Here is a 56,563-nt window from a genome sequence, read left to right on the forward strand (position 1 = left end):
AACGGTCTGCGAGTTCTTGTACTCGAGAAGCCCGGAACCGGTGAGGTAGCCGCGGGCGATGGCCTCCACCGGGTACATCTCCAGCTTCCTGCAGATCATGGCGCGCCCGGCGACTTCGGCCGGAACACCTTCGTCCGCGGAAATCACGTGGTTGGGAATGCTCTTCAGCTGGTCGAACCACCATAGGCTGAGCTGGGTCAGGATCCGGCCCTTGTCCGGGATGGTGCTGGAAAGCACGTGGTCGTAGGCGCTGATCCGGTCGCTGGCGACCACCAGCACCCGGTCATCCGGAGCGTCCGTGCCGGCCGGAACGTACAGGTCGCGGACCTTCCCGGAGTAGATGTGCTGCCAGCCCTGCAGCTGCGGTGCCTCGCTCATGAAAGTTCCTTCTCGTTGTCGACGCCCGCGCTGCCGGCCGGCACCACGATTTCGCCGCGGGAGGCCTTGAGCGCAATGTCGGTCCGGTGCTGCGAGCCCTCCAGGCCGATCTCGGCGACGCCGGCATACGCGAGGTCCCGTGCCTGCACCAGGTCCTGGCCCAGGGCCACGACGGCGAGCACCCGGCCTCCGGCGCTGACGATCTCCGCGTCATCGATCCGGGTTCCGGCGTGCAGCACGTGCACACCCTCGATCGCTTCCGCTTCCACCAGACCCAGGATCGGGTCTCCGGTGCGCGGTGTGTCGGGGTAGTTTTCAGATGCGACGACGACGGCGACGGCGGTGCGCGCGTCCCACTTCAGCTGCTCCATGGCATCCAGCTCGCCCTTGGCGGCAGCCAGCAGCAGCCCGCCGAGCGGAGTCTTCAGCCGGGCCAGAACGGCCTGGGTTTCCGGATCGCCGAAGCGCGCGTTGAATTCGATGACGCGCATCCCGCGGGAGGTGAGCGCCAGCCCGCAGTACAGCACACCGACAAACGGTGTGCCGCGGGCAGCCATTTCATCCACGGTTGGCTGGGCGACGCGGGCAATAACGTCGTCGACCAGGTTTGCCGGCGCCCACTCGAGCGGCGAGTAGGCACCCATGCCGCCGGTATTGGGGCCTTCATCGTTGTCGAAGATGCGCTTGAAGTCCTGTGCGGGGGCGAGCGGCACCACATGCCGCCCGTCGGAGAGGACAAAGAGGGAGACTTCGGGGCCGTCGAGGTATTCCTCGATCACCACGGTGCCGCCGGCGTCGAAGCAGGCTTCGGCGTGGGCCAGGGCTTCATCCCGGTCGGACGTAACGACGACGCCCTTCCCAGCCGCAAGCCCGTCGTCCTTGACCACGTACGGCGCACCGAAGGTGTCCAGCGCGTCCGCGGCTTCCTCAGCCGTGGCGGCCACCCGGGCCATCGCGGTGGGGACATTGGCAGCGGCCATGATCTGCTTGGCGAACGCTTTCGATGCTTCGAGCTGAGCCGCCTCGCGGGACGGGCCGAAGACCGGGATACCGGCTTCGGCCAGCCCGTCGGATACGCCGGCGGCGAGCGGAGCCTCAGGCCCGACAATCACGAGGTCTGAACCGAGGCTGCGGGCCAGTTCGGTCACGGCCGCGGGATCGCTGGCGTTGACGGGATGGACTGGCACAATCTGGGCGATTCCGGCGTTTCCGGGAGCCGCATGGACTTCCGAAACGTAGGGGTCGGCCAGCAATGCCCGGACAATGGCGTGTTCGCGGCCACCGGGGCCAACAACGAGAACCTTCACAATCATTCAGGGTACTGGCAGGGACGCGCGGCCTGAAAGCCAGGGCATCAGCATGACGGCGGCCGCCGGTACCGGTTTCACCCGGAGGCGTTGCCCGTGCCGTGGGCGGAGCGGATAGTAAAGAGCGGCGGGCTCTTTGGGTCCGCCGGTGCGGGCAATGCGGCAGGCGGGCTCGATGGCTGTGCCGGGGCGGTCATCGCGCCCCTGCCTCGCCGCGTACCGGCTCACATTTTTCCGGACTCTGCGTCGGCCCGCTCCCCCCACACCGGCAACAACCTTCCGCGGATACCCGCGCGCGTCCCGGGCTGCGCGCCGGTCTTTCGTAGACTGGCAGTATGCCTGCCACTTTTACTGCCGCTGATGCCGTCGAACTCGCCGTTGTGGAACGCAACGGTTTCATCGAGTCACGGCATGTGGGGTCCGCCGTCGTCCTCTCGGCTGACGGGTCGGTGGTCACCTCCCTCGGCGACATCACAACGCCGGTCTTCCCCCGTTCCTCCCTCAAGCCCTTCCAGGCGGTCGCCGCGATGCAGGCCGGCGTTCCCCTGCGCGGACCGCAGGTGGCTCTCGCCGCGGCCAGCCATACGGGCGCGAAGGAACATACCGACGTCGTCCGCGGCATGCTGGAGGCCGCAGGCCTGACCGAAGAGCACCTGCAGTGCCCGGCGGACTGGCCGCAGAACGAGGAAGCGCGGACAGCGCTGATCCGCTCCGGCGCCGGGAAACAGAAAATTGCGTTCAACTGTTCCGGCAAGCATGCAGCCTTCCTCTGGGCCTGCACCGAAAACGGCTGGGACACCGCAACCTACCTGGATCCGCAGCACCCGATGCAGCAGGGTGTCGCCCGCGTTGTCGAAGAATACTGCGGGGAAATGCCTGCCCACTGGGCCGTGGATGGCTGCGGAGCTCCGCTGGCAGCGGTTTCCCTGACCGGTCTGGCCCGGGGCATCGGCCGGCTGGCCCAGGCCCCGTCCGGCAAACACGGTGACGCGCGGGCCGCCACCGTGGCCACCGCCATGCTCGACTACCCCTGGGCCGTGCACGGTGCCGGCAAGGAAAACACCATTGTGATGGAGGACCTCGGTGTCATCGCCAAGAGCGGTGCCGAGGGCGTCCTGGTCCTGGGTACCAGCACCGGTGTTGCCGTTGCCCTGAAGATGCTCGACGGCAACGGACGGGCCGCAACCCTGGTGGGACTGACCCTGCTTGCGGCCAGCGGAGCGATCGACCCGGAAGCCGTTTTCAAGGTCCTCGCCAAGGTTGTCCCGCCGGTCCTCGGCGGCGGCAACCCGGTCGGGAGTCTCCGGCTGGCCGCCCCCGTCACCGCACTGCTGGACTGAGGCATGGCACGGCGCAGGATTTCCGCCGCCGACGGCCGGGCAGCACTTTCCGCTGCGGCTGCGGCTGCAAGTGGAACAGACCGGACGACGACGGCGACAGCCGTGCGCTTTGCGCTCGAGGAGCTGGCGGAGCGGGTACCGGGCAACAGCGTGGAAGTGCGGGTGCCGCCGTTCGGCGTTACCCAATGCATCCCGGGGCCGCGGCATACACGCGGTACACCGCCCAATGTGGTGGAGACAGACGCGGCCACCTGGCTTGCCCTGGTGACCGGTTCGCTGTCCTGGACCGGCGCCGTCGCCGCCGGGAAAGTCTCTGCCTCGGGGCTTCGCGCAGACCTGTCCGAGTGCCTTCCGCTGTTCCCGGAGCTTGGGACCGGCGTCGGACAGTAGCCTCTACTGCCGGTAGAATTCCCGTATGACTTCCGAGCAGCACAGCCCTGAGCGGCGCGAGATCACCATTCGCCGCGCTCCCCGCTTCGTTCCCTTTATGGTGCTGGGCGCGGTTGCCGCCTTTGTTGTGGCCGTGGTGATGGCCTACACCGGGCCGGAGAACCCGCAGTACACCCGTGAGTCAGTTCTGGGCTTCTTTTTCGTGATCCTCGCGCTTCCCGGCGTGGGACTGGGCTCGATCGCTGCGCTCGTCCTGGACCGGATCAGTGTCCGCCGTGCCAAGCACGCCATCGTCGAAGCAGCTGATGACGAGCCCGGTAACACCGGCGGATCCCCCGCCGCGTAACGCTCTGCCCCAGAACCGGCTGCACGCGGCGGTCATGAGAGAATAATTCCTATGGCACGCGGTGACGGAAAGCTTTCCCACGATCTCATGCCCGGCGAGAAAGGACCGCAGGATGCCTGCGGCGTTTTCGGTGTCTGGGCCCCCGGCGAAGAGGTAGCGAAGCTTACCTACTACGGTTTGTATGCGCTGCAGCACCGCGGACAGGAGTCCGCGGGAATCGCAACCAGCGACGGCAAACGAATCAGCGTTTACAAGGACATGGGCCTGGTCTCCCAGGTTTTCGACGAGACCACCCTCAACACCCTGCTGGGGCACATCGCCATCGGCCACTGCCGCTACTCCACAACCGGCGGTTCCCACTGGGCCAATGCGCAGCCGACCCTCGGTGCGACAGCCTCCGGCACAGTAGCACTGGCCCACAACGGCAATCTCACCAACTCCGCAGAACTCTATGAACTGATCCTGGAACGCCAGGGCCGCCCCCGCGCGGGCGAAATCGCGCAGGGCAACACCTCTGACACGGCTCTGGTCACCGCGCTGCTCAACGGCACGGACGGCCGCACCCTGGAAGCAACAGCGCTCGAGCTGCTGCCCAAACTGCGCGGCGCGTTCTCCTTCGTCTTTATGGACGAAGGCACCCTGTACGCCGCGCGTGACACCTACGGCGTCCGCCCTCTGGTCCTTGGGCGGCTGAACCGCGGCTGGGTTGTCGCTTCCGAAGGATCTGCCCTGGCCACTGTCGGTGCTACCTTCATCCGCGAAATCAAGCCCGGCGAGTTCATCGCGATCGATGAAAACGGAGTCCGTTCGCAGATGTTCGGAGAACCGACCCCTGCCGGCTGCGTATTCGAATACGTTTACCTGGCCCGCCCGGATGCAACCATCAACGGGCGCTCGGTCTACGAATCCCGCGTGGAAATGGGCCGCCAGCTGGCCCGCGAAAACTCCGTGGACGCCGACATCGTGATTCCGGTTCCGGAATCGGGCACACCGGCCGCCGTGGGCTACGCCGAGCAGTCCGGTATTCCCTTCGCGCACGGTTTCGTCAAGAACTCCTACGTGGGCCGCACCTTCATCCAGCCCAGCCAGACCCTGCGTCAGCTGGGCATCAAGCTGAAGCTCAACGCCCTGGAATCCGTGATCCGCGGCAAGCGCGTAGTGGTGGTGGATGACTCGATCGTCCGCGGCAACACGCAGCGCGCCATTGTGCGGATGCTGCGCGAGGTCGGCGCGAAGGAAGTCCACGTCAAGATCTCCTCACCGCCCGTTCAGTGGCCCTGCTTCTATGGCATCGACTTCGCCTCCCGCGCCGAGCTGATCGCCAACGGCGCCGAGGTCGAAGAAATCTGCACCTCCATCGGGGCGGACACCCTGGCCTATATCTCTGACGACGGCATGATCGGGGCAACCCAGCAGCCGCGGGAGAAACTCTGCACCGCCTGCTTCACCGGCGAGTACCCCATCGAACTTCCCTCCGCTGACCGCCTGGGCAAGAACCTGCTGGAGAACTCCGCGGACGCGGACGGCTCCAATGGCTGCGATCCCGGCCCGGACAGCGAATTCGAGAACCTCCTGACACCGACAGACAAGAAAGAACCAGTATGAGCGCGAGCGAAAACGCCATCACCTACGCCTCCGCAGGTGTGGACGTCGAAGCCGGCGACAAAGCCGTTGAACTGATGAAGGCGGCCGTCAAGGCCACCCACAATGACAGCGTCATCGGCGGGGTCGGCGGATTCGCCGGACTCTACGACGTCTCCCGGCTCCTGACCTACAGGAAGCCGCTGCTGGCAACCTCCACAGACGGCGTCGGCACCAAGGTGGCCATCGCCCAGGCCCTCGATATCCACCACACCATCGGTTTCGACCTGGTTGGCATGGTTGTGGATGACATCGTGGTGGTTGGAGCCGAACCGCTGTTTATGACCGACTACATTGCGTGCGGCAAGGTGGTCCCGGAACGCATCGCGGACATCGTCCGCGGCATCGCCGCAGCCTGCGAAGTTGCCGGGACTGCCCTGGTGGGCGGAGAGACCGCCGAGCATCCCGGCCTGCTGGGCATTGACGAGTACGACGTCGCCGGTGCCGCCACCGGCGTTGTGGAAGCTGCGGACCTGCTCGGCCCGGAGCGGGTGCGCAACGGTGACGTGGTTATTGGCATGGCGTCCTCCGGTATCCATTCCAACGGTTACTCCCTGGTCCGCCGCGTGATCAACCACGCCGGCTGGCAGCTCGAACGCCAGATCCCGGAACTGGGACGCACCCTCGGCGAAGAACTGCTCGAGCCCACCCGTGTCTATGCCGCGGATTGCTTGGACCTGGCACGCTTCGCTCCGGCAGGTGTCCACGGCTTCAGCCACGTCACCGGCGGCGGGCTGGCCGCGAACCTGGCCCGGGTGCTGCCCAAGGGCATGGAAGCCACCATTGACCGCTCCACCTGGGAGCTTCCCCCGGTCTTCAAGCTCATTGGCGAACTCGGCAACGTTCCGCTTCCGGATCTGGAGCGGACACTGAACCTGGGCGTTGGCATGGTCGCGATTGTCGACGCCGCCGGAGCCGACGCTGCCTTGGCCCGCCTGGCCGAGCGCGGTGTTCCGGCCTGGACCATGGGAACTGTGGGAACAGCAGGGGAACCCGACACCGCTAACCCGGACTACGTCCAGGGCGCCAAGGGTGTCGACGGCGGCGCCGTCCGCCTGGTTGGCAGCTACGCCTAAGCGGTCACCAGCCTTCAACGCAAAAGAGGGTGGACACTCCATGAGTGTCCACCCTCTTTTTTGCCGATGATCTTGTTGCTGGGGATCTTGTTGCTGGTGATCTTTTTGATCGATTGCCGGCGTGACCTTGTGGGTGTCCAGCTCCGTGGTGCGCTGCTAAAACCCGCTTAAACGCCCTTCAGCGGATCCACCGACCGGTGATCCGCTGAAGGAGGGCAATTGGCTTGCCGGAAAACGAGGGATGTGCTGCATCTAGCCGATGCGGCGGGAACCCTCGTCCTCGTCGTCTTCATCGCCAAATTGATCTGCGTACTTATCCTCGTACGCCGAGTAGTCCGGCTCGGCCGGTTCCTCGGGATATCGACTCGATGGACGGCTCGTTGGACCAGACAGCTCTCGCTGCAGGGCCGAGTAGTCCGTGGCAGGAGTGAAGTACTTCATCTCGCGTGCCTGCTTGGTTGCTTTTGCCTTTTGACGGCCGCGCCCCATGGCGTGACCCCCTTTTTGCGTCGATCCGGAGGTGGTCGCTCGGGCAGGAGAGCGAGGCCCCGGAATTTGGTCAATTTGTCGTATCTACAGGTTACATGTTTTCCCGCGTCGTTGTGCCCCTGCATGACCTCACGCGCACTCAACTTCCAAGTTTACTCCTGGTCCGTGACCGGTGCGTACTGCGCTGTCACCTGCAAATTCGCTAAAGTCAGGGAGGAACAGACGTTGCGGGACATCAGCGTGGCCACGAACAGGGAGGACAGACGTTCACCATGAGCGATCAGAAGCGGACGCCACGGGCAGGTTCATCCCTGCCCGGGAAGTCCCTGCGGCCTTCCCCGCCTGCGAAGGGCAGCGCCGTCCCCAAAGGTTCCGGGGCAACTCCTCCCGCTGCGAAGGCAGCACCGCCTCTCCGGAACAACCCTGCCACAAGGAGCATTCCCGTTATCAAGCCGCAGCAGTCAGCAACCAGTGGGCGCCCCGGACCGGGTGCTTCCCCCGAAGACAAGGCCGAGCAGCCCGGCACACCCGGGAAAGCAGGTAAACCGGGGAAAACAGGCAGGCGCACCCCTGGTGCCAAGCGGCCGGCCTCTGCGAAGAAAGGCACCGTTGCCAAGGGACTGCTCGGCTCCAAGGGCGGGACCAAACGGCCACCGCTGCGCAGCGGTCCCGGCGCTAAGGACGCCTCCGGGCCAGCAGACGAACCCACGACACCCAAATCAACAGGCCCGGAGCCAGCGGCCCCCGAGCCCACAGATTCCGAGCCAACAGGTTCTGAGCCAGCGGACCACGAACCACAGCCGGAAACCGCAGACCTGGAATCCGGGCCCGCCGGGGAACCGGCGGCACCCCCCGCCTCGGAGCCAGACGCCGTCCTGACCGACTTGGTCTCCCACACCGAAGCACCGGCCTGGCTTTCCGGCGGCGGGACCCGTGACGCCGAGGCATGGGCCGAAGTGTTTGAGTCCGAGGTCCAGCAGGCTGCTCCGCTGGAACCCGTTGTCATTCCCGTCGAAGACGTGCATCTCGCAGAACCGTCACTGGATACCCCTTCCATCAGCGCTGAGGCAGCCGAGGCCGCTTCGCTTCCTGAGGCCGCAGCCGAGGTGCGGGCGGTTTCGGAAGAGGCAGCTGAAGCCGGCAAGCAGGCCGGCATTACCGAGCCCGCCCCCGAAGGCACCGAAATCGCCGTTGACGCCGGGGAGGGCCTCACTGAGCTGGAACCCGCTGCCGGAGAGGCAGGGGCTCCCCCTGAGGCTGACGGCAGCGAAGACGGGAAGGAAGCCGCTGAGGCTGCCCCCGATGCCGCCGAGCCGGCTGACCAGGCTGACCAGGGTGCCGCCCCCGCCCCGCCGGAGGACCCGGCTGCCCATCCCGCTGAGGACGACTCTGATTCCGGCTCCGGTTTAGGCACAGCCGAACCTGCAAAGGCTGAAGGGGCGGCTGGGGCTGCAAAGGCTGCGGGATCGGGAGAATCGGCGGAGACTTCGGATTCAGCCAAGGACAGGGATTCTGCGCAGGATACGGATTCCGGGGATAAGCCGGACTCGATCGGGGAAAGTCCTGCCGGCACGGCGGACGAAGATCCGGCGGACACCGGTGAAGGCACCGAGGACACTTCGCCTTCTCGGGACATCACTACCAACGCGGACGATGCTGATGCTTCGGACGACGCTGCCGCAGCGGACGCCGGGGCCACCAAGGACACCGCTCTCCCCCAGCATGCCGGGGAGGAGGAAGATACGGCGCAGACTGCCAGCACCGCCGGCACAACCGGCCGCACCGGTGCGCAGCCCGTTATCGCCACAGCCGTGGTCAGCGGCGACAGCACCGATGTTGCCGCGCCCGTTACCGATTCCTTTGCATCCCTCTCGCTGACCAAAAATGTCCCGGCCGAGGATTCAGCAGACACCGGAGTCACCCACGTAGTTCATCCTTCCGGTTCCTCAGCCGTACCTGCCGATTCGCGGCGGGCGCGGCGCACCAGGGAAGCCGAAGAAGCCGCCGCCAAGACCGGCGGCAGCAGCAGGACCACCCGCATGCTGGTCCTCATCGGATCGATCCTGATCATTGTCCTGCTCGGCATCTGGCTGGCCACGGTCGTGGCTGACAGCAACCGGGAGGAGGGCGTCCTGGAGGATTCGGTCGCTCCCATCGATCTGGAGGCAGGCGCCTGCATCCAGGATTTCCAGAGCGTTAACGCAGAGGTCACGGTAGTCACCTGCGAGACCCCGCACAATGCCCAGCTGGTCGCCAGCGAGTCCTACCTCAACTCGGATTCCTTCCCTGGCACGGATGCGCTGACTGCCAAGGCCGAGCAGGTCTGTTCTTCCGCGATGTACACGGATTCCGCCTCCCAGTACTCAGACCTGGAATTGAACCGGGCCATCCCCACCCAGAGTTCCTGGGACGCAGGCGACCGCCGGGTGGACTGCTTTGTGGTTGCTCCGGGCGAAGATCTGACAGAATCCCTCATCGTCCAGCCCTAGGACCATCGTCCAGGCCCCGAACGAGGCCAGACGAATATCAAGGCGAGACAAACAAAACCGGAAGGCCGCAGCTGGCGGCCTTCCGGTTTTCGTCTGCGCAGGAGCTACCCGACGGGCGCCACTGCTTCCACGCTGAGGCCCTGTGCCCCGAGTTCATCTCCGATGCCTTCGGGACGATCCACCAGGACGGTGTCGCCGTCGGAAATCCGGCCCGCCAGGATGCCCTTGGCGAGTTTGTCGCCGATTTCGCGCTGCACCAGCCGGCGCAGTGGCCGGGCGCCGTAGGCCGGATCGTATCCGGTCAGCGCCAGCCACTCGCGTGCTGCGTCGGTGACCTTCAGGGTCAGGCGGCGGTCCTTCAGCCGGGCGGCGAGCCCGCGGACCTGGATGTCCACGATCTGGGACAGCTCTTCCAGGCTCAGCGGGTCGAAGAGGATGATGTCATCCAGCCGGTTCAGGAACTCCGGCTTGAAGTTGGCGTTGACCATGGACATCACTGATTCACGTTTCTGGTCCTCGTTCAGCCCCGGGTCCACCAGGAACTGGGACCCGAGGTTGGAGGTCAGGATCAGGATCACGTTGCGGAAGTCCACGGTACGGCCCTGCCCGTCCGTCAGCCGGCCGTCGTCGAGAACCTGCAGCAGGATGTCGAAGACGTCAGGGTGGGCCTTCTCCACCTCGTCCAGCAGGATGACGGAGTAGGGGCGTCGGCGGACTGCCTCGGTGAGCTGCCCGCCTTCCTCATATCCGACGTATCCGGGAGGAGCCCCAACCAGGCGGGACACGGTGTGCTTTTCGGCATACTCGCTCATGTCCATACGGACTATGGCGCGTTCGTCGTCGAAAATGAACTCCGCAAGGGCCTTGGCCAGTTCGGTCTTGCCGACGCCGGTGGGGCCCAGGAACAGGAAGGAACCGGTAGGCCGGTCCGGATCGCTGACCCCGGCGCGGGAACGACGGACGGCGTCCGCCACGGCGGAGACGGCGGTGCTCTGGCCGATCAGCCGGGACCCGATGACTGATTCCATCTCCAGCAGCTTCTGGGACTCGCCCTGGAGCATGCGGCCGGCAGGGATCCCGGTCCAGGCGGAGACCACTTCGGCGATGTCGTCGGCAGTGACTTCCTCGGAGACCATCAGTTCCCTGGCCTCCTCACCGAACTGGTCCTGCTCGGCTTCCTGCGCCGCGTCGAGTTCCTTCTGCATGGCCGGGATCTCACCGTACAGGATCCTGGATGCCTCGGCCAGATCGCCGTCGCGCTGGGCTTTTTCAGCCAGCGAACGCAGTTCGTCGATGCGGGCCTTGATGTCGCCAACGCGGTTGAGGCCGGCCTTCTCCGCCTCCCAGCGGGCATTGAGGGCGGCGAGCTGTTCCTTCTTGTTCGCCAAGTCCGCACGGAGCACTTCGAGGCGTTCCAGCGAGGCCTCATCCGTTTCCCCGGAGATAGCCAGTTCCTCCATGGTGAGCCGGTCCACGGCGCGGCGCAGCTCATCGATTTCCTCCGGAGCAGAGTCGATCTCCATCCGCAGCCGCGACGCGGCCTCATCGACGAGGTCAATGGCCTTGTCCGGAAGCTGGCGGCCGGTGATGTACCGGTTGGAGAGGTTAGCCGCCGCAACCAGCGCCGAGTCTGCGATCGCTACCTTGTGGTGCGCTTCGTAGCGTTCCTTCAGGCCGCGGAGGATGCCGATGGTGTCCGCAACGCTGGGCTCCCCCACGAAGACCTGCTGGAAACGGCGCTCCAGCGCAGCGTCCTTCTCCACATTTTCACGGTATTCGTTCAGCGTAGTGGCGCCGATCAGGCGCAGTTCGCCGCGGGCCAGCATCGGCTTGAGCATGTTGCCGGCGTCCATGGATCCTTCAGCCGCCCCTGCGCCCACAACGGTGTGCATCTCATCGATGAAGGTGACGATCTGCCCTTCGGCGCTGGCGATCTCCTCCAGCACGGCCTTGAACCGTTCTTCGAATTCGCCGCGGTACTTAGCACCCGCCACCATGGATCCGAGGTCCAGCGAGAGCAGTGTCTTGCCGCTGAGACTCTCCGGCACATCCCCCGCCACGATCCGCTGCGCCAGGCCTTCGACGACGGCGGTCTTACCGACCCCGGGTTCACCGATCAGCACCGGGTTATTCTTCGTTCGGCGGCTCAGCACCTGGATGACCCGGCGGATTTCAGCATCGCGGCCGATGACGGGGTCCAGTTTTCCTGACCTCGCCAGTTCAGTGAGGTCGGTGCTGTACTTTTCCAGTGCCTGGAAGGTGTTCTCCGGATCGGCATTCGTCACTTTTCGATCTCCTCGGACGGTGGGAAGGGCAGCGGCCAGCACATCGTGGCCGGCGTTGTTGTCACGCAGCGCTTTGCCTGCAGGCCCGCTGTCGACTGACAGCGCCAGAAGCAGATGCTCGGTGGAAACGTAGGCATCACCGAGTTGGGCAGCCTCCTGCTGCGCTGCGTTGATGACCTGCAGAAGGGGGCGCGAGAACTGGGGTTGCTGGACGGATGAGCCGGAACTGGAGGGCAGGTCATGGATCGCGTTGCTCGCCGCGACGCTGACAGCGTCTGGATTGGCACCCGCAGCCTTAAGCAGCGCCACGGCCACCCCCTGGCGCTGGTCCATCAGCGCCTTCAGCAAATGGGCAGGCTCAATCTGGGGATTGCCGGCAGTAGTCGCATTCATGGCGGCGGACTGAAGCGCCTCTTGGCTCTTATTCGTGAACTTCGTATCCACAGCGGGCTCCTTCTCAGGCTCGGAGAACAACCAAACAAGCTCTCGGTGGACTGCCCAATTGGAGAACCCTGACGGTCCTGCCATCTGGCTTCATCCGACCATGCTCAACAAGATTGAGTGTAGTCCACTCAAGGTTGGACGTAAAGTTATCCACAGGCAGTTTCGTGCGCCTGGACCAGGTTTACTCGGGTCCGGGCAACGGACTGTGATCCCGCTCGAATTCCTCCCTCACCCGCACCCATTCGTCGTTCCGGGCGTGATAGAGCTCTTTGTCTGCGCCCTCCATGGTTCGCCAGTCCCGGTCTATCGGACGCACGTCCCGGTTATCAAGGTGTGCAGTGAGGTTATCGAGGAAGAACTCCCAGCCCGGTCCTGCCGCCCACTCATTGACGTCCGGGGTCATAACGGCAAATCTCTTGCGCACGGAAGCGTAGAGCAGTTCCACCCGCGTGGCCCCGTCCTCGTCGGCCAGATGGATTTCCAGTTCACCGTCGTTCCCATGCGGCGGGATCCAGGAAAGCGTCAGCAGCCGCGGTGGATCACACCGCAGGATGGTCCCCTGGGAGAAGCCAGGCACCTCGTAGTCGCCCCCACGTCGAAAGTCGCCCTGCGGCTCCACGAAGTAGGTTCCAATACTGGAGGGGTCGGTCAGTGCATTCCACACCGCTCCGATGGGCTGTGGAAGAACCCGTCCGATCACCAGCATGCGGGCGTGACCCGCCTGTATCTGGCGGAGCCCGAAGGACCGCTCTGTTTCGGAAAGATCTACATCCAGTTCGGACATTCACCCGCTCCTTCAGTTTGCCGGCGTTGCGGTCCTGAGGAGTCGTACCGGATCAATGCGGTCCGGCCGGGCACCCCGGAACCGGTTTGTGATACGGGACACAGCCCGCCTTCTTGGAGGTTAGCAAAGAAAGCCGCCCCGGGACAGGGCTTGAAGCCTGGCCAGAGCTCCGCCCACGCAGGCCCCGCCGCCCCCGCAAACTGTGACCCAGCTCTCAGGAATCCGCTCCCCCAAAGCCGCTTTGATAGCCTGACCGCTCCGAGACTAAGGAACCTTACTTTTTTCTGCCCACCGTGAAAAGGACCCGATGACTAGCCCGGATACGGAAACGCCACCCGAGACAGCCGCGAAAACCCGCGTCAACAAGACGGTATTTATTGGCTCCGCCATTGGCATCATCGCCATCGCATTGTGGGCCATGATCTCCACCGAATCAGCGGAGGCTGTGATCGGGACGATGGTGGGCTGGGTGTCCACGAACATGGGCTGGTACTACTTCCTGGTGGTGACCATGGTTGTCATCTTCGTCCTGGTTATCGCCCTGTCCGGGGTCGGCAGGACAAAACTCGGCCCTGACCACTCGAAGCCTCAGTTCGGACTGTTCACTTGGGCCGCAATGCTCTTCGCAGCCGGGATTGGCATCGACCTGATGTTCTTCTCGGTCTCCGAACCCGTCACGCAGTTCCTCGCTCCGCCCCAGGGCGACGGTTCCACTGCCGAGGCAGCCCGGCAGGCTCTCGTGTGGACTCTCTTCCACTACGGCATCACGGGCTGGGCGCTTTACGCCCTCATGGGACTGGCACTGGGTTACTTCGCCTACCGGCACAACCTGCCACTGAGCATCCGCTCCGCGCTGTATCCGATCTTTGGCAAGAAAATCGATGGCCCGCTGGGGCACGGTGTGGACATTGCAGCCCTGCTTGGCACCATCTTCGGCATCGCCACTTCCCTGGGCATCGGCGTCGTGCAGCTGAACTACGGGCTGAACTTCATGTTCGACGTCCCGGAAAACGTCAGCGTGCAGATCGCACTGATCGCCCTGTCAGTGGCAATGGCCACCGTCTCGGTGGTCTCCGGGGTGGAGAAGGGGATCCGCCGCCTCTCCGAACTCAACGTGATCCTGGCCGTCGGCCTGATGCTGTTCGTCCTCATCGCCGGCAAAACCAGCTTCCTGTTCGACGGAATCGTGCAGAACACCGGCGACGTCCTCAGCCGCTTCCCCGGCATGACACTGGACACCATGGCTTACGACCGGCCGGACGGGTGGCTGTCCAGCTGGACCCTGTTCTTCTGGGCATGGTGGATCGCCTGGGCACCGTTCGTCGGACTGTTCCTCGCCCGCATTTCACGCGGACGGACCATCCGCCAGTTTGTCCTGGGCACCATGGTTGTTCCCTTCGCCTTTATCCTGCTTTGGATCTCCATCTTCGGAAACAGTGCCCTGGACCTGGTTATGGGTGGAAACGCAGCGTTTGGCGAGGTGGCGATGAACCAGCCGGAACGTGCGTTCTATGGCTTGCTGGAGCAATACCCGTGGGCCCCGGCCACTGCAGCCATCGCCACCTTCACCGGGCTGCTGTTCTACGTCACCTCGGCTGATTCCGGAGCTCTGGTGATGGCGAACTTCACCTCCCACCTCAAGGACGCCGATTCCGACGCCCCGAAGTGGATGCGCGTTTTCTGGGCCGTTGTCACCGGGCTGCTCACTCTGGCGATGCTGATGGTGGGCGGTGTTTCCACACTGCAGAATGCCACGATCATCATGGGCCTGCCGCTGTCCATCCTGCTGCTGTTCATCATGCTCGGCGTCTACAAAGCGCTGCGGGTGGAGAACTCGCTGGCCGCCAGCTTCCGGGCTTCACTGCCCGGGATGATCGCCGGCCGCGGCGGGGACAGCAGGGGTGGGCGTTCCTGGCGCCAGCGGCTGACCCGGGCCATGACCTACCCCGGGCCCAAGCAGGCAGCGCGTTTCGTGGAAAGCGTCGCGTACCCCGCGCTGCAGGAGGTCCACGACGAACTCGAGTCCAAGGGTGCGGAAGTTTCCCTGTCCCTTGCCGACTGCGGTTCGAACGACATCCGTTCGGCTGACCTCGCCGTCGGACTGGGCGATGAGCGCCCCTTCAAATACCAGGTCTACCCCGTCCAGTACGAGACGCCGTCCTACGCACTGCGCAGCGCGTCCACGGACACCAAATACTTCCGCATGGAGGTCTTCTCCCTGGAAGGCAGCCACGGCTACGACGTCATGGGCTACACGAAGGAGCAGCTGATCACCGACGTCCTGGACCATTACGAACGGCACCTTGAATTCCTGCACCTCAACCGCGAGGTGCCCGGCAATACCGCAATCACCGAAGACCCGGTCGTCAAAGACAACTGGGATGCCGACTTTGTCGGCGAGGAGGAAAAAGTATGAGCACCGCCACTGCAACCCTTTTCATCGATGGCGAGTGGGTCCCCGCATCCGACGGAGGCACCCGTGACATCCACAACCCCGCCGACGGCGAACACGTAGCCACGGTTTCCGAGGCCACCCGCGCTGACACCGAGAAAGCGATCGCCGCCGCCCGCGCTGCCTTTGACCGCGGCGATTGGGCTGCCGTCCCCGCCCCGGAACGAGGCGACTTCCTGCTCCGTGTGGCGGCCGAACTGCGCGCCCGGAAGGATGAGTTCGCCCGGGCGGAGACCCTCGACACGGGCAAGCGGCTGGTCGAGAGCCAACTCGACATGGACGATATCGCTGCCTGCTTCACCTACTTTGGAAAGACCGCCGGCCAAAACGCCGGCCGGATCGTCGATGCAGGGGACCCCAGTGTGGTGTCCCGGATCGAGTACGAACCCGTGGGCGTGTGCGGGATGATCGCCCCGTGGAACTACCCCCTGCTGCAGTCCGCTTGGAAGATCGCGCCGGCCCTGGCCGCCGGCTGCACGTTCATCCTGAAACCCTCCGAACTCACCCCGTCCACGTCCATCCTCATGATGCAGGTCCTGGAAGACCTTGGCCTGCCCCGCGGAACGGCGAACCTGGTGCTTGGAGCCGGGGCCGTGGCCGGAGCTCCGCTGGCGGAATCCCCCGAGGTCGACCTTGTGTCCTTTACCGGCGGCCTGGCGACCGGCAAGGTCATTGCCGCTGCGGCAGCCGGCACGGTGAAGAAGGTGGCCCTGGAACTCGGCGGGAAGAACCCCAACATCGTCTTTGCCGACGCGGATTTCGACGCCGCCGTGGACAACGCGCTCAATGCCGCCTTCGTCCACTCCGGACAGGTCTGCTCCGCCGGAGCCCGGCTCATAGTCGAAGAACCAATTGCCGAACGGTTCGTGAATGAACTGGTCCGCCGGGCTGAACAGATCCGCATGGGCGGCCCGTTCGATGAGTCGGCCGAGACCGGTCCCCTCATTTCCGCGGCCCACCGGGACAAGGTCACCGCCTACGTCAAAAAGGCCGTCGACGAAGGTGCCCGCGTCCGCTGCGGCGGAACCTGGGGCACCGGCGACCTGGAAAAGGGCTTCTACTACGCCCCGACCGTGCTGGATAACGTTCAGCGGGGCAGCTCGGCCCTGGTGGACGAGGCCTTCGGCCCCGTGGTCACCGTCGAAACGTTCAACGGCGAAGACGAAGCCGTTGAGCTGGGCAACGACACCGACTACGGCCTGGCCGGAGCGGTCTGGTCACAGGACGCCGGGAAGACCCAGCGGGTGGCCCGCAGGCTGCGCCACGGCACCATCTGGATCAATGATTTCCACCCCTACCTGCCGCAGGCCGAATGGGGCGGCTTCGGAGCCTCCGGCGTCGGCCGCGAACTCGGCCCCACCGGGTTGGGCGAATACCAGGAAGCGAAGCACATTTACCAGAACATCAGCCCCCAGGTTACCGGCTGGTTCGCCGACCACGGAAAGGCCAACTAACTCCATGACTCATCTGCAGAAAACGGAATTCGACTACATCGTGATCGGTGGCGGCTCGGCCGGAGCCGCCGTCGCCGCACGGCTCAGCGAGGATCCCGCCGTCGAAGTGGCCCTCGTGGAAGCAGGGTCCGATGACCGCGGCCTGGAGGAAATCCTGCAGCTGGACCGCTGGATGGAACTGCTCGAATCCGGCTACGACTGGGACTACCCGATCGAACCGCAGGAAAACGGCAACTCGTTTATGCGCCACTCCCGCGCCAAGGTCATGGGCGGCTGCTCCAGCCATAACTCCTGCATCGCCTTCTGGGCGCCCCGCGAGGACATCGACGAGTGGGAGACGAAGTTCGGCGCTGAAGGCTGGAACTCCGAGATGGCCTTCCGGCTGTACAAGCAGCTGGAATCCAACGAGGACGCCGGCCCGGATGCACCCCACCACGGTGCGGACGGCCCGGTGAAACTGATGAATGTGCCGCCCAGCGATCCGTGCGGCGTCGCCCTCCTGGACGCCTGTGAACAGGCCGGGATCCCGCGGACGAAGTTCAACACCGGGCAGACCGTCACCAACGGCGCCAACTTCTTCCAGATCAACCGGCATCCGGACGGCACCCGCTCCTCGTCCTCCGTTTCCTACATCCATCCGATTATGGAACGGAAGAACTTCACGCTGCTGACCGGGCTGCGCGCCCGGGAACTGACATTCGACGACGCCAACCACTGCACCGGCGTCGACGTGGTGGACGGGCAATTCGCCCGTACCCACACGCTGCGCGCCCGGACCGAGGTCATCCTCTCCGCCGGTGCGATCGACTCCCCCAAGCTGCTGATGCTCTCCGGCATCGGCCCACGGGAGCACCTGGCCGAACACGGCATCGAGGTGCGTGCGGACTCTCCCGGCGTGGGTTCGAACCTGCAGGACCATCCCGAGGGCGTTATCCAGTGGGAGGCGAAGCAGCCCATGACCGAAACCTCCACCCAGTGGTGGGAAATCGGCATCTTCACCCCCACCGAAGACGGGCTCGACCGCCCGGACCTGATGTTCCATTACGGTTCCGTGCCGTTCGACATGCATACCCTGCGCCAGGGGTTCCCCACCACGGAGAACGGTTTCTGCCTCACCCCGAACGTAACGCACGCGCGCTCCCGTGGCACGGTGCGGCTGCGCAGCCGGGATTTCCGGGACAAGCCGATGGTGGATCCGCGCTACTTTACCGACCCGCACGACATGCGCGTGATGGTCTACGGCATCAGGAAGGCCCGCGAAATCGTCTCCCAGCCGGCCATGGCCGAGTGGGCCGGCCGGGAACTGTACCCGGGGCCGGACGTGCAGACGGACGAGGAGATCACCGAGTACATCCGTAAAACGCACAACACCGTGTACCACCCGGCCGGTTCGGTCCGAATGGGCGCGTACGACGACGGGATGTCACCTTTGGATCCGCAGCTGCGGGTCAAGGGGGTCACCGGTCTGCGGGTGGCTGATGCCTCAGTAATGCCGGAACTAACCACGGTCAACCCGAACATCACCACCATGATGATCGGTGAGCGCTGTGCCGAACTGGTGCGGGAAGCCCGGAAGGCAGCCGGTGCGGGCGCCGCTGCTGCAGTGGCCAGCGTGTAGCTTCTGCCGCCGGAGCGGACACGGGTGCAACAGCGCCCGTGTCCGCTTTTCATTTCCGCTCCCGGTACTCTGTGCGGATGGGGAAACATCGCTTGCTCGCATCTGTCCTGACCGTGTCCATCCTGGGGCTCTCCTTGGCAGCCTGCTCGGCGGAGGACCGCCCACAGCCCGAAGAGGCAGCCAAGTCACTTGCTGAAGGACTCTCGAAGCTGGATGTTTCCGGCACGTCGTTCCTGGACTCCACCGTGGAGGAAGCAAACCTCAGGCTGGCGGAATGGACCTCCGGCATGACACCGCTGAAACCAACCGTCAGCGTCGCCTCAGTGGAAGAGATCTCTGACGACGAAGCCACCGCCACGCTCAGCTACGTGTGGGACGTGAGCGCCTCCGATGAGGACTTCAGCTATGACACCTCCGTTGACCTGCGGCGGGACGAGGAGGGATCCTGGCAGGTCAGCTTCGCCCCCACCGCGGTGCATCCCCAGCTGGCTTCCACCGACCGTCTGGTCCGTGAGATCGCTCCAGTGCCGCGTGGCGAAATCCACGGCGCAGATGGTCAGGTCCTGGTGACCCAGCGTCCGGTCTGGCGCGTCGGCATCGACAAGTCCTGGATCACTGAAGCCGAGTTTGCGTCCTCTGCTGCCGCCCTGGCCATGTTTCTGGAACTGGACCCGGCTGCCTATACCGCTCAGGTCCTGGCCTCCGGACCCCAGGCATTCGTGGAGGCCATCACGCTCCGGCAGGACAGCACTCCTGCGCAATTCGAGAGTGAGGTAGCGGCGATCCCCGGTGCCGCGGCAATCCCGGGCACCCTCGCGCTGGCGCCCACCCGCACCTTCGCCCGGGCGTTGCTCGGATCGGTGGGCGAGGCAACGGCGGAACTGATCGAAAAATCCGACGGCGAACTCTCCGCGGGAGACCAGACCGGGCTCTCCGGCCTGCAGCAGCAGTACGACTCCCAGCTCAGGGGCATTGACGGCGTCCAAATCCGTACAGTCACTGCCGAGAACGTCTCCTCAGCACCGCTCTTCACCTCTGCTGGCGTGGCTGCCGATCCGCTGCAGACCACGCTGGACACCCGGCTGCAGACCCTGGCTGAGTCCGTCCTGGAAGATGAGCCTTCTGCCTCAGCACTGGTGGCTATCCAGCCCTCCACCGGCAACATCCTGGCCGTGGCCAACGGTCCCGGCAGCGAAGGAGCCCAGACGGCCCTGCTCGGGCAGTACGCCCCTGGCTCCACCTTCAAGCTGGCCACAACCCTGGCGATGCTCCGCTCCGGGGCCACCCCTGATTCCGTGGTCTCCTGTCCCGAAGAGCTCAACGCAGACGGCCGGATGTTCAACAACGCCAGCACCTACCCTGCACGGTTCCTCGGGGACATCCCGCTGCGCCAGGCGTTCGCGCAGTCCTGCAACACCGCCTTCATCAACGCCCGCGGAACGGTGGCCCAGCAGGATCTCGCCGCCGCAGCGCAGGCGCTGGGCTTGGGAGTGGACGCCGCCATCGGCACCCCAGCGTACTTCGGATCCGTGCCGGAGACAGCGGAGGGAACCCTGCACGCCGCCTCGATGATCGGGCAGGGCGAAGTCCTGGTCTCCCCGCTGGCACTGGCCATCGCCGGAGCCTCCGTCGCCAAGGGCGAACGGGTCTCCCCGCTCCTGGTCAAAGCGCCTGACGCCGCGGCCGCTGGTGAAACGGCCTCTGCTTCGGCCTCCCCTTCCGGCGCTACCGGTTCCCCCTCCGTGACGACCGCCGAAGCGGCCACCCTCCGGGAAATGATGCGGGCGGTCGTGACCGACGGCGGTGTGCAGCTGCTCCAGGCTGTTCCCGGCGAACCTGTGCTGGCCAAGACCGGCACTGCTGAATTCGGCAACGAAACCCCGCCGCGCACCCACGCCTGGGTCGTCGCGGTCCAGGGCGATCTCGCCGTCGCACTGTTCATTGAGGAGGGCGAACTGGGCTCAACGTCCGGCGGACCGGTCATGAAGGCGTTCCTGGACGGCCTGGCCGGCTGAGCCTGTTCCAAAGAAATGCAGGGACGGCCGCCGCACTTTGAGCGGCGGCCGTGTCCAGATCCCGGTCCCCGCCGATAGCCTGACCGGATGGTGAAACCCCGCCTGCTCGCATCCGCTCTAACCCTTTCCGTCGTGGCACTGTCCCTGGCTGCCTGTTCGCCGGAGGAGGGACCGGGACCCGAAACCGCCGCGGAGACCCTCGCCACCGGGCTCTCCGCGCTGGACGTAACGGGCAGCTCGTTCTCCGACTCCTCCGTCGAAGCCGTCAACGGTATGCTCGGGCATCTTGTCTCCGGCATGGCCCCGCTGAAACCGACAGTGACCGTCACGGACATAGAAGAGACTTCCGGTTCGCAGGCAACTGCCACGCTCAACTACGTCTGGGATGTCAATGCTGCTGCGGAAGACTACAGCTACGACACTTCGGTAACCCTGGAACGGGACGAAGCGGATGCCTGGCAGGTCCGGTTCACGTCCACCACTGTGCACCCGGAGCTTGACCCCGGGGAGCGGCTGGTGCGCACGACCGCACCCGTGCACCGTGGGGACATTCTTGGTGCCGGCGGAGCCGTCTTGATGGCGGACCGGGCGGTCTGGCGCGTCGGCATCGACAAGGCCGTGTTGACCGAGAAGGAGTACGCCTCGTCCGCCTTCTATCTGTCCCAGTTCCTGAACATGGACATCGATGCTTTCACGGCACAGGTCCAGGCGGCCGGCCCCAAGGATTTCGTGGACGCCGTTACCGTGCGGCAGGACAGCGTTCCGGCGAACTTCGAGTCGGAGATCGCCACCGTTCCAGGCGCCGCAGCACTGTCGGAAGTCCGGTCGCTGACTCAGCCGGGCTCCTTCACCGGGGCGCTGTTGGGATCCGTCGGAGAAGCCACACCGGAACTGATCGAAAAGTCCGGCGGCGCGCTGGCCCCCGGTGACCAGGCCGGGCTTTCCGGACTGCAGCTGGAATACGACTCGCAGCTCAGGGGCGCCGACGCCGTCACGGTCCATATTGCCGGGACAGACAATGTGGCGTCGGCGCCGCTGTTTGAGACCGACGGCGAACCCGGAAAGCCGCTCCAGACGACCCTGGCTGCCGGCATCCAGGCCCAGGCCGAGTCAGTTCTGAAGGATGAACCGTCCGCCGCGGCCCTGGTGGCGATCCAGCCCTCCACCGGCAATCTCCTGGCCGTGGCCAACGGCCCGGGAAGCCGCGGTGCGCAGACGGCGCTGCTTGGCCAGTACGCTCCGGGGGCCGCGTTCCAGCTCGTCACCGCCCTGGCACTGCTGCGGACCGGATCCACACCGGAGACCACGGTTTCCTGCCCGGCGGATGTGAACGTGGATGGCCGGAGCTTCACCAACCCCGGCACATATCCCAGCGGATACCTGGGCGGAATCACCCTCGCCGAAGCCTTCGCTCAATCCTGCAGCACCGCGTTCGTCAACGCCCGGGACTCGGTTCCCCAGTCCGGGCTCGCCTCCGCCGCTGCCAGCCTGGGAGTGGGCGTGGATGCAGCCATCGGCACTCCCGCCTACTTTGGTTCAGTGCCGGCGGCAGCTGACGGGCCGCTGCATGCTGCCTCGATGATCGGGCAGGGCGAGGTCCTGATGTCGCCGCTCGCGCTGGCCATTGCCGGCGCCTCCGCGGCCAAGGGCGAACGGGTGCAGCCCGCGCTTGTCTCTCCGTCCGGGGACGGCGGGGCGGAAAACACGGCCGGTCCGGCCCCGCAGTCACCGGAGCCGGTGACCGGCGATGAGGCGGGGACGCTGCGGGAACTGATGCGGGGCGTCGTCACCGACGGCACCGGCGAACTGCTCCAGGACGTGCCCGGGGGGCCGGTGCTGGCCAAAAACGGCACCGCCGACTCCGTCAGCGAAGCTCCGCCGGGCACCCATGCCTGGGTGGTCGCCATCCATGGTGATCTCGCCGTCGCACTGTTCATTGAGAACGCGGAGCAGGGAACACCCGCAGAGGCAGTGATGCACGCTTTCCTTGACGGTCTAGCCGGCTGATCGGCTGGACCTGTTCCCGCAGGTGGTTTAGGTTACCGGCCGTACCGGCCCTTGCCGGGTGACCCTGAATAGGTCGCATAGGGAGTCGGCGAATTGTAGGGAACCAGGCCGGGACCGGAGGTCGGCACAATCCGCTTGCCCAGCGGGACCAGGGAAATCGGGATCATTTTCAGGTTCGCGATGCCCAGCGGGATGCCAATGATGCTGACGAACATGGGAATGGCCGTCAGCACATGCCCGATGGCGATCCATACGCCGGCAAGCACCAGCCAGATCACATTGCCCAGGGTGGCCAGCACCCCGGTACCCCGGCCGCTGTCGATAACGGTGCGGCCGAAGGGCCACAGCGCATAAGACGCGATCCTAAAGGAGGCGATGCCGAACGGGATGGTCACGATCAGCAGGCAGCAGACGATTCCGGCGAGGACGTAGCCCAGGGCCAGCCAAATACCGCCGAACAGGAGCCAGATAACGTTCAGGATTGCCTTCATGAGCCCATTGTTCTCCAGATGCGGTGCAGAGTCACGGTTTGCCCGCCGGTGGTGGTCCGTCCGGCAGCTGCCCGGAGGCTCCAGGTGCCTGATCCGGCCGGGAGGACCGGACGGCTAACCGGCGGAGCACTGGGTCCAGCGCATAAACGACGACGGTGACCACCAGGGTTCCCAGGGCCAGCCCGGACAGGACGTCGTGCACATAGTGGACGCCGCCCGCCACCCGGGATCCGGCAAGCAGCACGGCTGCCGGCACAACCAGCCACGCGGTGCGGCCAAGTGCGAGCACGCATGCGGCGGCGAAGGCAGCCGCCAGCACCGAGTGGTTCGACGGCCAGGACCAGTCGCCATCAACAGGACAGGCAAGAACGGTCTCAACCACCAGGGCCCGGCAGGGACGCTGCTCCGCCACGATGAGCTTGATGCCCTCGCTGAGCAGATACGCCCCGATCACTCCCACTCCCGCCGAGGCCAGACGCAGGAAGACCAGGCGGTCGCGCAGCAGCGACCAGGCTGCAATGCCACCGGCCGCGGCCACCAGGAGCCATAACCCGGATTCGGCGACGAGGCCGACGGCTGGAGCAGCGGCGGATTCTGCCGCAGACCCTGCGGCAGCGAGGTACAGGGCATCCCGGACCGGGTAGGCCGCAGCGGCTAGAAGCAGGAGGATCCCGGTGGTCAGGAGGCCGGCCGGCACCGGGCGGCGCGGAAGGGTTCGGGCGGAAGGAACTAACAGACTCATGGTCTTCTACGTTACGGGCCACCCGCAGAGGGCCGCCTCGCCCTCAGGTCCCGGGCTGCCTGGATTGTCTGGACCCCCGGTACCAGTTGCGCTGCGGCCCCGTCCCCCCAGGGGTTGAGGGGCCGGCTGAGGGAGCAGCACCTGGACGCCTGGGCCTGGCCCGCTGCCTGCACCGAAATCCGCGGCCCTGGGCCTGGGCCTGCTGCCTGTGCCTAATCCCGCTGCCTGTGCCTAGACTGAGGGCATGCCGCGAACCAAAGATGATGCAGGAGTACCCGTTGAGCTAACTTCCAGCGAGTGCTGGGAGTACGCCCGCCAGGCTTCGGTCGGGCGGCTTGCCGTGCTGGTGGAGGGAGCGCCGGACATCTTCCCCATCAACTTCGCTGTGGACCACGGCACTGTCGTTTTCCGCAGCGCGGCGGGCACCAAGCTGGCCGCAGCCCTCACGGACACCCCGGTCGCGTTCGAGGTCGACGGTTACGACGACGGCCTGGGCTATGCCTGGAGCGTCGTGCTCAAGGGAACGGCCTCCCAGCTCGCGTCCATCGAGGACGTCCTGGATTCCGAGACGCTGGAACTCTTCCCCTGGCAGAGCGGGGAGAAGAACCACTTCGTGCGCATTGAGCCCACCGAGACCACCGGCAGGCGTTTCCGGATCACCGCTACCGCCCGCCGCCATGTCCTCTCGACCCGGCCCCGCCAGGCTTTCACGGAATAGGCGTGGAAACTTCGATCCTGAGCTTCGCTGCCCTGCCCTCCCACACCTGGGGGAATAACGCCGGTCGGGTGAAGGACATCGCGTCCGGCCCTGCCGGCCCGTCCGGAACTCCCGGCTGGCGCTTAGCCGCCGCGACCATCGAAAAATCCGCTCCGTTCACCAGGTTTGAGGGAATGGACCGCATCACGCTTCCGGTGGAGGGCGAGCTGCTCCTCCTGAACGTGGACGGAACCGAGCACGCCATGGAACGCCTCCGGCCGATCCGCTACTCCGGAGACGCGCCCGCAGCCGCTTCCCTGCCCACCGGCGAAGTGACCGTGCTTAATACCTTCGTGGACCGCACCCGTTTCGGTGCCGCCGTGATGGTGGTGGAGCTGTCGAAGAAGAATGCTCCGTCGCTCGGGCCCGGCCAGTTCCTGGTCCTGCTGCAGGGATCCGCCAAAGCCATGCTCGAGGCGGGCAGCCAGGAGCTTGATCCGCTGGACACGGTGCCGGGGAGCGCGGACCGGCCGCAGGTCCTGGGGCGCGGTTTCGCCGCCGTCGTCTCCTTCTACGAACTGGACTGACCGCTCTCCCGCCGCCGTGTCCGCCGCGGGCCCTTCTTTCCGGAATTGCCGTTGCCTACCATCGACGCATGAGCACTTCGCTGAATGAACTCCCCCGGATTTCTGCGCCCGCGGTGCGGGCCCTGGGCGGCGCGGGGATCACCTCGCTGCGCCAGCTGGCGGGCATTCCCCGGGAAGACCTGGCGCAGCTGCACGGTATGGGACCCAAAGCCCTGAACATTATTGATGCCGCGCTGGGTGAGCACGGGCTCAGCCTCGGCTAATGCCGAAGGCCCAGACATACCGAAGGCCCCGCATTTACATGCGGGGCCTTCGGTATTTCAGCTGTTTCAGCCGATGGAGCTGTCAGCGCTTAGCGGCTGCGGCGTTCGTTCGACGCCGGAGCTGTGGCACGGCGGGGGCCGGCTGCCCGTGCCGGGCGGCCGCTGCCGCCGGCAGCGGGAGCTGCTGACCGGGTGCCGCCGGAGCGGTGCGTTCCGGTTGCTGCCACGTCGCCGGCACGCTGGCCGGTGGCGGGGCGGCGGTTGCGGCCCTGGGAGGTGGCTGCAGCTGCTGAGCCGCGGCGTCCTTCGGGGCTGCGCTGGGCGCGGGGGGCCTCACCTGCGGGAGCGCGCTCGGCGGACACACGGCCGCGGCCGCCTGATCCTCCGCGTCCACCGGCACGGGTGCCGGTTGCGGTACCGGAACGGGCCGCACGCTTGCGCTGTGCATTGGCACCGGTGGACCGGCCGCCACCCTGCTGCGGGGACTTGGCTGCCAGCTGGGCTGCACGGACGTGAGGCTCGACGACGGCGGCGCGTTCCCCAATGAGCTTGGCGATCGACGGTGAATTGTGGGAGACCTTCTCGATCGAGACGTCGACGCCGGCAGCCTTCATCAGCTTGGACACCTCGCCCTTCTGCTCGGGCAGGGTCACGGTGACGACGGTGCCGTCGGAACCGGCGCGGGCGGTGCGGCCGGAGCGGTGCAGGTACGCCTTGTGCTCCGTGGGCGGATCGATGTGGACAACCAGCTCGACGTCGTTCACGTGGACGCCGCGGGCAGCGACGTCGGTCGCAACCAGGACGCGGACGTCGCCGGAAGCGAACTCTGCCAGGTTCCGGTCACGGGCGTTCTGCGAGAGGTTGCCGTGCAGGTCAACGGCGGGGATGCCGCTGTCGCTGAGGAACTTGGCCATCTTCCGGGCGTGGTGCTTGGTGCGCATGAACATAATGCGGCGGCCCTGGCCGGAAGCCAGTTCCTTGACCAGGAGCTTCTTGGCGGTCTGGTCCTGGACCAGCAGCACGTGGTGCTCCATGGTGGTCACCGCAGCCTGCGGATCGTCCACCGAGTGGGTCAGCGGGTTGGTGAGGTAGCGGCGGACCAGCTTGTCCACGCCGTTGTCCAGGGTCGCGGAGAACAGCAGGCGCTGGCCCTTTTCCGGGGTGCGGTCCAGCAGGCGCTGCACCACCGGAAGGAAGCCGAGGTCGGCCATGTGGTCGGCCTCGTCCAGCACCGTGATTTCCACGGACTCGAGGCTGATGAGCTTCTGCTTCATCAGGTCCTCGAGGCGGCCGGGGCAGGCAATGACAATGTCGACGCCGGCGCCCAGCGCCTTTTCCTGGCGTTGCTGGGACACACCGCCGTAGATGACGGTGGTGTTCAGGCCCAGCTCGGCGGCGAGGGGCTCAATAACGTTGTTGATCTGCGTGGCAAGTTCACGCGTCGGCGCAAGAACCAGGCCGAGCGGGCGGTTGGGCCGGCGGCGGTAGGCCGCTTCGCCTTCACTCAGGCGGGCGACCAGCGGCAGGGAAAACGCGAGCGTCTTGCCGGAGCCGGTGCGGCCGCGGCCCAGGACGTCGCGGCCCTTGAGCGTATCGGGCAGCGTTTGGACCTGAATGGGGAACGGCTCAGCGATTCCCTGTGCGGAGAGGTTTGAGACAAGTGCCTTGGGCACGCCAAGGGCAGCAAAAGTAGTCATTAAAAGACAGGCAACTTTCGGTAAGAGGCCCCCTATGCCGTGTAGCGCAGAGGGTTCGCCGAAGAAAAGTCAGACAGTGTCCACCGCCCCGGATTCGCACCGGGCGGGACAAAAGAAAGCGTTCATCGACGCAGGTTGCGCTGCTTACACACGCGGCTTTTAGGCGCGGCAGTCGCAACAACTTCCCCCAGTTTACCGGATGGAGCGCTGTTACCTAATCGGGGGCCTCCGGCCCGCACCGGCCTGAACCGCCGGACCGTTAGCATTAACAGTGATGACTACTGAACCAGCCCTGCCTGTTACCGACGCAGCCGACGACGTTCAAGACGCCGAAACGATGCACTTCCGTGCCCCCGTTTCCTTCGTCCGCCGGGGCTCGCGGCTCCAGGGACGCCGCCAGCAGGCCTGGGATGAGCTCTCCGACGTTTTCGTGATCGACGTTCCCCGTGTGCAGGCCGACACCTCGGTGGATCCGGAGTACGTGTTCGACGCCGAGGCAGCCTTTGGGCGCAAGGCGCCCCTCGTCGTCGAAATCGGTTCCGGACTTGGTGAAGCTGTTACCCATGCCGCCGAGCAGAACCCGGAGAAGAACTTCCTGGCCGTGGAGGTCTACCTGCCCGGCCTGGCACAGACCCTGCAGCGCATCGGCCAGAAGAACCTGACCAACGTGCGGGTGGTCCAGGCCAACGCTCCGGAGGTCCTCTCCACCATGCTGCCCGCCGGGTCGGTGGACGAGCTGTGGGTCTTCTTTCCGGATCCCTGGCACAAGACCCGCCACCACAAGCGGCGCATGGTCAAGGACTCCTTCGCGGAGCTCGCTGCCCGCGCGCTGGTCCCGGGCGGCCTGTGGCGGCTCGCCACCGACTGGTCCGACTACGCGGTCCAGATGCGGGAGGTCCTCGACGCTTCCCCTCACTTCGAAAACCTGCACCCCGGCGAGCGTGCCGGTGTGGACGGCCCGCTGAGCCAGGTGTACGCCCGCGGCCTGGAGGGGAAGGACGCAACTGACGACGTCGATACCCGCGGCGGCTGGGCACCGCGGTTCGAGGGCCGCACTCTGACCAGCTTCGAAAACAAGGCGCACCAGGCCAACCGGCTGATCTTCGACCTCACCTACCGCAAGGCCTGAGCTTCCATGACTGAACCAAACGACGCACGCGTTGGTCTCTACATCGACTTCGATAACATCGTCATCTCCCGCTATCAGCAGCTGCACGGCCGGAATGCCTTCCAGCGGGACGGGATCCGGGACTTCGACCGGTCAAGCCGTGACGCCGACCCGGAAATCAGCACCAAACTGACGGCAGCGACCGTTGATTTCAACGCCATCATCGATTTCGCCGCGTCCTTCGGAACGCTGGTCGTCAACCGCGCCTACGCGGACTGGTCGGTGCCGGTCAACGCCAGCTACCAGCGGCAGCTGATGTCCCGGGCGGTGGACCTCACCCAGCTGTTCACCACCACCACACGCGGAACCAAGAACGGCGCGGACATCCGGCTGGCCGTCGACGTCGTCGAAGACCTCTTCCGCCTTCCCGACCTCACGCACGTCATCATTGTCGCCGGGGATTCGGACTACATCGCGCTGGCGCAGAAGTCCAAGCGCCTGGGCCGCTTCGTGGTGGGCATCGGTGTTGCCGGTTCGACCAGCACCTCCCTCGCGGCGGCATGCGACGAGTTTGAGGACTACGACTCGCTGCCCGGCGTCGACCGGTCTACCGCAGCTTCCGCGGCGGAGCGGCCTTCCCCGGACCGGAAATCCCCCGCGCCGGCTGAGGCCCCGTCCGGCCAGGCTCCGGACAAGCCCCGGAAGCTCACCACCATCCCCATGTTCTCCCACACCGAAGACGCCCAGCTCGACGAGCTGGACCCCGCCGAGGACATTGATCCGCTGACCCTCGCCACCGAGCTGCTGGTGCGCGCCCTGCAGATCGGCCATGCGAAGGGCGACGCCGACGAGTGGCTGAACACGGGCACGATCAAGAACCAGATGCGCCGGATGGACCCTTCGTTCAACGAGAAGCCGCTCGGTTTCCGGTCCTTCACTGATTTCCTTTCCTCGCATGCCGATCTGGTCGAGCTCAAGGAGGACGGCCCGCACCGGCTGATCCGCCTCCGCCCGGAGGCGGACACCGCGCGCTGATTGCGGGGCGGTGCTGCGCGCCGGGTAGCGCCGCGTGGTATTGCGGAGCGCCTCGCTGCAGACCGTGCGGAGCGCGGACCGTGCACTCCGCCGCGACCACCGGAAGAAACATTCCCTAAACCTCTTCCCACAAAGCACTTTGTGCTGCAAACTGCTTTGTATGAACCACAGCACCCGTCCGGACCGGGTATCCGGCCCCCTGCGCACCCCAGAGACGAAGCCGCCGCAGGGGCAACGCCCGCAGATCCTCTCCCGAACGCAGCATCGCCTGGGCCGGTGAACCCATCCCCGGAATCTGCTGCAGGGGACGACCGGGCACTGAACCTGCACGAGGCGCTGGCGGTGGTGCAGGATGCGGAGCGCTCAGCCCGGCGGACCCTCTCCGGAAACACCGCGCTTGTCTACCTTCTGTGGGGCCTCACCTGGGCCATCGGTTATGGCTCGCTCTGGGGCAGCCAAACGGGATTGCTGCCCCTGGAGCCCGGAACCGCCTTGATCATCCTCGCTGCTGCCCTGGCCGCAGCGACGATATCCACCGTCGTGATCTTCGCACGGGGATCCCGGGGCATCCGCGGGCAATCAGCTTTCCAAGGCGGAATGTACGGAGCAGCCTGGGCGCTCGGCTTCACCGTGATGGGAGCACTCAGCGGAGCCCTTGGCAGGATTATCGAAGACTTCTGGCTGCGCGGCATGCTCGTCAACTCGATTGCGGTCCTTATTGTCGGCCTGCTCTACATCACGGGCGGCACCACCTTCAACGACAAGCAGCAGTCCTACCTGGGTGTCTGGCTCCTGGTGGTAACCATCGCCGGACTGGTCTCCGGCCCTGGTCTTTTCCTCGCGGTCTTCCTCTTCCTGGGCTCCCCCGGCCTGCTGCTGGGAGCCCTGGTGGAGTACCTGCGCACCCGCCGGCGCCGGACGGCAGCAGCCGATGCCTGAACTCGACCCCGTAATCCATGCCGAATCCCGGCTGCGCACTCTGACTACGCTCAATGAGGTCGGTGAGAACAACCGGATCGCTTTCACCAAATTGCAGAAGCTGCTCGAAATGACTGCGGGCAACCTTTCCACCCACCTCCGGAAGCTGGAGACGGCCGGCTACGTGGAAGTCACCAAGACCATTGAAGGCCGCACGCCCGCCACCTACGTCGGCATCACTCCCGAAGGCAAAGCGGCTTACGCACGCTACCGCCGCAACCTGCAGGACCTGCTTTCAGGCCTTTCCTAACCTGCCGGCCACCGGCATCAGCGCAAGGAGAATCTAGACATGAGCATCCCCAGCCCCCGCGGGGGCCCGACGACGGCGGCCGGCACCTTGGCTGCCGCCCGCTCCGTGAGCAAAAGCTACGGCGGCACCAAAGCACTGGACGCAGTGAGTTTTGCCGTCGGTGCAGGCGAAACCGTGGGGCTCCTCGGACCCAACGGAGCCGGAAAGTCCACGCTGCTGAACCTGTTGAGCGGACTGCGGCAGCCCGACACAGGAACGGTCGAACTCTTCGGCCAGAATCCCCGGAATCCGCTGTCCCGGCGGGAGCTGGGAACCACACCGCAGGCGACTTCCGTTCCGGCAACCCTGCGGGTGCGGGAAACCGTGGATTTCGTGGCCTCCCACTACGCCGATCCGATCCCGACAGCTGAGCTGCTGGACGGCTTCGGCCTGGGGCCTGCCGCCGGCAAGCAGTGCGGCGGACTCTCCGGAGGGCAGCAGCGGCGCCTGCTCGTGGCGCTGGCGCTTGTCGGGCGTCCCCGGCTGGTGATCCTGGACGAACCCACCACCGGCCTGGACGTCGAAGCGCGGGAGAACCTCTGGGAACGCCTGGCAGATTACCGGGCAGGCGGCGGAACGCTCCTCATCACCAGCCATTACCTGGAAGAGATCCAGACCCTGTCCAGCCGCGTTGTTGTCATCAACGAAGGCTCCGTGGTGGCGGACGGCAACGTCGACGAGATCCGCGGACGGGTCAGCGTATCCAGGGTTTCCTTCCACACCGAACTGCCGGCGTCGTCCTTCGAGACGATGGCCGGCACCGTTTCGGTGTCCGTCTCTGCCTCCGGCACCACCACCATCCTCACGCACGACGCCGATGAAACGGTACGGCTGCTCGTCCGCGGCAACGTGGGGTTCAGCGGCCTGGAAGTGCACGCCGCGAGCCTCGAGGAGGCCTTTCTTTCCCTCACCCACGCCGGAGAGTCCGCTCCTGCCCCTGAACGGAGAGCAGTCCGATGAGCACCACCGCCCCTTTGACACGTCCCCCGGAAGCAAAATCCCAGCTGCATCTGATCCGCACCCACACCCGCGCCCAGGTCCTGGAGCAGCTGCGGATTCCAGTTGCCGTCCTGTCCTCCACCATCTTTCCGACCCTGGCGCTGGTGTTTTTCGTGCTCCCGCAGACCGCGGTGACGTCCAATCCGCTGGCCTCACTGACGGCAATCGCACAGCTCGCGGTATTCGGAGTGATGAGCGCCTTCCTGTTCAACTACGGGATTGGCGTAGCGGAAGAGCGGGCCAATCCGTGGAGCAGCTATGTGCGGACCCTGCCCGCAGGCGCCGTGCCGGCCACCGTGGCCCGGGCCCTGACCGCCATGATGTTCGCTTTCTTCGCACTGGTTCCGGTCCTGGTGGTGGGCGCCCTGACCACTGCCGGCATGGACCTGTACCTGGATGGAACCCTGCCGTGGTGGCGGGTGCCGCTGGCGGTGGCCGTCTGGCTGCTGTGCGGACTCCCATTCCTCTGCCTCGGGCTGCTGATCGGCTATCTGTGCACGTCCAAGGTGGCAATTGCGGTAACCCAGGTGGTCTTCTTTCCGCTGGCCTTCGCGGGCGGGATGATGCTGCCGCCGGAAATCTTCTCTCCCGGTCTGGACCTCTTTTCCCGGTTCCTGCCCTCACGGGCGGCCCGCGACCTCTCCGTTTCAGCGCTCTCCGGTGAACCATTTGAAGCCACGGCGGTCATCTGCTTCCTGGCGTGGACTGCGGTGCTCGCTGCGGGGGCTATCTGGGCCAACCGCCGGGACCAGGGACGCCGCTTCCGCTAGGACCGGCGGGAGAAGCTACCGGGAGCCGAAGAACTCGCCGCGGTCCGCTGTGTAGCCCAGCTCGGTTTCCGCCGGGCTGCCCTTGCCCGCGGGCAGGGCCATCACCCGGCGGTTGAGCGCGGCCAGCGCGGCCAGGCCGAGCGGCCGGCCGCTGGACCTCGAGGCCGGCGGACGCTGCCCGCGGGATAGGGTGACGACGTCGCCGGCTAGCCCGGCAGCGAACACCCGGCCCATGTCGGCGCTGCGCTGCTGGACCTGGTCCAGTTCAGCGGAGAGTTCGTTAACCCGCGCCCGGAGCCCGGAGACCTGCTTCTGCAGCTCCATAATCCGCTTGATGCCCTCCAGGGACACGCCCTCCTGGGAGAGGCGCTGCACCTCCCGCAGCATCTCAATGTCCCGCTGCGAGTACCGGCGCGAACGCCCGGGAGCACGGCTCGGGCTGACGATGCCAAGGCGGTCATACTGCCGCAGGGTCTGCGGATGCATGTCCGCGAGTTCAGCGGCAACGGAGATCACGAAGATGGGTGCATTAACGTCGATGCCCACTTTCCTCACTCTCCCTCGCTACTTGCTGGCTTGCGTGTTTGTCATACTAGCCCGGTCCGCTCCGTTGCCGGCCAGGCTACAGCCGCGCCTTGGCGGCCAGCCCGGCCCGCGGGTCTTCGCCCTTGGTCGCATCGGCGAAGGCCTCGACTGCGGCTTTCGCGTCCTTGCTCAGATGGGACGGAACGGCGACGTCGACTGTCACCAGCAGGTCGCCGTTGCCCTTTGAGGTATGGACACCGCGTCCCTTCACCCGCAGGGTGCGGCCGGACGGAGTGCCGGCAGGAACCTTGAGCTTGACCCGGTCCGCTGTCAGGGTCGGGACCTCGATCGTCGCGCCGAGAGCTGCCTCGGGGAAGGTGATCGGCACATGGATGCGGATGTTGTTCCCGTCCCGCACAAAGAAGTCGTGCGGGGTAACGTGCACCGTGACCATCAGGTCTCCGTTGCCCGCGGCCCCGGGCATGCCCTTGCCGCGGACCCGGATCCGCTGGCCGTCCTTCACACCGGCGGGTACCCGTACCTCGACGACTTCGCCGCTGGGTTCGCGCAGCCCGATCACGGTTCCGTTGATCGACCCGGCGAAGGAGATGGTGGTGCTGGCCGTGCGGTCCGCACCCTTCTGCGGGGGCGCGGAAGTGAATCCTCCGCCGCCAAAACCGCCGCCGCCAAACAGGTCGGCGAATTCCGGGGGAATGTTGCTGCCGCCGGCGTTGAAGGAACTCCCCCGCCGGCTGCGTCCGGCGGACTGATTAAACAGGCCGCCGAAGATGTCTTCGAAACCTGCACCTGCTCCACCGGCGGGGCCGGCGCCGCCGGCCGTGAACCTGGCTCCGCTGCCCATCGCCCGGATGGCGTCATACTGCTGGCGCTCCTCGGCATCGGAAAGCACCGAGTACGCCTCGGAAACGTCCTTGAACATCTTCTCCGCGGACGGATCATCCTGGTTCTGGTCCGGGTGGTACTTGCGCGCCAGCTTCCGGTACGACTTCTTGATGTCGGCTTCGGAAGCGTCCTTGGGAACACCCAGAATCTTGTAGAAATCCTTGTCGACCCAATCCTGACTAGCCAATTGGTGTCCCCTTCCTTATGTCTTGCCTACAACGCTGGACCCGGCTCTCCACCGGAGATGCCCGGGACCGCTGTGGGGCGGTCCCGGGCATCAACTGCTACTGCTCCGGAACGGAGACGATCACCTGTGCCGCACGCAGCACCCTGTCATTCGCCTTGTACCCGGTGCGCAGAATCTGCGTGACGGTGTCGGACTGGACGTCCGGGCTCTGCTGCTGGATCAACGCTTCGTGGACGTTCGGGTCGAACGCCACGCCGGTCTCGTCGATCCGGCTCATGCCGTAACCCTTGAGCGTGTTTTCCAGCTTCACCGCGATCGAGGCGAAAGGACCCTCTGCGAGGTCCCCGTGCTGGCGGGCAGCCTCAATGTCGTCCAGAACGGGCAGCAGGGAATTCAGCATTCCCACCACTGCCATTTCCCGGGCGACATCGCGGTCCCGTTCCACCCGCTTGCGGTAGTTGACGTACTCAGCCTGCAGCCGGAGCAGGTCGTTGCGAAGTTCGAACGCTTCGGCCGACCCGGCGTCGTCTTTCGCACCGCTGCCGGCGCTGTTCAAGATCTCCTCGGCCTGGGACAGTGCGTCGCCGTCGGCCGGAGGGGCGCCCTCCGCAGCGGGCTGTGCGTCCGCTGCGGAGGAGCCTGCCTGCTGCGACTGCGGATCCTCGTTCTCCTCCGGCTGTCCGGCGGGGTTCTGGTTTCCGTTGCCATTAGCAGCCATGATTACTTCTTTTCTTCATCATCGACGACTTCGGCATCCACGATGTCTTCATCGTCCGCGCCGGAGCCCGATGCGCTGCCCTCGCCCGGTGCCGAGCCGGCGGCACCGGCGTCACCTGCTGCCTGGGCCTGCGAGTAGATGGCCTCGCCAAGCTTCGTCTGGGAACCCTGCAGCTTCTCGAACGCGGTCTTCACCTCGTCGTCGTTTTCGGTGCCCTCGAGCGCCTTCTTCAACGCGTCGACGTCGCCCTTGACCTCGGACTTGACGTCCTCGGGGAGCTTGTCGTCGTTGTCGGTGAGGAGCTTGTCCACGGAGTAGGCCAGCTGCTCTGCAGAGTTGCGGACGTCGGCGGCCTCGCGGCGCTTCTTGTCCTCCGCGGCGTGCTCTTCGGCTTCACGGACCATGCGGTCGATGTCCTCCTTGGACAGCGAGGAACCGCCCGTGATGGTCATCGACTGCTCGGCGCCGGTGCCCTTGTCCTTGGCGGAAACGTGGACGATGCCGTTGGCGTCGATGTCGAAAGTGACCTCGACCTGCGGCACACCACGCGGAGCCGGTGCGATACCGGTCAGCTCGAAGGTTCCCAGCGGCTTGTTGTCCCGGGTGAACTCACGCTCGCCCTGGAAGACCTGGATAGCCACGGACGGCTGGTTGTCATCCGCGGTGGTGAAGGTTTCGCTGCGCTTGGTGGGGATGGCCGTGTTGCGCTCGATCAGCTTGGTCATCACACCGCCCTTGGTTTCAATGCCCAGGGAAAGCGGGGTGACGTCGATCAGCAGCACGTCCTTGCGTTCGCCCTTGAGCACCCCTGCCTGCAGCGCTGCGCCGACGGCAACAACTTCGTCCGGGTTCACGCCCTTGTTCGGTTCCTGGCCGCCGGCCAGTTCCTTGACCAGCTCAGAGACGGCAGGCATACGGGTCGAGCCGCCGACCAGGATGATGTGGTCGATGTCCGAGACCTTGATGCCGGCTTCGGCAATGACGTCCTTGAACGGCTTCTTGGTGCGGTCCAGCAGGTCCTTGGTCAGGTCCTGGAACTTGGCGCGGGAGAGGTGCTCGTCCAGGTGGACCGGGCCGTCCGGGGTCACCGAGAGGTACTGCAGGGAGATGTTGGTGGAGGTCGCTGAGGAGAGTTCCTTCTTGGCCTGCTCCGCGGCTTCCTTCAGGCGCTGCAGCGCGATCTTGTCCTTGGAGAGGTCTGCACCCTTGGCCTTGGCCTGGGCCAGCAGGTAGTCAACGATCCGCTGGTCCCAGTCGTCGCCGCCGAGCCGGTTGTCACCGGCGGTGGCGCGGACCTGGATGGTGGAGAAATCGTCTTCGTCCTTGCCGACTTCCAGCAGCGAGACGTCGAAGGTGCCGCCGCCGAGGTCGAAGACCAGGATGAGTTCGTCTTCCTTGCCCTTGTCCAGGCCGTAGGCCAGTGCGGCCGCGGTCGGCTCGTTGACAATGCGGAGAACGTTCAGGCCGGCAATCTCGCCGGCTTCCTTGGTGGCCTGGCGCTCGGCGTCGTTGAAGTAGGCCGGAACGGTCACGACAGCGTCGGTAACCTTCTCCCCCAGGTAGGACTCGGCGTCGGCCTTCAGCTTCTGCAGGATACGGGCGGAGATTTCCTGGGCGGTGTATTTCTTGCCGTCAATGTCCACGCTCCAGTCGGTGCCCATGTGGCGCTTGACCGAGGCGATGGTGCGGTCGATGTTGTTGACGGCCTGGCGCTTGGCAATCTCGCCGACCAGGACCTCGCCGGACTTGGCGAAGGCAACAACGGACGGGGTGGTCCGGCCGCCTTCGGCGTTGGCGATGACGGTGGGTTCACCACCTTCAAGGACGGAGACAACGGAGTTCGTGGTTCCGAGGTCGATACCTACTGCACGTGACATATTTGCTTCCTCTTTCCTTGGAAATCGATGGCCCGCTGCGGCTGCCCTCTTTGGAGACCCTGCCGCTTCGGCCACCCGTAGCGCATATTGAGCGTTCTGCACTCAACTTTACCGGGTGCGGTTTTTTTGTCAACCAGAGTTGAGTGACTTCGGCTCAACTCTGTTCACGCTCGGTCCCCGCGTGTTTCGTGTCAGCTGCAGGCACTCCTTCTATGAAGGCACCGGCAGCTGGCACAGCACAAGGCCCCGCGGAATCCTGTGGATGGCGGCACCCGATCCTCCGGGCAGCCGCCCGTGACACACCGCGGCTCAGAACCGGTTTCGTCCCCTCCGCCCGCGTATCGTCCTGCTATGCCCCAGGACACGTACTCACACGGCCACCACAGCAGCGTGGTCAGTTCCCACGCCACCCGGACGGCGATGGATTCAGCCGCGTACCTCATGCCGCAGCTGCGTCCCGGCCTGCACATTCTCGACGTCGGCTGCGGCCCCGGCAGCATCACCGTGGACCTCGCTGATCTGGTGGCACCGGGACGGGTCACCGGACTCGACCGTTCCGAGGACGTCCTGGTCCAGGCCCGGAAACTCGCGGCCGAGCGCGGAGCAGGGAACGTGGAGTTCATCTCCGGGAATGTCTACGACCTTGATTTTCCGGATGACACGTTCGACGTCGTCCACGCCCACCAGGTGCTCCAGCACCTCACCGATCCGGTGGCGGCACTGCACGAAATGCGCCGGGTCACCCGCCCGGGCGGAATCGTGGCCGTGCGCGATGCCGATTACCACGGTATGAGCTGGTACCCGGAGGTTCCGGAGCTGGCGGAGTGGATGGACACCTACCAGCAGATCGCCCGCGGCAACCACGCCGAGCCCGATGCCGGACGCCGGCTCATCAGCTGGGCGCTGGACGCCGGGTTCAGCGGCCTCGTTCCCTCCTCCACCAGCTGGGTTTATGCCACCGAGGACCGCCGGCAGTGGCTCGCCGGCGCGTGGTCCCAGCGGATCCTCCACTCTGCTTTCGCCGAGCAGGCCCTCGAGCGGGGCCTGGCCTCGCAGGAGAAGCTGGAAAGGATGGCCGGGGGCTGGACACGCTGGTCCGCTGCACCGGACGGATGGTTCCTGATGCCCAGCGGGGAACTCATCGCCCGTCCCTGAGGGCAGCCGCTGGGTACGCTTAACCGATGTACCGCATCATTACGGTCTGCACCGGAAACATCTGCCGTTCGCCCATGGCCCAGTTCTGCCTCACCCGCGCTTTCAGCGACGCCCAGCTGGCGGACCGGGTAGCGGTGGACTCAGCCGGCGTCACCGGATGGGAAGCCGGCCGGCCGATGGACCCCCGCACGGCAGCCGAGCTGCTCCAGCACGGCTTCCCCGAACAACCCCTGGACAGCTTCCGGGCCCGGGCCTTTGAAACCGGGTGGTACCGCGGCCGGGACCTGATCCTGGCTCTGGACTACGGGCATCTGACCCATCTGCAGGCCGAAGCTCCGGTGTCCGAACACGGGAGAATCCGGATGCTGCGCAGCTTCGATCCGGCCGCCGCAGCGCTGCCCCTGGACCAGCAGGGCATCGACGATCCCTGGTACGGAGACATGACCGATTTTGATTCGTCCTACGCACTGATCCAGGCCGCAGTTCCCGGGGTGGTGGACTTTGTCCGCAGCGCCCTGGCGGAGCGGTCCTGATGTCCCCTGCGCCAAAACGCCCGCTGCTGATTGCGGTTGACGGTTTTTCCGGAGCAGGAAAAACCAGCCTCGCGCTGGAACTGGCAGCCGAGCTGCGGGCCCACCGCTCGGTGGCCCTGTTCCACCTGGAAGACGTCTATCCGGGCTGGGACGGATTGGAAACCGGCATGGATTACTACCGCCGCCGCATCCTGGAGCCGCTGGCCCAGGGCCGCAGCGCGCACTGGCAGTCCTGGGACTGGGTGGCGGGCCGGTACGGCACGCAGCACGCCACGGAGCCCGCTGACATTGTAATTTTCGAAGGAGTCGGTGCTGGGCATCAGGCCGCCCGGCACCTCCTGGACGCGGTCCTCTGGATCGAATCCCCGGAATCCGTCCGCCGGGAACGTGCCTTGGCCCGGGATGGGGAGACTTATGCTCCGCATTGGAACCGCTGGGCAGCGCAGGAAGCGGCCTGGGCAGCGGTGGACCCGGTGGCCGCCGCTGCTGACATTCTGGTCCGCAACGAGCCGGCCGCTGTTCCTTCCGCCCCGGACGACGGCGGTGCCGGCTCTTCCCCGGCGCCGCGGCAGCAGGCGGCGCTCAAGCAGGTTCCGCTCCCCCGTGTCGTCCTGCGGGCGCTGGCTTCGCTGCAGCTGCCCTCCCCCGGGCTGGGCCTGCCCCGTCCGGACCTGCAGGTTCAGGTGCAGACGGTCGACGCCGCTCCGGACCCGTTGACGCTGTTCGCTGAACTGTTCGGCAGCTCGCCGAACGCCGTCTGGCTGGACAGTTCCGACGCCGGTTCCGCCGGTTCCGGCGGCAGCCCCGCCGGGCGCAGCCGGTTCAGCATCATGGCGGACGACGGCGGTCTCCACGGCCGGTACGCCGAGCACACAGCGGGGCTGACCATGATCACGCACGGACCGGTGACCACCGTGGTTCCGGGCCCGTTCTTCCGCTGGCTGGACCGGGAATGGGGCACCGCGCAGGTCCCGGCCCCCGGCGGACTGGCCTGTCCGTTCGCCCTGGGCTGGCTGGGCTGCCTCGGCTATGAACTCAAGCGTGAAACCGGCGGCGCGGACATCGCCGGGCCGGGACCGGACGCCGCGCTGATTTTCGCGGGCCGTGCGCTCGTGCTGGATCATGCCGCCGGCAGGGTCCACCTGCTGACCCTGCGGGACCCCTTCTTCGAGGTAGATATGTCCGGCAGCGTTCCCGGGCCCGTCCCCGGGGACACGGACAGGAGTGCCGGGCAGCCGGATCTGGACGGTGACTGGCCCGCCCGCGCGTCCGCCGCCGTCGCCGCTGCCCGGTCCGCCGATCCGGCCGCCGGCACCGGCTTCCTTCCCGCGCAGACCGGCGGGTTCCGGCCTGTCAGCGCACCATCCTTCACCTTTCGCGACAGCCGGGAGGATTACCTGGCCAAGGTGCGCCGGTCGCAGCAGGAGATCGCCGAGGGCAACACCTATGAGGTCTGCCTGACAACGTCGCTGCATGCTGTCCTGCCCGAGCCGCTGGCACCGGCTGCCCTCCTGGACCTGTATGCCTCGCTTCGCCGGCGCAGCCCCGCACCATTCGCTTCTCTGCTCCGCCTGGGCCCGCTTGTGCTGGCGGGTACCTCACCCGAGCGGTTCCTCCGCATCGGCGCGGACGGGCACCTGCGCGCCGAGCCGATCAAGGGCACCCGTCCGCGCGGGCCGGACCCTGCAGCGGATGCGGCCCTGCGCACGGAGCTGCTTGAGAGCGAAAAGGACCGTGCGGAGAACATCATGATCGTGGACCTGATGCGCAATGACCTCTCCCGGCTGGCTGTCGCCGGTTCCGTGACCGTTCCGCGGCTGTGCGTCGTGGAGTCCTATGCCACGGTGCATCAGCTGGTCAGCACCGTTGATGCGCAGCTCGTTCCGGATGCCAGCCGCGCCGAGGCCGTCGCCGCAGCGTTTCCGGCCGGCTCCATGACCGGAGCGCCGAAGACCAGCACCATGGCGATCCTGGATGAGCTGGAAGCCGCCCCGCGCGGAGCGTATTCGGGCGCCGTCGGCTACTTTTCGCTGACGGGCGCCGCTGACCTCTCCGTGGTGATCCGCACGCTGGTGCTCCGCAGCGCCCCGAACGGCGGCCTGGACCTCAGCCTGGGCGTCGGCGGCGCAGTCACCGCCGGGTCCGACCCGGACGCCGAATGGGAGGAAGTGCGCACCAAGGCCCGCGGCGTCCTGGGCGCGCTCGGCTCAGAGGTGCCGGCAGGCTGAACCCGCTACTGCAGGGTGGCGGTCAGCCGGGCGACGTTGTCCACGTACCGCTGCCACACCGGCCGGTTCCGCCACTCCTCCAGGACCAGTTCCTTGGACAGGTTCCGGTAGGTGTCCTCGATCTTGCGCATCTTTTCAACGATGTTCCCGCCGTACATCATCATCGACACTTCAAGGTTCAGCGAAAAGGACCGCATATCCATGTTGGAGGACCCCAGGACGGCTACCTCGTTGTCCACGGTGAAGTGCTTGGCGTGCAGCACCAGCGGCGCGGGATACAGCCAGATCCGGATTCCAGACTCCAGCAGGGCCTCATAGTAGGAGCGCTGGGCATGGTCCACGAGGAACTGGTCCCCGCGCTCTGAGACGAACAGCTCCACCTGCACGCCGCGCTGCGCCGCCGTCGTAATCGCGTACAGCAGCGAATCGTCCGGAACAAAGTACGGGCTGGTGATGGAGATCCGCTCCGAGGCGGAGTAGATCAGCGAGGTGAAGAGCCGCAGGTTGTTTTCCGTCGTGAAACCCGGGCCGCTGGGGACCACCTGGCAGGTGATGTCCCCGGGCTCGTAGGTCCACTCGTAGAGGCTGAGTTCGCGCTCCAGGTTCTCATCGGTTTCCATGTTCCAGTCGGTGGCGAAAACAACGTTGATTTCGTCCACCACCGGGCCCTCGAGCCGGCACATCAGTTCCACCCATTTGCGGCCGAGCCTGTGGTTGCCGGGTTTGCGGTAGCCCGGTTCCACCAGGTTCTGCGACCCGGTAAAGCCCAGGACCCCGTCGACTACCAGGATCTTGCGGTGGTTGCGCAGGTCGGGACGGCGCCAGTGCCCGCGCAGGGGCTGGATGGGCAGCATGGGATGCCACTGGATAGCGCTGGACTTCAGTTCCTTCAGCAGCTGGCGGTACCCCTTCACCCGCAGGGTTCCAATGTGGTCGAACAGCAGCCGGACGGTGACACCGCGCCCGGCAGCGTCCTTGAGGGCAGTGAAGAAATCCTTGGTCACGGCGTCGTAGCTCATGATGTAGAACTCGACGTGGACGTAACTCTCCGCGGCACGGACTGCCTCGGTCATCTCCCGGATGGACTGCTCATAGTCCCGCTGCAGCTCCACCTTGTTGCCGTCCAGGCTGGGCAGCGAGCCCAGCCGCCGGTTCAGCTCGACGGCGGACATCACCCATTCCGGGCCCAGGTAGGAGCTGGACTGCGCTTCGAGTTCGCGGGTGTTGTCGCGGACCCTGCGGTTGATGAGGGTCTGGCGCTCAACGCGCTGCTCGGAGAGGCGGTGGTTGCCGAACAGGAGGAACAGGATGATTCCGGGCACCGGCAGGAAGAAGATGCACAACAGCCAGGCCATCGCCGTCGTGGGCCGGCGGTTGCCGGGAACCACACCCAGCGCGATGATCCGGATCGCGAAGTCCAGGATCGTCAAAACCGTCGCAAGCCAGTACGGAGCCGTAACCGTCCACCACACGCTTCTTTTCCCTCCAACAGGCCAACGTCCCCCTAGCCTAGTCGGCTTGGGACCGTGGTTGCGGCCCCGGGGCACACTACGCTTGGACGCATGAGTGTTTTGGTTTTCCTGGATTCTGATTTCCCCGCCGGCCGCGTGGCCGATGCCTCCGTTCCGCAGCTGCTGGCGACCGACCTCGGCGCGACGCGCGGAGACGGGGTTTTCGAATCCATGCTGGCGGTGGACGGGCACCCGCGGAAGCTCGCCTCCCATCTGTCCCGGATGGCGGGTTCGGCTGCAGCCCTGGAACTGGAGTTCCCTCCGGCGGAAAAGTGGGAACCGGCAATCCGCACCGCCCTGGCCGAATTCGCCCGTATTTACGGGGATCAGCAGGCTGTTGTGAAGCTTCTCCTCACCCGTGGCCCCGAAGGCGCGGACCACCCGACCGCCTGGATCCAGGCCTCCCCCATCCCGGCATCGGCCGCTGAACAGCGGCAGTCCGGACTCGATGTGCTGCTGCTGGAACGCGGGTATGACAGCACCGTGGCGGAGCGGGCACCGTGGCTGCTCCTCGGTTCCAAAACGCTGTCCTACGCCGTGAACATGGCCGCGATCCGCTACGCGCGGGAGCACGGCGCCGATGATGTGATTTTCACCTCGTCGGACGGGCTGGTCCTGGAAGGCCCCACTTCCACCGTTGTCCTGGCCGTCGTCAAGGACGGGATAAGGACCCTCCTGACGCCGGAGCTGGAAAGCGGAATCCTGCCCGGCACCACCCAGGCCGCCCTGTTCGACGCCGCGGAAAAGTCCGGCTGGCAACTCGGCTACGGTCCGCTGGAACCGGACCGGCTTTCGCAGGCCGACGGCGTGTGGCTGGTTTCCAGCATCCGGCTGCTCGCCCCGGTGAAGTCGATCAACGGTGAAGCCATCCCGGTGTCTGCTGAGCTGACCGACGAGCTGGCAGCCCTGGTGGACACCGTCCTGTAACCGGAGGCTGCTCCGGTATGGTTCCGCCGGGTTCCGCCGGGTTCCGGCGGGCTCCGGCGGGCTCCGGCGGGCTCCGCCGGAACTAGGACAGGATGAAGTTGTACGTTCCCGCGGCCACGGCTGCGGCGACAGCGGAGGCAGCCAGCCCCACGCCGTACAACAGCACCCACACATCGATGCGGCTGAAGGTGGAAGTCCTGGCCCAGGTCCGCGGGCCTCCGCCGAATCCGCGGGCCTCCATCGCCACGGCCAGCCGGGTGGCCCGGCGGATCGCCTGGACCAGCAGCGCCAGCCCCTGGCCCAGCAGGTTCCGGAACCGGCCCAGCGGACCGCCTGCAGTGTCCGCTCCGCGGGCATGGCGGGCCAGTCCCAGCGTCCGCCATTCCTCCACCAGCAGTCCCACCAGCCGCATCGCGGCCAGCGCTCCGAGCACAAACCGGGCCGGAAGATGCAGCCGCTGGGCCAGGGCGTCCGCAAGGTCCGTGGGATCGGTGGAGACCAGGAGGAAAATCCCGGGCAGGGCTATCGCGAGACCGCGCAGGCCGATGGCAATACCGGCGGAGACGGAATCGGTGGTGAAGAGCAGCGGCCCTGCGTCGAGCACCACGCTGCCGGTCTTTTCCGCCAGCAGCGCGGTTCCGTAGGCGCCAATGGCCGCGGCGGCGATCAGGGGCCAGATCCGTTTCAGCAGCGTCCAGGGATGGATACGGAGCAGCGGAAGCAGCAGCAGTTCCCCGGCCAGGACCACGGTGGCACTCACCCAGTCAACGGTGAGCAGCACCGCTGCCGTCACCGCCACCGCGGCACCAAGGGTGGACAGCGGGTTCGCAGCGGACAGCGCCGTTGGACGTGTGCCGGTCAAGGCTGCCCCGGTGCGCACGGTGACGGCGCTCATGCCGCACCTCCCTGCGCCCGGCCGTGGACCGGCAGCAGTTCCTCCACCCGGCCCCCGGCGACCCGGAGCGTCCGGCCGCCAAGGGCAGCGGTGAAATCGCTGTCGTGGGTCACCGAAACCACGGTGCAGCCGTGCGCGTCGCGCTGCTCGGCCAGCAGTGAGACGAGTTCCCGCCAGGTGTTGGCGTCCTGCCCGAAGGTGGGTTCGTCCAGGAGCAGGATGTCAGGGGCGGTCGCGAGCATCGTCGCGACCGACAGCCGGCGTTTCTCCCCGCCGGAGAGGGTGAACGGATTCACCGGGAGGAGGGACTGCAGCAGGAGCCGCTCCGCCAGCCGCCCGACAACCGCCTCCACTTCGGCCTCGCTGCGTCCGGCCCGCCGCGGCCCGAAGGCCAGCTCGTCGTGGACCGATCCGGTGAGGAACTGGTGCTCCGGTTCCTGGAACACCGTTCCCATCCGGGTGACCAACTGGGCGGACTTCCACTTGTACGGGATACCTCCGGCTTCCCGGGCCAGCGGAGGCGCGGCAGTGAGTTCCCCGCCGCGCGGACGCAGGAGCCCACCCAGGGTGAGCGCCAGCGTGGATTTGCCAGCCCCGTTGGGGCCGGTAATGCCCAGGGCGGTTCCGGCCTGCAGCGTGAGGTCCACGCCTGCCAGCACCGGCTGCCCCTTGGCGGTGCGGGCCACGTCCAGGCCCCGTGCCACAAGCAGGTCAGTTCCCGCCGGTTGATCTACGGGAACCGGTGGGAAAGGACCCCGGGTAGCGGGGGCGTTCGGGAAACGGGAGCCGGCCCCTTCGCCCGTTCCAGCCCCCGTTCCTGCGCCGCCCGGGCCTGCCCCCGGCAGCCAGACACCCGCCTCCGCCAGCCGGCTGCGGGCAGCGGCCCCGGAAAGCACCTCCTGCGGAGCGCCGTCGGCGAGGACCCCGCCACCGGCGTCGAGCACAATCACCCGGTCCACCAACTCTGCCCACGCCGCGACCCGGTGCTCCACCACAATCAGCGTGGCTCCGGTGCGGTCCAGGACCCGGGCGACGGCGTCCCGGATTTCCAGCACACCGCCGGGATCCAGGTTGGCGGTCGGTTCATCCAGCAGCAGCAGGCCGGGCTGCATGGCCAGGATGGAGGCCAGGGCCAGGCGCTGCTTCTGCCCTCCGGAGAGCGCCGCCGTGGAGTGGTTCAGCGGAACGGCCAGCCCCACGTCGTCGAGCGCTGCGTGCACCCGCTCCCAGATTTCGCCGCGGGCAATGCCAAGGTTCTCCGCCCCAAACGCGACTTCGTCCCCGACCCGCGAGAGCACAATCTGGGTGTCCGGATCCTGCAGCAGCAGTCCGGCGCGGCCCCGCGCTGCCTGCGGGTGGACGCCGTCGAGCGTCAGTGAACCCGTCTCGGTTCCGCCCGTGTCCTCGCCGAGGACCCCGGCGAGGGCGTGGAGCAGGGTTGACTTGCCGGCGCCCGACGCGCCGAGGAGCAGGACCCGCTCACCGGGACGGATCTCAAAATCCGCCCCGGCCACAGCGGGCCTTTTGCGCCCGGCGTGCCGCCAGCCCCAGTTCCGGGCGCTGACCGCCACGGGAGAAGTACGTTGCTGCATGGTTTTATGCGTCCGCCGTGCGGCCTGCCGCGAAGGAGGACAGCACCCCGGTGCGGGCCAGGGCCCGGACCGCGAGCCAGGACAGCAGGCCCGCCAGCACCAGGCCGGAAACCGCTGCGAAACCGGTGTAGAGCGCCTGCCATTGGAAGGCCCATTCCGGCTTGTACAGGATCGATTCGCTGACACCCAGGAAGATGCCGGATCCAAGCCCCGCCAGGAGCGCTACGGGCAGCGTGAACTTCCGGTAGAGGAAAAGCAGGAAAACCAGCTCCGCGCCGAGGCCCTGGATGGCGCCGGAGAGCAGGACGGAGAGGCCGAACTGGGTACCCAGAACGCCCGAGACGGCGGCGGCCAGGACTTCGCAGTAGATGGCGGCGCCGGGCTTGCGGATGATCAGCCCGCCCAGGACGCCCGCGATCAGCCAGCCGCCGGTGTAGAGGCCGCCGATCGGCGGGAAGGCCAGAACCAGGGCTTCGACTCCGCCATAGGCCAGTGACCAGGCCCAGAAAACGACGCCGACGGCCACCGCGAGCACCGAAGCGACCACGATGTCCACCACGCGCCAGGAATAACGGCCGCGCGCAGGTGCCCGTTGAAGAGTGTGTTCCATAAAAGTGTCCTCCTGTATTCAGGAGGGGAGGGAAACCCCCGCAGTCTGCGGCGGCGCACCCCTGAGATCTCGACTCCCTTCGCCGGTACTAACCGGAGCAGGTTCGAGGGTCTGCGGCTTGGTCCGCACTCTCAGCGCCCGAATTCCCCGGCCCGGTTTACCCGGTTCGGCGGAAAGCGGCGCTCCCCTGTCGTATGTATGCGAGGTCCACTGTACACGCAGTCCGCCCGGGTTTCGGGTTGTTTTGGGTTGGCTGCGGGTAGCGTAGGAATCGATAGCACCGAACAACGCCAAGGAGCGCATATGAACCTGATCCTGAAACTGCTGGGAACCGGCGTGAGCATCGGCGCCGGCCTGGCCTCCGCCAAGATCCTGGACTTCATCTGGACCAAGGCCACAGGCAACGAACCACCCAAGGACAAGGACGGTGCACTCGATGCGAGCCTGCGCTCCGCCGTCATCTTCGCCCTGGTTTCCGGAGCCGTCAGCCAGGCGATCCGGGTCCTGACCAACCGCGGCACCCAGAAGGCAATTGCCCGCTACAACCGGACCCCCGAGGTCGTCTAAGCAGCTGGGACAACGTTTCCCGGCGGCACTGTTTTCCGGCGGCACTGAGCTGCCGGGAGATGGAGCTGCCGGGAAACGGGGCTGGCGGGAACGGCTCCCGCATCAGCTCCCATGAACAACCTTGGCGGCAGCGCTAGCCTTCGCGGCTGCGGCCGGGCGGCCGGGTACGGCCCTCGGTTTCGGCGCGGGAACGTTCCATCGCTTCCTCGTCGAGGTCGCCCGTGTAATAGGTGCCGTCAGGTTCCTGCCCGGGATCGTCGTCCACCTTGGGATCTGTGGAATCCCCCTCGTCCTCCTCAGCGGCCTCAAACATCAGCCGCTGGGCACGTTCCACCACGTCATCGAGCTCATCGATGGTGAGCAGCTCGGGGCGCAGGTGCTTGGTCCGGTAGCCGGCACGGCCCACCATATGTGCCGAGACCGGGGCGGTAAGCAGCTGGAAGATCCAGCAGACCGCCAGGACCGGCAGGAGCACCCAGCTGCGGAACTCCACGGCCATGGCCATCAGGAACAGCAGCAGGCCCAGAACCTGGGGTTTGGACGCCGCGTGCATCCGGCTCATGAGGTCCGGGAAGCGCATCAGGCCGATTGCGGCGGCCAGGGACATGAGGGCTCCGCCGAGCAGCAGGATCGCGACAATCACGTCGATCACGGTTTCACTCACGGCTACCTCCTGTCCGTCACGAAGCGGGCTACGGTTACCGAGCCGATGAAGCCGATCAGGGAGATCGCAATCAGAAGGGCCAGGTAGTCCAGGTTGCGGTAAATGACCATCTCAATCACCAGGGCGCCGCCCAGGATCGCCAGCAGCACATCCGCTGCCAGCACGCGGTCCAGGATGGAGGGTCCGCGGACAATCCGGAAAATGGCGCCGGCGGCAGCGGTGGCGAGCATGATGGCCGCAATAACGATCACGACTGTCATCGGCTGACCTCCCCGTTCCGCAGTTCCTTGAGGTCTTTTTGCTCGGCACGCACCAGCGCGAGGTCCTCCTTGGTTCCCATGGCCCGGATCAGCCAGGACTCAGTCGCCCGGACGTCGTCGCGGACCTTTTCTGCGGCCTCCTGCGTGTCCACGCCCAGGCAGTGCAGGTAGAGCGTGGAGGTGGAACGGTCCACTTCCACCACCAGGGAACCGGGGATGAGGGACAGCGAGTGGCCCGTGGCTGTCACCAGCAGGTCCGAATGGCTGCGCAGCTTGACGGCCACCACGGCGTTCCTGATGTTGGGTCCGTGGGCTATGGCCAGCCACAGCACCTGGAACGAGGCAACCACCAGCTTGTAGAGGAACCGGACGCCGAAGCCGAGTGCATAAATGATGTTGAACCGTCCGCTGAGGTCAACCGGCGGCAGGTAGAAGATATTGGTGACCACGAACGCGATGATCGCTCCGAAGACCAGATTGCCCAGGCTGAAGTCCTGCCACAGGGCCCCCCAGAGCAGGACCAGCCAAATGATCAGCGGCAGTTCCTTCAGCAGCGGAATCCGCGGGTGCTTGCGCATGCGGGGTTTTTTGGTCATTCGACGTTCCCTTCACCGAAGACGGCTTCGATGTACGGAGTCCGGTCCAGCAGATCCTGGGCTGCCCTGTCGCTGAGCGAGAAGAGCGGCCCCGCGAGCACCGTCAGCGCCACACCCAGGGCCACCAGCCCCACCGTCGGATAGACCATGGAACGCGGCAGCAGGTTGACCGTGGAACGGCCGGCAAAGCGCCCGCTCTGGTGTTCACGGACATTGCCGGAGTCCCGGACCGCGCTGCCGTCGGTGGTGGTGGCCAGCAGGATCGGGTCCGGGTGGACTGCGTCTTCCGGCGTGCGCCAGAAAGCGCGGTTCCAGACTCGGGCCATCACCAGCAGGGTCAGGAGCGAGGTGAGCACGCTGGCCGCGACCAGGACATAGGCCAGCGGGCTTCCGAGCTCGACGCCGGCCTGCATCAGCCCCAGTTTGCCCAGGAAGCCGGAGAAGGGCGGGATCCCGGCAAGGTTGATGGCCGGGATGAAGTAGAGCACCGCCAGCAGCGGGGACAGTTTCGCCAATCCGCCGAGCCGGTCCATGTTGGCGGTGCCGCCCCGGCGTTCGATCAGGCCGGTCACCAGGAAGAGGCTGGTCTGGACCGTAATGTGGTGCACCACGTAGAAGACCGCGGCACCGATTCCGACCACCGAGGCGACGGCCAGGCCAAACACCATGTAGCCGATGTGGCTGACCAGGGTGAAGGAGAGCATTCGTTTGATGTCGGTCTGTGCCAGCGCACCCAGGATGCCCACCAGCATGGTCAGTCCGGCCACGATCATCAGCAGCGTATTGATCCGGTCCCCCGGGAACAGCAGCGTCTCGGTACGAACCATGGCGTACACACCGACCTTGGTCAGCAGTCCCGCGAACACCGCGGTGACCGGTGCCGGCGCAGTCGGATAGGAGTCGGGGAGCCAGAAGGACAGCGGGAACACGGCAGCCTTGATGCCAAAGGCCACCAGCAGCATCAGGTGCAGCATCATCTGCGTGCCGGGGTCCAGCTCCCCCAGTTTCGTGGCCAGGTCCGCCATGTTCACCGTGCCGGTGGCTGCGTAGATCATGGCGATCGCGATCAGGAACAGCAGGGACGAAATGACGCTGACGACGACGTAGGTCACGCCGGCACGGATGCGCGGGGTCGTGCCGCCGAGGGTCATCAGCACATAGCTGGCGGTGAGCAGGATTTCGAAGCCGACGTACAGATTGAACAGGTCCCCGGCCAGGAATGCGTTGGACACACCGGCCACGAGGATCAGGTACGTCGGGTGGAAGATCGAGATGGGCCCGTCTTCATCACCGTCGGCCATGCCCTGGCCGGCGGCGTAGATCAGCACCGAGAGGCTGATGGCTGTGGAAACCACCAGCATCAGGGCGGAGAACTGGTCCACCACCATGGTGATCCCGAAGGGCGGCAGCCAGCCGCCGATGTTCACGGCCTGCGCGCCGGTCTCCCAGACGGCCGCCAGCAGATAGCACTCGAGGAGCAGGGTCAGGGCCAGCACACTGATGCTGACGATCCGCTGCGACCGCTGATGCCGGATCAGGACGAAAGCCAGGGCCGCGCCAAAGAAGGGAAGGACGACGGCGAGCGGGGCAAAACTGGAAGCGTTCATCGTTTTGCCTCTCCTGTCGTTTCGGTGCCTGGTCCGCGCTGTGAACCGGGAGCTTCTTCGGCTTCCTCAGCCGGGGTGAACTCTGTCGTGTCCTCGGGAACATCGGCGTCGTCTTCGGCGTCGTAGCTGCTCTGGCTGGCCACACGGCGGTCTTCGATGTCGTCCTGCACCTCGTCCTGGCGTCCGAGGACCCAGGAACGGTAAATAATTCCAAGCATAAAAGCGGTCACGGAGAAGGAAATGACGATGGAGGTGAGGATGAACGCCTGCGGCAGCGGATCGTTGTAATCCTCAGGCGGAATGTCCGCGCCGAAGAGCGGGGCCAGTCCCGCGTACCCACCGGTGGTTAGCAGCAGGATGTTCGTGGCGTTGGTCATCATGGTCAGCCCGAGCACCACCCGGGTCAGGCTGCGTTCGAGCAGCAGGTAGATTCCGGCGGCGAACAGTGCCCCCATAATCAGCAGCAGCGTGATGTTGACGCTCATCGGGACACTCCTTCCGCATCCAGCCGTTCCGGTTCAGGTTCGATCAGGTCCTCGTCATCGGAGGGGCCGCCTTCGCTGCGTTCATCGATCTCCGAGCCGAGGCTGCGGAGCACATCGAGGACCAGTCCGACGACGACCAGGTAAACGCCGATATCGAAAATCGTGGAGGTGACGAACTTGATGTCGCCGAAGACCGGCCAGGTAAAACTGAGGATGGCGGTCTGCAGGATCTGGCCGCCGAAGAACAGCGGCGCCGCAGCTGAGAGCGCGGCGAGGCCCAGCCCGCCGCCCAGCAGCATTCCCGCACTGACCGGGGTCGCTTCAGCCAGCTCGAACCGGCCGCCGGCCAGGTAGCGGATGGTCAGCGCCAGGCCTGCCATCAGGCCGCCGGCGAATCCGCCGCCCGGGGCATTGTGCCCGGCAATCAGGAGGTAGATGGAGAAGATGATCACCGAGTGGAAGAGCAGTCGGGTGATCACTTCGAAAATGATCGACCGCCGTTCGGGTGCCAGCGTCCGCCCCGCGACCAGCCAGGCTTCGCGTCCCACCGTGGAGAACTTGCGGGCCAGGGCCAGGGTGGCGGCTTCCCGGTCGGAGGAGCCGAAGTGTTCACGCCCGCGGTCCACCGAACCGGTGGCAATCTCATCGGCACGGCGCCGCTTGTCGCCGCGGCCGCGGATGAAGATCAGGGAGGCAACGCCGGTGGCGGCCATGGTCAGCACGGAGATTTCGCCAAAGGTGTCCCAGGCGCGGATGTCCACCAGGGTGACGTTGACGATGTTGAGCCCGCCGCCGCCCTCATAAGCCAGTTCGGGATAGGCAAGGGAGATCGGTTCGGCCACCCGGGAGGCCATCGCTGACATCGCGAACAGCACCATGGCTGCGCCGAAGCTGATTCCCAGCAGGGCCCGCAGCATCCGTTGGCCGGTGGGCTCGCGTTTCCACAGCCGGGCCGGAAGGGAGCGCAGCGCCAGCACGAAGGCGACCAGGACGATCGTCTCCACCAGCATCTGTGTCAGGGCCAGGTCCGGTGCACCCTGCAGGGCAAAGATCAGGGCAATGCCGTAGCCGCTGACGCTGACCATAAGCACGGCGAGGAAGCGTTTGTTCGCCCGGGCAGCGCCGAGGGCGCCGATCACCACGGCGGCGCCGATCACGGCCTGCACCGGGGAATCGAACCAGTGGAAGTTCTCCGGCATCTGGGCGCCGCGGAAGATCACGGCGGCGAGCGGGCTGATAATCGCCATGCTCAGGATCACGAAGAGGTAGAAGGTCAGCGAACCACGCTGGGTGCGGCCGGTGACCCAGACGGCGGCGTCATCAAGCAGGCCGATGAGGCCGCGGTAGGAGCGTTCTGCATCCAGCGGGCTGGCGGTGAGCGTCTGGAGCCGTTCCACCCGTTCGCGCTGCCAGAACAGCAGCAGTCCGGCGGCGATGGTGACGGCGGTCAGCCCAAGGGCCAGGGTAAGTCCGTGCCACAGGGCCAGGTGCGTCGCCTCGCCGTCGAGCGGGTAAAGATCCGCATAGGGCGTGATGACCGTGTCCAGCGGCCGCGGCCACAGGCCGAAGAAAATGGTCACAACAGCGAGGATCGCGGGCGGAGCCAGGAACGGCCACGGGACCTGCTTGAATGCGGTGGGCTCGCAGGACTTCTTCGTGGCGAACCCGCCCCAGAGGAACCGGCAGCTGTACGCGAAGGTCAGGACGGCTCCGGCTACGACGCCAATGAGCAGGATCCAGCCCGTGAGATTGTTCTGCTGCTCGGCGTAGTGGACGTAGGTCTCGTAGACCGATTCCTTCGCCACGAAACCGATCAGCGGCGGCAGTCCCGCCATCGAGGCGGCACCGACCGCGGCCACGATGGCCAGGAGCGGAGCGGAGCGACCCACCCCGGAGAGTTTGCGGATGTCACGGGTGCCGGCCTGGTGGTCAATGATGCCAACGACCAGGAACAGGGTGGCTTTGAAGAACCCGTGCGCGAGCAGCAGCCCGATCCCGGCAACCGCGGCCTCCCGGTTGCCCAGCCCCACCACGAGGGTGAGGAAGCCGAGCTGGCTCACCGTTCCATATGCCAGCATCAGCTTAAGGTCGTGCTGGCGCAGCGCCCGCCAGCCTCCGAGCAGCAGCGTAGCCAGGCCGAGCACCGAGATGACGGCGCTCCAGTAGGCAGTCTCGGAGAATCCCGGCGCCAGGCGTGCCACCAGGTAAATACCGGCTTTCACCATCGCCGCCGCATGCAGGTAGGCACTGACGGGAGTGGGCGCGGCCATCGCGGCGGGCAGCCAGAAGTGGAACGGCAGCAGCGCGGATTTGGAGACCGCGCCGACCAGCATCAGCACGATCGCGATGTCAACGATCACGCCGCTGGCAACGAGCTCCGGCGCCATCGCCATGATTTCGGAAATCCGGTAGGTGCCTGCGACCGATCCGAGCATGATCATTCCAACCAGCATCGCCAGTCCGCCGAAGGTGGTGACGATCAATGCCTGGAGCGCTGCGCGGCGGGCTGAAAGCCGGTGTGCCGCATAGCCGATCAGCAGGTAGGAAAGGATGGTGGTCAGTTCCCAGAAGATGAACAGCAGGATCAGGTCATCTGCCGTAACGAGGCCGAACATCGCTGCGGCGAAGGCCAGCAGCTGTGAACCGAACGCGCCCATCTTCGGATCTTCCGGGCGGAAATAGCGGGCGCAGTAGAACAGGACCAGCGAGCCGACTCCGAGGATCAGGATGGACAGGTCCGCAGACAATGCGTCCATGCGGAAGGCCAGCTCTACCCGGAGGTCCGGAATCCAGGGGATGACTACGGACGGCGGCGCGTTCGGAGCGCCGGAAGAAAGTGACTGGTCTGCCCCGGTATACGCGGGGAAGGTGGACATGAGCCAGATAAACGCCGCTGCCGGAACTGCAGCCAGGATGTAGAAGGCTGAACGACCAAACCAGCGGAAGAATAACGGCGCTGCTAATGCCACCGTGAACAAGACGGTGAGCACAACTAGCACGTTAGATCTCCCGGGTTCTCAAAGGGTTTACAGGTCAGAACACAGCTTTAGTTATCAACGTTGCGGGCAAGGGACTGTATTTATTCTACCCTTGGCATACGCCCGGGCACATTCGCGGGGTGTCGCCCTGCCATGGAATATTCCCGTGCCTCTCCGCGTTAATAAGGCCGTTGCGGGCTAGCATCTGGATCATGGCATCAATGACGCATACAACGCCCGGACCTGCAGGAATACCGGCTGCCGTCCGGCGGCGGGAGATCTGGGCGTGGGCTTCGTGGGATTGGGGGTCGGCGGCCTTCAACGCCGTGATGACCACCTTCGTCTTCACTGTCTATCTGACCTCCGCCCCGTTTGGCGGTGAGGCCCGGGCCTCGGCAGTGCTGGGCACCGCCCTGGCCATCGCCGGCATCCTCGTGGCCTTGCTGGCACCGGTGACGGGGCAGCGTTCAGACGCCGGGGGCCGGCGGAAACTGTGGCTTGCGGTCAACACCCTTGCCGTCTGCGCCGCTACGGGCCTGTGTTTTTTTGTCTATCCCAGTCCGGATTTCCTGCTGCTGGGTGTCGCGCTGATCGCCCTGGCCAATGTGTTCTTCGAATTCGCCAACGTGAACTACTACGCGATGCTCAAGCAGGTCTCCACACCGGGCACCGTCGGCAAGGTCAGCGGGTTCGGCTGGGCGATGGGCTATGTCGGAGGTATTGCCGCGCTGGCCCTGGTCCTCATCGGCTTCATCAACCCGGACGTCGGCTGGTTCGGTGTCACGTCCGAGAATGGCCAGAACATCCGCGCGGTGGCCGTGTTTTCCGCGGTCTGGTTCCTGGTCTTCTCACTGCCCATCTTCTTCACCGTGCCGGAGGTTCCGCGGACCAGGGCGGCCCAGCTGGGCTTTTTTGCGTCCTACGGCCTGCTGTTCCGGCGGATTAAGGCGATCTACAAAACCAGCCCGCACACCATCTGGTTCCTCATGGCCAGCGCCGTGTTCCGTGACGGACTTGCTGCCGTCTTTACCTTCGGCGGCGTGATCGCCGCAGGAACGTTCGGCTGGGATCTCCCGCAGGTCATCATGTTCGCCATCTTCGGCAACGTCGTCGCAGCGGCCGGCGCCTTCGCCGGCGGTTTCCTCGACGACCGCATCGGCCCCAAACCCGTCATCGTGGGATCCCTGACCGGCCTGCTGGTGGCCGGTTCGGCCATCGCGGCGCTTGGCCCGGAGGAGGCGGACCTCTTCGGCCTCACCTGGAGCGGTGACACGACCTTCTGGATCTTCGGTCTGGCACTGTGCCTGTTCGTGGGGCCGGCCCAGTCCGCATCACGTGCTTTCCTGACCCGCCTTTCCCCGGAGGGTGAAGAAGGGGAGCTGTTCGGCCTGTACGCCACCACCGGACGGGCCGTGAGCTTCCTGGCGCCGTCGCTGTTCGCCATCTTCATCACGATCTTCGGCGCGCAGCGCTACGGGATCATCGGCATTCTGCTGGTCCTGGCCCTGGGCCTGCTCGCCCTGCTGCCGGTCCGGGCTCCGGACCGGACGCCCCGGGCAGTGGTGCCCGAGGTCTAGCTCCTGCGCGGAGGTCCCGGGCTGCTCGGCCCGGGCAACCGGCTGGCGCGCGGCGCCGTCGAAGTCCTCCAGCGCGGCTTCAGCTGCCGCCGGGTTGGGAAAGCCGCCAGCCCGGCTGCGGCCGTCCCGCCGCGCTCCCTAGATGCTGGTGCGGTGGAAGTTCAGGTGGCTGCGCGACGCCGTCGGGCCCCGCTGGCCCTGGTACCGGTTGCCATAGACACCGGTTCCGTAGGCGTATTCGGCGGGTGAGCTGAGCTTGAAGAAGCACAGCTGGCCGATCTTCGAGCCGGGCCAGAGTTTGATCGGCAGGGTCGCCATGTTGGAGAGCTCCAGGGTCACGTGCCCGGAGAACCCGGGGTCGATGAACCCCGCAGTGGAGTGGGTCAGCAGGCCGAGGCGGCCCAGGGAAGACTTGCCCTCCAGCCGGGCAGCGACGTCGTCGGGCAGGGTGACGCTTTCATACGTGGACCCCAGCACGAATTCCCCCGGGTGCAGGATGAACGGCTCATCCGGCGCCACTTCCACCAGACGGGTGAGGTCCGGCTGGTCCAGGGAGGGGTCGATGTGCGCGTACTTGTGGTTATCGAAGAGCCGGAAATACCGGTCGATCCGGACGTCGACGCTGGAGGGCTGGACCATCGCGGGGTCGTAAGGATCCAGGACGATGCGCCCGTCAGAAATTTCGGCTCGAATGTCGCGGTCAGATATCAGCACCTTCTAAAAATAGCGCATCCTCATCCCTGGCCGATTTCCGTGCGGACTGCGTAAAGCTCCGGGAAAAACGTCAGGTCAAGGGCGCTGCGCAGGAAGCCGGCACCGGAGGAGCCCCCGGTGCCGCGCTTCATGCCGATGGTCCGCTGCACGGTGAGCAGGTGCCGGAAGCGCCAGAGCTGGAAATTGTCCTCCAGGTCCACCAGCTCCTCGCAGGCCTCGTAGACGTCCCAGTTGGCTGCGGGCTGTTCATACACTTCACGGAAAACGTGCATCAGGGTTTCGTCATAGACGTGGGCCTGGCTGACGTCGCGGTCCAGCAGCTCCGGCCCGACGGCGTAGCCCCTGCGGTGCAGTGCCCGGATAAACTCGTCGTAGATGCTGCTCTGCTCCAGCAGTTCGGCCAGCAGCTCCTGCGCCAGCGGGTCGGCGGCGAAGACGTCCAGCATGGCAGCGTTCTTATTGCCCAGCAGGAACTCAACCCCGCGGTACTGATAAGACTGGAATCCGGAGGATGCCCCGAGATCACCGCGGAACTCCGCATACTCCGACGGCGTCAGCGTGGCCAGCACGGACCACTGCTCCGTCAGCGAGCGCTGGATGTGCTTGATCCTGGCGATGCCTTTCATCGCTGCCCGCAGGTCATCCGCCATCAGCCGCACCCGGACCCCGCGCAGCTCATGCAGCACCAGTTTCAGCCACAGCTCGGAGGTCTGGTGCTGGATGATGAACAGCATTTCGTCGTGGTGGACGGGGCTGCTGACCGGGTGCTGGGCGGAGAGGAGCTCGTCGAGTCCCAGATAGGATCCGTAACTCATCTTCGCGCTGAAGTCCCGCTCAATTCCCGGCTCCAGGTGCCGGGTATTTTTGTCTACGCTCATCGCTGCTCCGTCTGCGTTGTCGGCCTTGTCAGCGTTTCCCTGGTGGGGTGCCGGGACGCGCTGCCCGGTTTCGCTGACCCTACGGTAACGCCAGCCCCGATGGAGCGCTTCTGTGCCTCGGCGCGGCTGTGGAAGACTGGCGTAAACGCACCCCACCCTCCCAAGGAGTCCCCATGGAGAACGAGCCCGGCAGCACCCCCGGAGCAGGCGAGACCGAAGGAAGCCCGGCGAACTCCCCCGCTCCGGCTACCGCCCTTGAAGAAGCCATCCAAGCAGGCCAGGCCGGTGAGATCAGCAACCAGGACGTGATTGCGGCGATCTGGAACGCGGATCTTCTCAGCGTCGGCCGCCTGACGGAGGAGGATGATCCGGCCAGTTTCCAGGCACTCGTCCTGAAGTCCCCCG

At 66.0% G+C, this 56,563-nt stretch carries 50 protein-coding genes, 1 pseudogene and 1 riboswitch (2 of these 52 cut by a window edge); of the genes and pseudogenes, 27 read left to right on the top strand and 24 right to left on the bottom strand.

Annotated features, from left to right (window positions below):
* On the bottom strand, positions 1-378 hold the 5' portion of the coding sequence (locus ArtHe_RS11885) for a phosphoribosylaminoimidazolesuccinocarboxamide synthase (RefSeq protein WP_066296580.1). The gene continues 516 nt to the left of window position 1, outside the view; only the first 378 of its 894 coding nucleotides appear in the window; it begins with the start codon at positions 376-378; its stop codon lies beyond the left edge, outside the window.
* Positions 375-1,685: a phosphoribosylamine--glycine ligase gene (gene purD, locus ArtHe_RS11890; protein WP_248319782.1), complete on the bottom strand. Its 1,311-nt coding sequence runs from the start codon at positions 1,683-1,685 to the stop codon at positions 375-377. Before purD ends, ArtHe_RS11885 begins: the two co-directional genes overlap by 4 nt.
* A gap of 335 nt (positions 1,686-2,020) precedes the next feature.
* Here purD and ArtHe_RS11895 point away from each other — a divergent pair, with 335 nt between their 5' ends.
* Genes ArtHe_RS11895 through purM form a run of 5 tightly spaced genes read left to right on the top strand, consistent with a single transcriptional unit; the run spans position 2,021 to position 6,478 of the window.
* Complete coding sequence (locus ArtHe_RS11895) at positions 2,021-3,025, top strand: asparaginase (protein ID WP_248317073.1); 1,005 nt, start codon at positions 2,021-2,023, stop codon at positions 3,023-3,025.
* Positions 3,026-3,028: 3 nt separating this feature from the next.
* Entirely contained in the window at positions 3,029-3,415 is a 387-nt protein-coding gene (locus ArtHe_RS11900) for a sterol carrier family protein (protein ID WP_066296589.1), read from the top strand.
* A 25-nt stretch (positions 3,416-3,440) separates the two neighbouring features.
* Positions 3,441-3,761, top strand: coding sequence for a hypothetical protein (locus tag ArtHe_RS11905; RefSeq protein WP_066296591.1), 321 nt, complete (start codon positions 3,441-3,443; stop codon positions 3,759-3,761).
* A gap of 51 nt (positions 3,762-3,812) precedes the next feature.
* Positions 3,813-5,366 carry an amidophosphoribosyltransferase gene (gene purF / locus ArtHe_RS11910; protein ID WP_248317074.1) on the top strand — a complete coding sequence of 518 codons (1,554 nt, stop codon included), beginning with the start codon at positions 3,813-3,815 and terminating at the stop codon, positions 5,364-5,366.
* The gene (purM, locus tag ArtHe_RS11915) at positions 5,363-6,478 is read left to right on the top strand and encodes a phosphoribosylformylglycinamidine cyclo-ligase (RefSeq protein WP_248317075.1); all 1,116 of its coding nucleotides are present in this window, start codon (positions 5,363-5,365) and stop codon (positions 6,476-6,478) included. Before purF ends, purM begins: the two co-directional genes overlap by 4 nt.
* A 252-nt stretch (positions 6,479-6,730) precedes the next feature.
* On the opposite strand, the gene ArtHe_RS11920 is transcribed toward purM, so the two are convergent.
* Positions 6,731-6,967: a DUF3073 domain-containing protein gene (locus ArtHe_RS11920; protein WP_066296597.1), complete on the bottom strand. Its 237-nt coding sequence runs from the start codon at positions 6,965-6,967 to the stop codon at positions 6,731-6,733.
* A 272-nt stretch (positions 6,968-7,239) separates the two neighbouring features.
* On the opposite strand from ArtHe_RS11920, the gene ArtHe_RS11925 reads away from it, so the two are divergent.
* A complete protein-coding gene (locus ArtHe_RS11925) occupies positions 7,240-9,456 on the top strand; it encodes a septum formation family protein (protein WP_248317076.1) in 2,217 nt (738 codons plus the stop codon).
* 104 nt (positions 9,457-9,560) lie between these two features.
* On the opposite strand, the gene clpB is transcribed toward ArtHe_RS11925, so the two are convergent.
* Together clpB and ArtHe_RS11935 are read right to left on the bottom strand one after the other, a co-directional pair.
* The gene (gene clpB / locus ArtHe_RS11930; RefSeq protein WP_248317077.1) at positions 9,561-12,185 is read right to left on the bottom strand and encodes an ATP-dependent chaperone ClpB; all 2,625 of its coding nucleotides are present in this window, start codon (positions 12,183-12,185) and stop codon (positions 9,561-9,563) included.
* Positions 12,186-12,366: 181 nt separating this feature from the next.
* On the bottom strand, positions 12,367-12,969 hold the full coding sequence (locus ArtHe_RS11935) for an SRPBCC domain-containing protein (protein ID WP_248317078.1): 603 nt from the start codon (positions 12,967-12,969) through the stop codon (positions 12,367-12,369).
* A 307-nt stretch (positions 12,970-13,276) separates the two neighbouring features.
* Between ArtHe_RS11935 and betT the strand changes: the two genes are divergently transcribed.
* From betT to ArtHe_RS11960, 5 genes are all read left to right on the top strand, one after another.
* Complete coding sequence (betT, locus tag ArtHe_RS11940) at positions 13,277-15,385, top strand: choline BCCT transporter BetT (RefSeq protein ID WP_248317079.1); 2,109 nt, start codon at positions 13,277-13,279, stop codon at positions 15,383-15,385.
* Positions 15,382-16,875 carry an aldehyde dehydrogenase family protein gene (locus ArtHe_RS11945; protein WP_248317080.1) on the top strand — a complete coding sequence of 498 codons (1,494 nt, stop codon included), beginning with the start codon at positions 15,382-15,384 and terminating at the stop codon, positions 16,873-16,875. Before betT ends, ArtHe_RS11945 begins: the two co-directional genes overlap by 4 nt.
* Before the next feature lie 4 nt (positions 16,876-16,879).
* Complete coding sequence (locus ArtHe_RS11950) at positions 16,880-18,493, top strand: GMC oxidoreductase (RefSeq protein ID WP_248317081.1); 1,614 nt, start codon at positions 16,880-16,882, stop codon at positions 18,491-18,493.
* Positions 18,494-18,585: 92 nt separating this feature from the next.
* The gene (locus tag ArtHe_RS11955; RefSeq protein ID WP_349238353.1) at positions 18,586-20,508 is read left to right on the top strand and encodes a penicillin-binding transpeptidase domain-containing protein; all 1,923 of its coding nucleotides are present in this window, start codon (positions 18,586-18,588) and stop codon (positions 20,506-20,508) included.
* Between the two features lie 87 nt (positions 20,509-20,595).
* On the top strand, positions 20,596-22,515 hold the full coding sequence (locus ArtHe_RS11960; protein ID WP_248317083.1) for a penicillin-binding transpeptidase domain-containing protein: 1,920 nt from the start codon (positions 20,596-20,598) through the stop codon (positions 22,513-22,515).
* Positions 22,516-22,547: 32 nt separating this feature from the next.
* Here the strand turns inward: ArtHe_RS11960 and ArtHe_RS11965 are convergent, their stop codons facing one another.
* Positions 22,548-23,006 (bottom strand): YccF domain-containing protein, encoded by a 459-nt coding sequence (locus ArtHe_RS11965; protein ID WP_248317084.1) that lies wholly within the window; start codon positions 23,004-23,006, stop codon positions 22,548-22,550.
* Positions 23,007-23,037: 31 nt separating this feature from the next.
* Positions 23,038-23,748, bottom strand: a complete 711-nt coding sequence (locus tag ArtHe_RS11970) for a phosphatase PAP2 family protein (protein WP_248317085.1) — start codon at positions 23,746-23,748, stop codon at positions 23,038-23,040.
* A gap of 244 nt (positions 23,749-23,992) precedes the next feature.
* Between ArtHe_RS11970 and ArtHe_RS11975 the strand changes: the two genes are divergently transcribed.
* The 3 genes from ArtHe_RS11975 to ArtHe_RS11985 all read left to right on the top strand — a co-directional run bounded on the left by ArtHe_RS11975 (position 23,993) and on the right by ArtHe_RS11985 (position 25,295).
* Complete coding sequence (locus tag ArtHe_RS11975) at positions 23,993-24,466, top strand: pyridoxamine 5'-phosphate oxidase family protein (RefSeq protein ID WP_248317086.1); 474 nt, start codon at positions 23,993-23,995, stop codon at positions 24,464-24,466.
* 2 nt (positions 24,467-24,468) lie between these two features.
* Entirely contained in the window at positions 24,469-25,032 is a 564-nt protein-coding gene (locus tag ArtHe_RS11980; RefSeq protein ID WP_248317087.1) for a HutD family protein, read from the top strand.
* 68 nt (positions 25,033-25,100) lie between these two features.
* Complete coding sequence (locus ArtHe_RS11985; RefSeq protein ID WP_066296619.1) at positions 25,101-25,295, top strand: DNA-binding protein; 195 nt, start codon at positions 25,101-25,103, stop codon at positions 25,293-25,295.
* Positions 25,296-25,384: 89 nt separating this feature from the next.
* On the opposite strand, the gene ArtHe_RS11990 is transcribed toward ArtHe_RS11985, so the two are convergent.
* Positions 25,385-26,992 carry a DEAD/DEAH box helicase gene (locus ArtHe_RS11990; RefSeq protein WP_248317088.1) on the bottom strand — a complete coding sequence of 536 codons (1,608 nt, stop codon included), beginning with the start codon at positions 26,990-26,992 and terminating at the stop codon, positions 25,385-25,387.
* A 337-nt stretch (positions 26,993-27,329) separates the two neighbouring features.
* Between ArtHe_RS11990 and trmB the strand changes: the two genes are divergently transcribed.
* The 6 genes from trmB to ArtHe_RS12020 all read left to right on the top strand — a co-directional run bounded on the left by trmB (position 27,330) and on the right by ArtHe_RS12020 (position 32,171).
* Positions 27,330-28,121, top strand: coding sequence for a tRNA (guanosine(46)-N7)-methyltransferase TrmB (trmB, locus tag ArtHe_RS11995; protein WP_248319783.1), 792 nt, complete (start codon positions 27,330-27,332; stop codon positions 28,119-28,121).
* A gap of 6 nt (positions 28,122-28,127) precedes the next feature.
* Positions 28,128-29,135 carry an NYN domain-containing protein gene (locus ArtHe_RS12000; RefSeq protein ID WP_248317089.1) on the top strand — a complete coding sequence of 336 codons (1,008 nt, stop codon included), beginning with the start codon at positions 28,128-28,130 and terminating at the stop codon, positions 29,133-29,135.
* A 276-nt stretch (positions 29,136-29,411) separates the two neighbouring features.
* Positions 29,412-30,074: a hypothetical protein gene (locus tag ArtHe_RS12005; RefSeq protein ID WP_248317090.1), complete on the top strand. Its 663-nt coding sequence runs from the start codon at positions 29,412-29,414 to the stop codon at positions 30,072-30,074.
* Positions 30,067-30,363 carry a transcriptional regulator gene (locus tag ArtHe_RS12010; protein ID WP_248317091.1) on the top strand — a complete coding sequence of 99 codons (297 nt, stop codon included), beginning with the start codon at positions 30,067-30,069 and terminating at the stop codon, positions 30,361-30,363. Before ArtHe_RS12005 ends, ArtHe_RS12010 begins: the two co-directional genes overlap by 8 nt.
* Positions 30,364-30,402: 39 nt before the next feature.
* The gene (locus tag ArtHe_RS12015; protein ID WP_248317092.1) at positions 30,403-31,362 is read left to right on the top strand and encodes an ABC transporter ATP-binding protein; all 960 of its coding nucleotides are present in this window, start codon (positions 30,403-30,405) and stop codon (positions 31,360-31,362) included.
* Complete coding sequence (locus tag ArtHe_RS12020; RefSeq protein WP_248317093.1) at positions 31,359-32,171, top strand: ABC transporter permease; 813 nt, start codon at positions 31,359-31,361, stop codon at positions 32,169-32,171. Before ArtHe_RS12015 ends, ArtHe_RS12020 begins: the two co-directional genes overlap by 4 nt.
* Before the next feature lie 15 nt (positions 32,172-32,186).
* On the opposite strand, the gene ArtHe_RS12025 is transcribed toward ArtHe_RS12020, so the two are convergent.
* From ArtHe_RS12025 to dnaK, 4 genes are all read right to left on the bottom strand, one after another.
* On the bottom strand, positions 32,187-32,717 hold the full coding sequence (locus ArtHe_RS12025) for a helix-turn-helix transcriptional regulator (RefSeq protein WP_248319784.1): 531 nt from the start codon (positions 32,715-32,717) through the stop codon (positions 32,187-32,189).
* 76 nt (positions 32,718-32,793) lie between these two features.
* Positions 32,794-33,786, bottom strand: coding sequence for a DnaJ C-terminal domain-containing protein (locus ArtHe_RS12030; protein ID WP_066296641.1), 993 nt, complete (start codon positions 33,784-33,786; stop codon positions 32,794-32,796).
* Positions 33,787-33,883: 97 nt separating this feature from the next.
* The gene (locus ArtHe_RS12035) at positions 33,884-34,504 is read right to left on the bottom strand and encodes a nucleotide exchange factor GrpE (protein WP_248317094.1); all 621 of its coding nucleotides are present in this window, start codon (positions 34,502-34,504) and stop codon (positions 33,884-33,886) included.
* Between the two features lie 2 nt (positions 34,505-34,506).
* Positions 34,507-36,381: a molecular chaperone DnaK gene (gene dnaK / locus ArtHe_RS12040; protein WP_248317095.1), complete on the bottom strand. Its 1,875-nt coding sequence runs from the start codon at positions 36,379-36,381 to the stop codon at positions 34,507-34,509.
* A gap of 351 nt (positions 36,382-36,732) precedes the next feature.
* On the opposite strand from dnaK, the gene ArtHe_RS12045 reads away from it, so the two are divergent.
* Genes ArtHe_RS12045 through ArtHe_RS12055 form a run of 3 tightly spaced genes read left to right on the top strand, consistent with a single transcriptional unit; the run spans position 36,733 to position 40,297 of the window.
* Positions 36,733-37,536: a methyltransferase domain-containing protein gene (locus ArtHe_RS12045; RefSeq protein WP_248317096.1), complete on the top strand. Its 804-nt coding sequence runs from the start codon at positions 36,733-36,735 to the stop codon at positions 37,534-37,536.
* A gap of 26 nt (positions 37,537-37,562) precedes the next feature.
* Entirely contained in the window at positions 37,563-38,069 is a 507-nt protein-coding gene (locus ArtHe_RS12050; RefSeq protein ID WP_248317097.1) for a low molecular weight protein-tyrosine-phosphatase, read from the top strand.
* Positions 38,069-40,297, top strand: coding sequence for a chorismate-binding protein (locus ArtHe_RS12055; RefSeq protein ID WP_248317099.1), 2,229 nt, complete (start codon positions 38,069-38,071; stop codon positions 40,295-40,297). Before ArtHe_RS12050 ends, ArtHe_RS12055 begins: the two co-directional genes overlap by 1 nt.
* Positions 40,298-40,302: 5 nt before the next feature.
* Here the strand turns inward: ArtHe_RS12055 and cls are convergent, their stop codons facing one another.
* Positions 40,303-41,727: a cardiolipin synthase gene (cls, locus tag ArtHe_RS12060; protein ID WP_248319785.1), complete on the bottom strand. Its 1,425-nt coding sequence runs from the start codon at positions 41,725-41,727 to the stop codon at positions 40,303-40,305.
* A gap of 132 nt (positions 41,728-41,859) precedes the next feature.
* Here cls and ArtHe_RS12065 point away from each other — a divergent pair, with 132 nt between their 5' ends.
* Positions 41,860-42,735 carry an aminodeoxychorismate lyase gene (locus ArtHe_RS12065; protein WP_248317106.1) on the top strand — a complete coding sequence of 292 codons (876 nt, stop codon included), beginning with the start codon at positions 41,860-41,862 and terminating at the stop codon, positions 42,733-42,735.
* 82 nt (positions 42,736-42,817) lie between these two features.
* On the opposite strand, the gene ArtHe_RS12070 is transcribed toward ArtHe_RS12065, so the two are convergent.
* Genes ArtHe_RS12070 through ArtHe_RS12080 form a run of 3 tightly spaced genes read right to left on the bottom strand, consistent with a single transcriptional unit; the run spans position 42,818 to position 45,832 of the window.
* Entirely contained in the window at positions 42,818-43,630 is an 813-nt protein-coding gene (locus ArtHe_RS12070) for an energy-coupling factor transporter transmembrane component T (protein ID WP_248317108.1), read from the bottom strand.
* Positions 43,627-45,222 (bottom strand): ABC transporter ATP-binding protein, encoded by a 1,596-nt coding sequence (locus ArtHe_RS12075; RefSeq protein ID WP_248317112.1) that lies wholly within the window; start codon positions 45,220-45,222, stop codon positions 43,627-43,629. Before ArtHe_RS12075 ends, ArtHe_RS12070 begins: the two co-directional genes overlap by 4 nt.
* Positions 45,223-45,226: 4 nt before the next feature.
* Positions 45,227-45,832 (bottom strand): ECF transporter S component, encoded by a 606-nt coding sequence (locus ArtHe_RS12080; protein WP_248317118.1) that lies wholly within the window; start codon positions 45,830-45,832, stop codon positions 45,227-45,229.
* Positions 45,833-45,889: 57 nt separating this feature from the next.
* A riboswitch (TPP riboswitch) is annotated at positions 45,890-46,031 on the bottom strand.
* Between the two features lie 104 nt (positions 46,032-46,135).
* Here ArtHe_RS12080 and ArtHe_RS12085 point away from each other — a divergent pair.
* Positions 46,136-46,399, top strand: a complete 264-nt coding sequence (locus ArtHe_RS12085) for a DUF4235 domain-containing protein (RefSeq protein ID WP_248317120.1) — start codon at positions 46,136-46,138, stop codon at positions 46,397-46,399.
* A gap of 322 nt (positions 46,400-46,721) precedes the next feature.
* Here the strand turns inward: ArtHe_RS12085 and mnhG are convergent.
* The 6 genes and pseudogenes from mnhG to ArtHe_RS12115 all read right to left on the bottom strand — a co-directional run.
* Positions 46,722-47,063: pseudogene (gene mnhG / locus ArtHe_RS12090) on the bottom strand (monovalent cation/H(+) antiporter subunit G); the annotation flags it as partial.
* Positions 47,064-47,065: 2 nt separating this feature from the next.
* The gene (locus ArtHe_RS12095) at positions 47,066-47,323 is read right to left on the bottom strand and encodes a monovalent cation/H+ antiporter complex subunit F (protein ID WP_248317131.1); all 258 of its coding nucleotides are present in this window, start codon (positions 47,321-47,323) and stop codon (positions 47,066-47,068) included.
* Positions 47,320-47,919: a Na+/H+ antiporter subunit E gene (locus tag ArtHe_RS12100; protein ID WP_248317133.1), complete on the bottom strand. Its 600-nt coding sequence runs from the start codon at positions 47,917-47,919 to the stop codon at positions 47,320-47,322. The genes ArtHe_RS12095 and ArtHe_RS12100 overlap by 4 nt, the downstream gene beginning before the upstream one ends.
* Positions 47,916-49,526, bottom strand: a complete 1,611-nt coding sequence (locus tag ArtHe_RS12105) for a Na+/H+ antiporter subunit D (protein WP_066296680.1) — start codon at positions 49,524-49,526, stop codon at positions 47,916-47,918. Before ArtHe_RS12105 ends, ArtHe_RS12100 begins: the two co-directional genes overlap by 4 nt.
* Positions 49,523-50,011, bottom strand: a complete 489-nt coding sequence (locus tag ArtHe_RS12110; protein ID WP_066296682.1) for a Na(+)/H(+) antiporter subunit C — start codon at positions 50,009-50,011, stop codon at positions 49,523-49,525. Before ArtHe_RS12110 ends, ArtHe_RS12105 begins: the two co-directional genes overlap by 4 nt.
* Complete coding sequence (locus tag ArtHe_RS12115; protein WP_248317142.1) at positions 50,008-53,010, bottom strand: Na+/H+ antiporter subunit A; 3,003 nt, start codon at positions 53,008-53,010, stop codon at positions 50,008-50,010. Before ArtHe_RS12115 ends, ArtHe_RS12110 begins: the two co-directional genes overlap by 4 nt.
* Before the next feature lie 200 nt (positions 53,011-53,210).
* Between ArtHe_RS12115 and ArtHe_RS12120 the strand changes: the two genes are divergently transcribed.
* Positions 53,211-54,566 (top strand): MFS transporter, encoded by a 1,356-nt coding sequence (locus tag ArtHe_RS12120; protein ID WP_248319787.1) that lies wholly within the window; start codon positions 53,211-53,213, stop codon positions 54,564-54,566.
* A 138-nt stretch (positions 54,567-54,704) separates the two neighbouring features.
* On the opposite strand, the gene dcd is transcribed toward ArtHe_RS12120, so the two are convergent.
* Together dcd and ArtHe_RS12130 are read right to left on the bottom strand one after the other, a co-directional pair.
* The gene (dcd, locus tag ArtHe_RS12125) at positions 54,705-55,280 is read right to left on the bottom strand and encodes a dCTP deaminase (protein ID WP_066296690.1); all 576 of its coding nucleotides are present in this window, start codon (positions 55,278-55,280) and stop codon (positions 54,705-54,707) included.
* A 20-nt stretch (positions 55,281-55,300) separates the two neighbouring features.
* Positions 55,301-56,158, bottom strand: a complete 858-nt coding sequence (locus tag ArtHe_RS12130; protein ID WP_248317150.1) for a tryptophan 2,3-dioxygenase family protein — start codon at positions 56,156-56,158, stop codon at positions 55,301-55,303.
* 173 nt (positions 56,159-56,331) lie between these two features.
* On the opposite strand from ArtHe_RS12130, the gene ArtHe_RS12135 reads away from it, so the two are divergent.
* Positions 56,332-56,563, top strand: partial view of an SseB family protein gene (locus ArtHe_RS12135; RefSeq protein WP_248317151.1) — the 5' portion only. Its footprint extends 251 nt past the window's final position; the window shows 232 of its 483 coding nt (coding positions 1-232); its start codon is at positions 56,332-56,334; its stop codon lies off the right edge, out of view.

The sequence above is a fragment of the Arthrobacter sp. Helios genome, from assembly GCF_023167125.1.
In the GTDB taxonomy this organism is placed as follows: Bacteria; Actinomycetota; Actinomycetes; order Actinomycetales; family Micrococcaceae; genus Arthrobacter_B; species Arthrobacter_B luteolus.

Coding starts and splice junctions, on each gene's coding strand:
- ArtHe_RS11895 (WP_248317073.1), top strand. CDS start 2,021: ATGCCTGCCACTTTTACTGCCGCTGATGCCGTCGAACTCGCCGTTGTG.
- ArtHe_RS11900 (WP_066296589.1), top strand. CDS start 3,029: ATGGCACGGCGCAGGATTTCCGCCGCCGACGGCCGGGCAGCACTTTCC.
- ArtHe_RS11905 (WP_066296591.1), top strand. CDS start 3,441: ATGACTTCCGAGCAGCACAGCCCTGAGCGGCGCGAGATCACCATTCGC.
- purF (WP_248317074.1), top strand. CDS start 3,813: ATGGCACGCGGTGACGGAAAGCTTTCCCACGATCTCATGCCCGGCGAG.
- purM (WP_248317075.1), top strand. CDS start 5,363: ATGAGCGCGAGCGAAAACGCCATCACCTACGCCTCCGCAGGTGTGGAC.
- ArtHe_RS11920 (WP_066296597.1), bottom strand. CDS start 6,967: ATGGGGCGCGGCCGTCAAAAGGCAAAAGCAACCAAGCAGGCACGCGAG.
- ArtHe_RS11925 (WP_248317076.1), top strand. CDS start 7,240: ATGAGCGATCAGAAGCGGACGCCACGGGCAGGTTCATCCCTGCCCGGG.
- ArtHe_RS11935 (WP_248317078.1), bottom strand. CDS start 12,969: ATGTCCGAACTGGATGTAGATCTTTCCGAAACAGAGCGGTCCTTCGGG.
- betT (WP_248317079.1), top strand. CDS start 13,277: ATGACTAGCCCGGATACGGAAACGCCACCCGAGACAGCCGCGAAAACC.
- ArtHe_RS11945 (WP_248317080.1), top strand. CDS start 15,382: ATGAGCACCGCCACTGCAACCCTTTTCATCGATGGCGAGTGGGTCCCC.
- ArtHe_RS11950 (WP_248317081.1), top strand. CDS start 16,880: ATGACTCATCTGCAGAAAACGGAATTCGACTACATCGTGATCGGTGGC.
- ArtHe_RS11960 (WP_248317083.1), top strand. CDS start 20,596: ATGGTGAAACCCCGCCTGCTCGCATCCGCTCTAACCCTTTCCGTCGTG.
- ArtHe_RS11965 (WP_248317084.1), bottom strand. CDS start 23,006: ATGAAGGCAATCCTGAACGTTATCTGGCTCCTGTTCGGCGGTATTTGG.
- ArtHe_RS11970 (WP_248317085.1), bottom strand. CDS start 23,748: ATGAGTCTGTTAGTTCCTTCCGCCCGAACCCTTCCGCGCCGCCCGGTG.
- ArtHe_RS11975 (WP_248317086.1), top strand. CDS start 23,993: ATGCCGCGAACCAAAGATGATGCAGGAGTACCCGTTGAGCTAACTTCC.
- ArtHe_RS11985 (WP_066296619.1), top strand. CDS start 25,101: ATGAGCACTTCGCTGAATGAACTCCCCCGGATTTCTGCGCCCGCGGTG.
- ArtHe_RS11990 (WP_248317088.1), bottom strand. CDS start 26,992: ATGACTACTTTTGCTGCCCTTGGCGTGCCCAAGGCACTTGTCTCAAAC.
- trmB (WP_248319783.1), top strand. CDS start 27,330: ATGCACTTCCGTGCCCCCGTTTCCTTCGTCCGCCGGGGCTCGCGGCTC.
- ArtHe_RS12000 (WP_248317089.1), top strand. CDS start 28,128: ATGACTGAACCAAACGACGCACGCGTTGGTCTCTACATCGACTTCGAT.
- ArtHe_RS12010 (WP_248317091.1), top strand. CDS start 30,067: ATGCCTGAACTCGACCCCGTAATCCATGCCGAATCCCGGCTGCGCACT.
- ArtHe_RS12015 (WP_248317092.1), top strand. CDS start 30,403: ATGAGCATCCCCAGCCCCCGCGGGGGCCCGACGACGGCGGCCGGCACC.
- ArtHe_RS12020 (WP_248317093.1), top strand. CDS start 31,359: ATGAGCACCACCGCCCCTTTGACACGTCCCCCGGAAGCAAAATCCCAG.
- ArtHe_RS12035 (WP_248317094.1), bottom strand. CDS start 34,504: ATGGCTGCTAATGGCAACGGAAACCAGAACCCCGCCGGACAGCCGGAG.
- dnaK (WP_248317095.1), bottom strand. CDS start 36,381: ATGTCACGTGCAGTAGGTATCGACCTCGGAACCACGAACTCCGTTGTC.
- ArtHe_RS12045 (WP_248317096.1), top strand. CDS start 36,733: ATGCCCCAGGACACGTACTCACACGGCCACCACAGCAGCGTGGTCAGT.
- ArtHe_RS12050 (WP_248317097.1), top strand. CDS start 37,563: ATGTACCGCATCATTACGGTCTGCACCGGAAACATCTGCCGTTCGCCC.
- ArtHe_RS12055 (WP_248317099.1), top strand. CDS start 38,069: ATGTCCCCTGCGCCAAAACGCCCGCTGCTGATTGCGGTTGACGGTTTT.
- ArtHe_RS12065 (WP_248317106.1), top strand. CDS start 41,860: ATGAGTGTTTTGGTTTTCCTGGATTCTGATTTCCCCGCCGGCCGCGTG.
- ArtHe_RS12070 (WP_248317108.1), bottom strand. CDS start 43,630: ATGAGCGCCGTCACCGTGCGCACCGGGGCAGCCTTGACCGGCACACGT.
- ArtHe_RS12075 (WP_248317112.1), bottom strand. CDS start 45,222: ATGCAGCAACGTACTTCTCCCGTGGCGGTCAGCGCCCGGAACTGGGGC.
- ArtHe_RS12080 (WP_248317118.1), bottom strand. CDS start 45,832: ATGGAACACACTCTTCAACGGGCACCTGCGCGCGGCCGTTATTCCTGG.
- ArtHe_RS12085 (WP_248317120.1), top strand. CDS start 46,136: ATGAACCTGATCCTGAAACTGCTGGGAACCGGCGTGAGCATCGGCGCC.
- ArtHe_RS12095 (WP_248317131.1), bottom strand. CDS start 47,323: ATGACAGTCGTGATCGTTATTGCGGCCATCATGCTCGCCACCGCTGCC.
- ArtHe_RS12100 (WP_248317133.1), bottom strand. CDS start 47,919: ATGACCAAAAAACCCCGCATGCGCAAGCACCCGCGGATTCCGCTGCTG.
- ArtHe_RS12105 (WP_066296680.1), bottom strand. CDS start 49,526: ATGAACGCTTCCAGTTTTGCCCCGCTCGCCGTCGTCCTTCCCTTCTTT.
- ArtHe_RS12110 (WP_066296682.1), bottom strand. CDS start 50,011: ATGAGCGTCAACATCACGCTGCTGCTGATTATGGGGGCACTGTTCGCC.
- ArtHe_RS12120 (WP_248319787.1), top strand. CDS start 53,211: ATGACGCATACAACGCCCGGACCTGCAGGAATACCGGCTGCCGTCCGG.
- ArtHe_RS12130 (WP_248317150.1), bottom strand. CDS start 56,158: ATGAGCGTAGACAAAAATACCCGGCACCTGGAGCCGGGAATTGAGCGG.